Origin of the sequence: Gordonia sp. GONU (genome assembly GCF_024733855.1) — a bacterium.
Lineage (GTDB): Bacteria > Actinomycetota > Actinomycetes > Mycobacteriales > Mycobacteriaceae > Gordonia > Gordonia amicalis.
This window is the reverse complement of record NZ_JANRHB010000023.1, coordinates 1-57671: the sequence shown is the minus strand read 5'-3', so window position 1 is coordinate 57671 and position 57671 is coordinate 1. Positions and strand designations below refer to the sequence as shown.

55 protein-coding genes (1 of these 55 running past the window's edge) are annotated in these 57671 nt (G+C 67.5%); 21 read left to right on the top strand and 34 right to left on the bottom strand.

The window, feature by feature from the left end:
- On the bottom strand, positions 1-1480 hold the 5' portion of the coding sequence (gatA, locus tag NWF34_RS18145; protein ID WP_258325699.1) for an Asp-tRNA(Asn)/Glu-tRNA(Gln) amidotransferase subunit GatA. 26 nt of this gene lie to the left of the window's left edge; the window shows 1480 of its 1506 coding nt (coding positions 1-1480); it begins with the start codon at positions 1478-1480; its stop codon lies beyond the left edge, outside the window.
- Positions 1477-1788 carry an Asp-tRNA(Asn)/Glu-tRNA(Gln) amidotransferase subunit GatC gene (gene gatC / locus NWF34_RS18140; protein ID WP_006438859.1) on the bottom strand — a complete coding sequence of 104 codons (312 nt, stop codon included), beginning with the start codon at positions 1786-1788 and terminating at the stop codon, positions 1477-1479. Before gatC ends, gatA begins: the two co-directional genes overlap by 4 nt.
- Positions 1789-1998: 210 nt before the next feature.
- Here gatC and NWF34_RS18135 point away from each other — a divergent pair, with 210 nt between their 5' ends.
- Positions 1999-2670, top strand: coding sequence for an amino acid-binding protein (locus NWF34_RS18135; RefSeq protein ID WP_024500533.1), 672 nt, complete (start codon positions 1999-2001; stop codon positions 2668-2670).
- A gap of 15 nt (positions 2671-2685) precedes the next feature.
- Entirely contained in the window at positions 2686-3198 is a 513-nt protein-coding gene (locus NWF34_RS18130; protein ID WP_006438857.1) for an O-acetyl-ADP-ribose deacetylase, read from the top strand.
- Between the two features lie 262 nt (positions 3199-3460).
- On the opposite strand, the gene ligA is transcribed toward NWF34_RS18130, so the two are convergent.
- From ligA to NWF34_RS18080, 10 genes are all read right to left on the bottom strand, one after another.
- Complete coding sequence (gene ligA, locus NWF34_RS18125; RefSeq protein WP_258325698.1) at positions 3461-5551, bottom strand: NAD-dependent DNA ligase LigA; 2091 nt, start codon at positions 5549-5551, stop codon at positions 3461-3463.
- 129 nt (positions 5552-5680) lie between these two features.
- Positions 5681-6079 (bottom strand): MmcQ/YjbR family DNA-binding protein, encoded by a 399-nt coding sequence (locus tag NWF34_RS18120; RefSeq protein WP_024500536.1) that lies wholly within the window; start codon positions 6077-6079, stop codon positions 5681-5683.
- 49 nt (positions 6080-6128) lie between these two features.
- The gene (locus tag NWF34_RS18115; protein ID WP_258325697.1) at positions 6129-7145 is read right to left on the bottom strand and encodes a vitamin-B12 independent methionine synthase; all 1017 of its coding nucleotides are present in this window, start codon (positions 7143-7145) and stop codon (positions 6129-6131) included.
- Positions 7142-8260, bottom strand: a complete 1119-nt coding sequence (gene mnmA, locus NWF34_RS18110) for a tRNA 2-thiouridine(34) synthase MnmA (RefSeq protein ID WP_258325696.1) — start codon at positions 8258-8260, stop codon at positions 7142-7144. The genes NWF34_RS18115 and mnmA overlap by 4 nt, the downstream gene beginning before the upstream one ends.
- A complete protein-coding gene (locus NWF34_RS18105; RefSeq protein WP_258325695.1) occupies positions 8260-9480 on the bottom strand; it encodes a cysteine desulfurase family protein in 1221 nt (406 codons plus the stop codon). Before NWF34_RS18105 ends, mnmA begins: the two co-directional genes overlap by 1 nt.
- 58 nt (positions 9481-9538) lie before the next feature.
- A complete protein-coding gene (locus tag NWF34_RS18100) occupies positions 9539-10018 on the bottom strand; it encodes a DUF4334 domain-containing protein (protein ID WP_006438821.1) in 480 nt (159 codons plus the stop codon).
- Positions 10019-10080: 62 nt separating this feature from the next.
- Positions 10081-10944, bottom strand: a complete 864-nt coding sequence (locus NWF34_RS18095) for a 1-acyl-sn-glycerol-3-phosphate acyltransferase (RefSeq protein WP_258325694.1) — start codon at positions 10942-10944, stop codon at positions 10081-10083.
- On the bottom strand, positions 10941-11873 hold the full coding sequence (locus NWF34_RS18090) for a GNAT family N-acetyltransferase (protein WP_258325693.1): 933 nt from the start codon (positions 11871-11873) through the stop codon (positions 10941-10943). Before NWF34_RS18090 ends, NWF34_RS18095 begins: the two co-directional genes overlap by 4 nt.
- Before the next feature lie 87 nt (positions 11874-11960).
- Positions 11961-12917 (bottom strand): electron transfer flavoprotein subunit alpha/FixB family protein, encoded by a 957-nt coding sequence (locus tag NWF34_RS18085; protein ID WP_006438818.1) that lies wholly within the window; start codon positions 12915-12917, stop codon positions 11961-11963.
- Positions 12918-12969: 52 nt separating this feature from the next.
- Complete coding sequence (locus NWF34_RS18080) at positions 12970-13755, bottom strand: electron transfer flavoprotein subunit beta/FixA family protein (protein ID WP_006438817.1); 786 nt, start codon at positions 13753-13755, stop codon at positions 12970-12972.
- A gap of 231 nt (positions 13756-13986) precedes the next feature.
- On the opposite strand from NWF34_RS18080, the gene NWF34_RS18075 reads away from it, so the two are divergent.
- The 8 genes from NWF34_RS18075 to NWF34_RS18040 all read left to right on the top strand — a co-directional run bounded on the left by NWF34_RS18075 (position 13987) and on the right by NWF34_RS18040 (position 21846).
- Positions 13987-14805 carry a class I SAM-dependent methyltransferase gene (locus NWF34_RS18075; RefSeq protein WP_375295685.1) on the top strand — a complete coding sequence of 273 codons (819 nt, stop codon included), beginning with the start codon at positions 13987-13989 and terminating at the stop codon, positions 14803-14805.
- Positions 14806-14808: 3 nt separating this feature from the next.
- A complete protein-coding gene (locus NWF34_RS18070) occupies positions 14809-16368 on the top strand; it encodes a glycoside hydrolase family 57 protein (RefSeq protein WP_258325692.1) in 1560 nt (519 codons plus the stop codon).
- Entirely contained in the window at positions 16368-17642 is a 1275-nt protein-coding gene (locus tag NWF34_RS18065; protein WP_258325691.1) for a glycosyltransferase family 4 protein, read from the top strand. Before NWF34_RS18070 ends, NWF34_RS18065 begins: the two co-directional genes overlap by 1 nt.
- A 186-nt stretch (positions 17643-17828) precedes the next feature.
- Positions 17829-18344, top strand: a complete 516-nt coding sequence (locus NWF34_RS18060; RefSeq protein ID WP_258325690.1) for an alternate-type signal peptide domain-containing protein — start codon at positions 17829-17831, stop codon at positions 18342-18344.
- Between the two features lie 61 nt (positions 18345-18405).
- Complete coding sequence (locus NWF34_RS18055; protein ID WP_258325689.1) at positions 18406-18924, top strand: hypothetical protein; 519 nt, start codon at positions 18406-18408, stop codon at positions 18922-18924.
- The gene (locus tag NWF34_RS18050) at positions 18921-19706 is read left to right on the top strand and encodes a signal peptidase I (RefSeq protein ID WP_258325688.1); all 786 of its coding nucleotides are present in this window, start codon (positions 18921-18923) and stop codon (positions 19704-19706) included. Before NWF34_RS18055 ends, NWF34_RS18050 begins: the two co-directional genes overlap by 4 nt.
- Positions 19707-19741: 35 nt before the next feature.
- On the top strand, positions 19742-20266 hold the full coding sequence (locus tag NWF34_RS18045) for a hypothetical protein (RefSeq protein ID WP_258325687.1): 525 nt from the start codon (positions 19742-19744) through the stop codon (positions 20264-20266).
- Positions 20267-20373: 107 nt separating this feature from the next.
- The gene (locus NWF34_RS18040) at positions 20374-21846 is read left to right on the top strand and encodes a S24/S26 family peptidase (protein WP_258325686.1); all 1473 of its coding nucleotides are present in this window, start codon (positions 20374-20376) and stop codon (positions 21844-21846) included.
- 103 nt (positions 21847-21949) lie between these two features.
- On the opposite strand, the gene NWF34_RS18035 is transcribed toward NWF34_RS18040, so the two are convergent.
- Positions 21950-22714 (bottom strand): acyltransferase, encoded by a 765-nt coding sequence (locus NWF34_RS18035; RefSeq protein WP_258325685.1) that lies wholly within the window; start codon positions 22712-22714, stop codon positions 21950-21952.
- A 90-nt stretch (positions 22715-22804) separates the two neighbouring features.
- Between NWF34_RS18035 and NWF34_RS18030 the strand changes: the two genes are divergently transcribed.
- Entirely contained in the window at positions 22805-24142 is a 1338-nt protein-coding gene (locus NWF34_RS18030; RefSeq protein ID WP_258325684.1) for a PQQ-binding-like beta-propeller repeat protein, read from the top strand.
- 72 nt (positions 24143-24214) lie between these two features.
- Here NWF34_RS18030 and NWF34_RS18025 read toward each other — a convergent pair whose 3' ends face one another.
- The 4 genes from NWF34_RS18025 to NWF34_RS18010 all read right to left on the bottom strand — a co-directional run bounded on the left by NWF34_RS18025 (position 24215) and on the right by NWF34_RS18010 (position 27665).
- Positions 24215-25414 carry a class I SAM-dependent methyltransferase gene (locus NWF34_RS18025; RefSeq protein WP_258325683.1) on the bottom strand — a complete coding sequence of 400 codons (1200 nt, stop codon included), beginning with the start codon at positions 25412-25414 and terminating at the stop codon, positions 24215-24217.
- A gap of 56 nt (positions 25415-25470) precedes the next feature.
- Positions 25471-25728, bottom strand: coding sequence for a hypothetical protein (locus tag NWF34_RS18020; protein WP_006436043.1), 258 nt, complete (start codon positions 25726-25728; stop codon positions 25471-25473).
- 79 nt (positions 25729-25807) lie between these two features.
- The gene (locus tag NWF34_RS18015; RefSeq protein ID WP_040004688.1) at positions 25808-26782 is read right to left on the bottom strand and encodes a class I SAM-dependent methyltransferase; all 975 of its coding nucleotides are present in this window, start codon (positions 26780-26782) and stop codon (positions 25808-25810) included.
- Between the two features lie 94 nt (positions 26783-26876).
- A complete protein-coding gene (locus NWF34_RS18010) occupies positions 26877-27665 on the bottom strand; it encodes an enoyl-CoA hydratase-related protein (RefSeq protein ID WP_006436041.1) in 789 nt (262 codons plus the stop codon).
- Positions 27666-27751: 86 nt separating this feature from the next.
- Here NWF34_RS18010 and ligD point away from each other — a divergent pair, with 86 nt between their 5' ends.
- Positions 27752-28738: a non-homologous end-joining DNA ligase gene (gene ligD / locus NWF34_RS18005; protein ID WP_024500556.1), complete on the top strand. Its 987-nt coding sequence runs from the start codon at positions 27752-27754 to the stop codon at positions 28736-28738.
- 4 nt (positions 28739-28742) lie between these two features.
- Here ligD and NWF34_RS18000 read toward each other — a convergent pair whose 3' ends face one another.
- Together NWF34_RS18000 and NWF34_RS17995 are read right to left on the bottom strand one after the other, a co-directional pair.
- On the bottom strand, positions 28743-29567 hold the full coding sequence (locus NWF34_RS18000; RefSeq protein ID WP_024500557.1) for an NUDIX domain-containing protein: 825 nt from the start codon (positions 29565-29567) through the stop codon (positions 28743-28745).
- Positions 29564-30400: an ABC transporter ATP-binding protein gene (locus NWF34_RS17995; protein WP_006436038.1), complete on the bottom strand. Its 837-nt coding sequence runs from the start codon at positions 30398-30400 to the stop codon at positions 29564-29566. The genes NWF34_RS18000 and NWF34_RS17995 overlap by 4 nt, the downstream gene beginning before the upstream one ends.
- 103 nt (positions 30401-30503) lie before the next feature.
- Here NWF34_RS17995 and NWF34_RS17990 point away from each other — a divergent pair, with 103 nt between their 5' ends.
- Together NWF34_RS17990 and NWF34_RS17985 are read left to right on the top strand one after the other, a co-directional pair.
- Positions 30504-31508 carry an LLM class flavin-dependent oxidoreductase gene (locus NWF34_RS17990; protein WP_024500558.1) on the top strand — a complete coding sequence of 335 codons (1005 nt, stop codon included), beginning with the start codon at positions 30504-30506 and terminating at the stop codon, positions 31506-31508.
- A 92-nt stretch (positions 31509-31600) separates the two neighbouring features.
- Positions 31601-32488, top strand: a complete 888-nt coding sequence (locus tag NWF34_RS17985) for a tyrosine-protein phosphatase (RefSeq protein ID WP_258325682.1) — start codon at positions 31601-31603, stop codon at positions 32486-32488.
- Positions 32489-32548: 60 nt separating this feature from the next.
- On the opposite strand, the gene NWF34_RS17980 is transcribed toward NWF34_RS17985, so the two are convergent.
- From NWF34_RS17980 to ctaD, 6 genes are all read right to left on the bottom strand, one after another.
- Complete coding sequence (locus NWF34_RS17980) at positions 32549-33715, bottom strand: hypothetical protein (RefSeq protein ID WP_024500560.1); 1167 nt, start codon at positions 33713-33715, stop codon at positions 32549-32551.
- Between the two features lie 216 nt (positions 33716-33931).
- The gene (locus NWF34_RS17975; RefSeq protein ID WP_024500561.1) at positions 33932-34381 is read right to left on the bottom strand and encodes a cupin domain-containing protein; all 450 of its coding nucleotides are present in this window, start codon (positions 34379-34381) and stop codon (positions 33932-33934) included.
- The gene (locus NWF34_RS17970; protein ID WP_024500562.1) at positions 34378-35211 is read right to left on the bottom strand and encodes an aminoacyl-tRNA hydrolase; all 834 of its coding nucleotides are present in this window, start codon (positions 35209-35211) and stop codon (positions 34378-34380) included. The genes NWF34_RS17975 and NWF34_RS17970 overlap by 4 nt, the downstream gene beginning before the upstream one ends.
- A 3-nt stretch (positions 35212-35214) precedes the next feature.
- Positions 35215-35595, bottom strand: coding sequence for a VOC family protein (locus NWF34_RS17965; RefSeq protein WP_006436033.1), 381 nt, complete (start codon positions 35593-35595; stop codon positions 35215-35217).
- A 104-nt stretch (positions 35596-35699) separates the two neighbouring features.
- Positions 35700-36941 (bottom strand): phosphoserine phosphatase SerB, encoded by a 1242-nt coding sequence (serB, locus tag NWF34_RS17960; RefSeq protein WP_024500563.1) that lies wholly within the window; start codon positions 36939-36941, stop codon positions 35700-35702.
- A gap of 3 nt (positions 36942-36944) precedes the next feature.
- A complete protein-coding gene (ctaD, locus tag NWF34_RS17955) occupies positions 36945-38729 on the bottom strand; it encodes a cytochrome c oxidase subunit I (protein ID WP_024500564.1) in 1785 nt (594 codons plus the stop codon).
- A gap of 334 nt (positions 38730-39063) precedes the next feature.
- Between ctaD and NWF34_RS17950 the strand changes: the two genes are divergently transcribed.
- Together NWF34_RS17950 and NWF34_RS17945 are read left to right on the top strand one after the other, a co-directional pair.
- On the top strand, positions 39064-40038 hold the full coding sequence (locus NWF34_RS17950; protein ID WP_258325706.1) for an ABC transporter substrate-binding protein: 975 nt from the start codon (positions 39064-39066) through the stop codon (positions 40036-40038).
- A 151-nt stretch (positions 40039-40189) separates the two neighbouring features.
- Positions 40190-40678, top strand: coding sequence for a carbonic anhydrase (locus tag NWF34_RS17945; protein WP_159405378.1), 489 nt, complete (start codon positions 40190-40192; stop codon positions 40676-40678).
- Positions 40679-40739: 61 nt separating this feature from the next.
- Here the strand turns inward: NWF34_RS17945 and NWF34_RS17940 are convergent, their stop codons facing one another.
- Entirely contained in the window at positions 40740-40904 is a 165-nt protein-coding gene (locus NWF34_RS17940) for a hypothetical protein (RefSeq protein ID WP_191834455.1), read from the bottom strand.
- A gap of 126 nt (positions 40905-41030) precedes the next feature.
- Between NWF34_RS17940 and NWF34_RS17935 the strand changes: the two genes are divergently transcribed.
- Positions 41031-44027, top strand: a complete 2997-nt coding sequence (locus NWF34_RS17935; RefSeq protein WP_258325681.1) for a DEAD/DEAH box helicase — start codon at positions 41031-41033, stop codon at positions 44025-44027.
- Positions 44024-44836, top strand: a complete 813-nt coding sequence (locus NWF34_RS17930) for a hypothetical protein (RefSeq protein ID WP_024500568.1) — start codon at positions 44024-44026, stop codon at positions 44834-44836. Before NWF34_RS17935 ends, NWF34_RS17930 begins: the two co-directional genes overlap by 4 nt.
- A gap of 47 nt (positions 44837-44883) precedes the next feature.
- On the opposite strand, the gene nrdF is transcribed toward NWF34_RS17930, so the two are convergent.
- From nrdF to NWF34_RS17905, 5 genes are all read right to left on the bottom strand, one after another.
- The gene (gene nrdF / locus NWF34_RS17925; RefSeq protein WP_024500569.1) at positions 44884-45888 is read right to left on the bottom strand and encodes a class 1b ribonucleoside-diphosphate reductase subunit beta; all 1005 of its coding nucleotides are present in this window, start codon (positions 45886-45888) and stop codon (positions 44884-44886) included.
- Positions 45889-45955: 67 nt separating this feature from the next.
- Entirely contained in the window at positions 45956-48148 is a 2193-nt protein-coding gene (gene nrdE / locus NWF34_RS17920) for a class 1b ribonucleoside-diphosphate reductase subunit alpha (RefSeq protein ID WP_024500570.1), read from the bottom strand.
- A 100-nt stretch (positions 48149-48248) separates the two neighbouring features.
- Entirely contained in the window at positions 48249-48713 is a 465-nt protein-coding gene (gene nrdI, locus NWF34_RS17915) for a class Ib ribonucleoside-diphosphate reductase assembly flavoprotein NrdI (protein WP_024500571.1), read from the bottom strand.
- Positions 48714-48943: 230 nt separating this feature from the next.
- Positions 48944-49180 carry a redoxin NrdH gene (locus NWF34_RS17910; RefSeq protein WP_006436022.1) on the bottom strand — a complete coding sequence of 79 codons (237 nt, stop codon included), beginning with the start codon at positions 49178-49180 and terminating at the stop codon, positions 48944-48946.
- Between the two features lie 391 nt (positions 49181-49571).
- Positions 49572-50129, bottom strand: a complete 558-nt coding sequence (locus NWF34_RS17905; RefSeq protein WP_024500572.1) for an NAD(P)H-dependent oxidoreductase — start codon at positions 50127-50129, stop codon at positions 49572-49574.
- Between the two features lie 111 nt (positions 50130-50240).
- Between NWF34_RS17905 and NWF34_RS17900 the strand changes: the two genes are divergently transcribed.
- Complete coding sequence (locus NWF34_RS17900; protein ID WP_024500573.1) at positions 50241-50867, top strand: TetR/AcrR family transcriptional regulator; 627 nt, start codon at positions 50241-50243, stop codon at positions 50865-50867.
- Positions 50868-50999: 132 nt separating this feature from the next.
- Positions 51000-52160, top strand: a complete 1161-nt coding sequence (gene hpxO, locus NWF34_RS17895; RefSeq protein ID WP_024500574.1) for an FAD-dependent urate hydroxylase HpxO — start codon at positions 51000-51002, stop codon at positions 52158-52160.
- Positions 52161-52179: 19 nt separating this feature from the next.
- Here hpxO and eccB read toward each other — a convergent pair whose 3' ends face one another.
- Positions 52180-53658, bottom strand: coding sequence for a type VII secretion protein EccB (eccB, locus tag NWF34_RS17890; RefSeq protein ID WP_024500575.1), 1479 nt, complete (start codon positions 53656-53658; stop codon positions 52180-52182).
- A 201-nt stretch (positions 53659-53859) separates the two neighbouring features.
- Between eccB and eccE the strand changes: the two genes are divergently transcribed.
- Positions 53860-55593, top strand: coding sequence for a type VII secretion protein EccE (eccE, locus tag NWF34_RS17885; RefSeq protein ID WP_024500576.1), 1734 nt, complete (start codon positions 53860-53862; stop codon positions 55591-55593).
- Between the two features lie 31 nt (positions 55594-55624).
- Here the strand turns inward: eccE and manA are convergent, their stop codons facing one another.
- Together manA and NWF34_RS17875 are read right to left on the bottom strand one after the other, a co-directional pair.
- Positions 55625-56920, bottom strand: coding sequence for a mannose-6-phosphate isomerase, class I (gene manA, locus NWF34_RS17880; RefSeq protein WP_024500577.1), 1296 nt, complete (start codon positions 56918-56920; stop codon positions 55625-55627).
- The coding region (locus tag NWF34_RS17875; RefSeq protein WP_258325680.1) for a hypothetical protein at positions 56917-57671 on the bottom strand (755 nt) is incomplete at its 5' end. The genes manA and NWF34_RS17875, both read right to left, overlap by 4 nt.

Here is a 57671-nt window from a genome sequence, read left to right as displayed (position 1 = left end):
CATACGACGCGCCGACCCGGTAAAGCCGGTCGTCGGCGAGTGCGGGCGCCATGATCTGCAGGCCGACGGGCATGCCGTCGTCCTTCGACAGTCCGGACGGCACGGACATCGACCCGATGCCGGCCAGGTTCACCGGCAGCGTGCAGAGGTCGAACAGGTACATCGCCAGCGGATCGTCGACCTTCTCCCCGATCGGGAAGGCGGTGGTCGGGGTGGTCGGCGAGATCAGCACGTCGACCTTCTCGAAGGCGGCGGTGAAGTCGCGCGAGATCAGGGTGCGGACCTTCTGCGCCTGACCGTAGTAGGCGTCGTAGTAGCCCGAGGACAGCGCGTACGTGCCGATCATGATGCGCCGCTTCACCTCTGGGCCGAAACCGGCTTCGCGGCTCAGCGCCATGACCTCGTCGGCCGAATGCGAACCGTCGTCGCCGACGCGTAGTCCGTACCGCATGGCGTCGAAGCGTGCGAGGTTCGACGACACCTCTGACGGGAGGATCAGATAGTAGGCGCCGAGCGCGTAGGTGAAGTGCGGGCAGCTGACCTCGACGACCTCCGCGCCGCGCTCGGTGAGCAGTTCGACCGCCTGGTGAAAGGAGTCGAGCACGCCGGACTGGTAGCCCTCGCCCTGCAGTTCGGTGACGACGCCGATCTTGACGCCCTTGAGGTCCTGTTCCGCACCTTCGCGAGCGGCCGCGACCACGTCGGGTACCGGCACGTTGATCGAGGTGGAGTCACGCGGGTCGTGTCCGGCGATGACCTCGTGCAGCATCGCGGTGTCGAGAACCGTACGGCCACACGGGCCGCCCTGGTCCAGCGACGACGCGCAGGCGACGAGTCCGTAGCGCGAGACGGTTCCGTAGGTGGGCTTGACGCCGACGGTCGCGGTGACCGCGGCCGGCTGACGGATCGAGCCACCGGTGTCGGTGCCGATCGCCAGCGGCGCCTCGTACGCGGCTAGTGCCGCGGCGCTGCCGCCACCCGAACCACCCGGGATCTTGGTGGGGTCCCACGGGTTTCGGGTCAGCTGGTAGGCGGAGTTCTCGGTCGAGCTGCCCATGGCGAACTCGTCCATGTTGGTCTTGCCCAGGATCGGGATGCCTGCGGCGCGGAGCCGTTCGGTGACCGCGGCGTCGTAGGGCGGAACCCAACCCTCGAGGATCTTGGAACCGCACGTCGTGGGGGCGTCGGTGGTGGTGAAGACGTCCTTGAGCGCGATCGGCACCCCGGCGAGCGACGACACGGGCTCGCCCGAGGCGATCGCGTCGTCGGCGGCTTTGGCAGCGACGAGCGCCTCGGCGCCGCTGACGTGCAGGAAGGCACCCAGCTCGCCGTCGACCTCGGCGATGCGGTCGAGGTGGGCCTGTGTGACCTCGACCGAGCTGACCTCGCGGGTCGCGATCTTGGTGGCGAGTTCGGCCGCGGACAGACCGGTCAGGTCACCGGCGGGACGAGGAGCTGCGGCGTGCGAATCGGGGCTCACTGCTCTTCTCCCAGGATCTGCGGAACGGCGAAACGGTCCTGTTCGACGGCCGGCGCACCGGACAGCGCGGCGTCGGTGCTCAGGCCGGGCACGACGACGTCGGGACGCAGCACGTTGGCGAGTTCGGCCGGATGCGCGGTTCCGGGCACGTCGTCGGCGGCCACCTCCGACACCGACGCGACGTGGGTCAGGATCGAGTCCAGCTGCTTGGCGTAGACATCGAGTTCGTCCTCGCTCAGCGCCAGTCGCGACAGTCGCGCCAGATGCGCGACCTCTTCACGCGATATGGACTTCGGTTCGCCAGCCACCGTCAGCGTCCTCTCTCACCATCACTTGCTCGGTCATGTCGCTCACCCGACGCCCATGCGACGCAGATGCGCCTCTCCAGCCTATGGGAACGCGCCAACCCCACTCACCCCAGCCACCGGTTGCACCTCCCGGACACACCCGCCCCGGCCCCGGCGTGGCCGCACCCGGTCGCCCCCGGCGCTGCGCGCGCCGTCGCCACGGGTGCGAGAATGACCCACGTGTCTTACCTGTTGCGCGTCCAGCTCGAGGACCGTCCCGGCAGTCTCGGCGTGCTCGCCGTGCAGCTCGGTTCGGTCGGTGCCGACATCCTGTCACTCGAAGTGGTCGAACGCGGCAACGGTTATGCCGTCGACGACCTGGTCGTCGAGGTGGCACCCGGTGCGCTGCCGGACAGCCTGATCACGGCAGCCGAGAAGGTCAACGGCGTTCGCGTGGATTCGATCCGCCCGTATTCCGGCGTGCTCGACACCCACCGCGAACTCGAGCTCGTCGACCAGGTCGCCACCGCGAAGCGCAAGGATCGCCTCCAGGTCCTCGTCGACAACGCCCCGCGCGTGCTGCGGGTGTCGTGGGCGATGGTCATCACCAGGGCCAGCGGCGGCGTCCTACAGCTGTTCGGCTCCTCCGGCGCCCCGGAAACCCCACTCACCAGGGCTGATTGGCTGCCTCTGGAGCATGCGGCGCAACTCGACGCCGAAGGCGACTGGGTGCCGGGTGCATGGCAGGACATGGACACCCGCCTCGCCGCGGCGCCGATCGGCTCCAATGACAAGGCGATCCTGCTCGGCCGCATCGGCGGGCCGGATTTCCGGCCCTCGGAGGTCGCCCGACTCGGCTACCTCGCCGGGATCGTCAGTACGGTGTTGCGCGCCGACGGTTAGCAGGATGATGGAGGCATGACCTCCATCACACTCGCGCAAGGAGACATCACCCTTCAGTCGGTCGACGCGATCGTCAATGCCGCCAATTCGACGCTCCTCGGCGGTGGCGGGGTCGACGGCGCCATCCATCGGCGTGGAGGTCCCGCGATTCTCGCCGAGTGCAAGGAACTCCGGGCCGGACGCTACAAGCGCGGACTCCCCGTCGGCGAAGCAGTTGCCACCACCGCCGGCGATCTGGATGCACGCTGGGTCATCCACACGGTCGGACCGGTGCACTCCCACGATGAGGACCGATCCGAATTCCTGGTCGCCTGCTATCGCGAATCCCTCCGCGTGGCAGACGAATTGGGTGCGACGACGATCGCCTTCCCGGCCATCTCGACCGGCGTCTACGGTTGGCCCATGGCCGACGGCGCACGCCGGGCCATCGACACCGTCCGGTCCGTGGACACCGCGATGACCGAGATCCGGTTCGTGTTGTTCGATCCGCGGGCGTACCGCGCCTTCGACGCCGCGCTCAACGGTTAGCGCTGCTCAACGAGAAGAATTCGCTCGTGAGGAGCGTCCGGAGCGGACTTACGAAGCGGGATCCCTGCTCCCTGAGGAGCGACCGGAGCGGACTGACGAAGCGGAATCCCTGCTCCCTGAGGAGCGACCGGAGCTTGCGGAGGACGCGTCTCGAAGGGTCGACGAGGCGATCTCATCAGGCCTTCGAGGCTCGTCGCTTGCGCTCCTCACACCTCAGGCAGCGAAGGGTCGTGCCGCGTTCTTCGATCCGGCCGCGAGGGGGTCACTCGGGACTGCCGGTCTCCAGGAGACGCTTGAACGCGTCCTCGTCGAGGACCGGCACACCGAGTTGCTCGGCCTTGTCGGCCTTGCTCCCCGGCGAGTCACCCACGACCACGTAGTCGGTCTTCTTCGACACCGATCCCGATGCCTTGCCGCCACGCTGCAGGATCGCCTCCTTGGCGCCGTCGCGGGAGAAGTCCACCAGCGATCCGGTCACGACGATGGTCTTGCCCTCGAGGGTCCGCGCGATCGAGTCGTCACGCTCGTCCTCCATGGAAACGCCTGCGGCGCGCCACTTCTCCACGATCTCCCGATGCCAGTCGACGGTGAACCAGTCGTGGATCGACTGCGCGAGAGTCATGCCGAGGCCCTCGACGTCGGCGAGCTGTTCGACGCCGGCGGCCTCGATGGCCTCCAGTGAGCCGAACTCGGTGGCCAGCGCGCGCGCCGCGGTGGGCCCGACGTGGCGGATCGACAGACCCACCAGCACGCGCCACAACGCCACGTCCTTGGCCTTGTCGAGGTTGGCCAGCAAGCGTTTCCCGTTCGCCGACAACGCGCCCGCCTTGGTGGTGAACAACTCCGTGCGGGCGAGGTCGTCGGCGGAGATGGAGAACAGATCACCCTCGTTGCGGATCACCTTTGCCGACAGCAGCGCGGTGGCTGCCTCGTAACCGAGCGCCTCGATGTCGAACGAACCACGACCGGCGAGATGAAAGAGCCGCTCCCGCAATTGAGCCGGGCAACTCTCCTGATTCGGGCACCGGACGTCGACGTCGGATTCCTTCTCCGGACGCAACAGCGTACCGCATTCCGGACAGCGCTCGGGCATCTCGAACTCGAGCTCGGAACCGTCGCGCAGGTCGACCACCGGCCCGAGCACCTCGGGGATCACATCGCCGGCCTTGCGGATGGTCACGGTGTCGCCGATGAGCACACCCTTGCGCTTGACCTCCGAGCCGTTGTGGAGGGTCGCGCGAGAGACCGTCGAACCCGCGACGAGGACCGGTTCGAGCACCGCGAACGGTGTGACGCGACCGGTGCGCCCGACGCCGACCTGGATGTCGCGCAGCTTGGTCGTGGCCTCTTCCGGCGGATACTTGTAGGCGATCGCCCACCGCGGTGCGCGCGAGGTGGAACCGAGGCGGCGTTGGACGCCGAAGTCGTCGACCTTGACCACGATGCCGTCGATCTCGTGGTCGACGTCGTGGCGGTGTTCGCCCCAGTAGGAGATCTTGTCGAGGATCTCGGCGGCGGTCGAGGCCTTGGTGGTGTGGGTGGACACCGGAAGTCCCCACGCGCCGAGCGCGAGATAGGCATCATGCAACGACTCCGGCCGCCACCCCTCGGTGTGGCCGATGCCGTGACAGATCATCCGCAGTTTTCGACGAGCGGTGACCTGCGGGTTCTTCTGCCGCAGCGACCCGGCCGCCGAGTTGCGTGGATTGGCGAACGGCGGCTTGCCATCGGCCACCAGGGACGCGTTGAGCGCCTCGAAATCCTCGACACGGAAGAAGACCTCGCCGCGCACCTCGAGGACGTCCGGGATCGGATAGCCGTCGGCGGCCGTCAGTCGGTGCGGGATGTCGTCGATGGTGCGCGCGTTGAGCGAGACGTCCTCACCGGTGCGGCCGTCGCCACGGGTGACACCGCGTTCGAGGACTCCGTTTCGGTATACGAGCGCCAGGGCGACACCGTCGATCTTGAGTTCGCAGAGGAACTCGACCTCGGCACCGGCGTCGGAGTTGACCCTCTGGACCCAGGAGGTCATCTCGTCGTAGTCGAAGACGTTGTCCAGCGACATCATCCGCTCGAGATGGTCGACCGGGGAGAACGCGGTGGAGAAACCGCCGCCGACCAGTTTTGTCGGCGAGTCGGGCGTCGCGAGCTCGGGGTGACTGTCCTCGAGGTCCTGCAGGCGTCGTAGGAGAGCATCGAACTCGCCGTCGGAGATGACCGGCGCATCCTTCACGTAGTACCGGAACTGATGCTCGCGGATCTCCTCGGCGAGCTCCGTCCACTGCTCCCGCAGGTCTCCCTCGGGTCCCGACTGTTCGGTCGCCGGCCGCCCCGACTCCGTTGTTTCTGCCACGCACCGAGGGTATCGGAGTACCCGGACAACGAGCCCGGAGCTCACCGGGCAACTGCACCGCCCCTACGGAATGACGTCGCGCGCGACGTCAACACCTCGGGGAGAAGTGGCGAAGCCGCTGCTCTCGGATCACGGAGCGGTCGAGTCGAGCTTCGCCAGCGACCGTTTCGGCGCGACCTGACGGTAGCTGGCGTCGAGGAGTTCGGCGACCTCGTCCCAGTCGGGGTCCCCGTCACCGTCGAGGATCAGGGCCAGCCACCCGTAGGGGCCGTAGTAGGCCGGCACGTAGAACCGCGGATCCTCTTCGAGCGCGGGCTTCTCCGACTCGTCGGGGATGAACAGGACCGAGTGGTCGTAGCGGATCTTGCCACCCTTCAGACCGCCGCCGTAGTTGGCGAACATCTTGCCGCACCGGAACGTCGGGCGACCGTGCGCCACGACCTCGGTGGCGTCGGGAAGCGCGAGCGCGATCTCGCGGACGCGACCCAGGATCGGGTCGGCGTCGTCGAACATGATCGGATGCGGCATGCCCGCAGGATAGTTCCGGCCGCCCGGGTTCCGCAGTCGTTCCGGGTCGTCAGAGGGCGGTCGGGTCGCCGGCGAGCAGCTGACCCGCTTCGGCAACCACCGCGAGAGCCTTGCGCGCCCAGCTCTCCGACGCTCCGGCCATACCGCAGGTCGGTGTGACGATGACGCTCTCCGACAACACTTTCCGGTTGAGGCCGATTCGGTCGGTGAGTGCGGCGAGGCCGGTCGCCACGGTCTCGGCGTTGACCGGCTGTTTCGGCGCGGTGGACGGCACCCGACCGGCAACCAGTACATCCCCGCGATCGATGAGCATCCCGATGCCGTCGAGGTCGGCGTCGCCGGGTGCGGTGACGTCTATCGAATACGCCACGCCCCGAAGGTGTTCGAGGAGATCCCAACGGGGACGGCTGCAGTCGTGGAGCACCACCGGGGCGTCGACGTGCTCGATCAGCTCGGTGAGGGCCCGCGCCACCTCGACCGCCGGGATCGCCCGGATCGGGTCGAATCGGGTGAGGGGTGTGACGGTTCCGTCGATGACCCGGCCGATCATCGGTTCGTCGATCTGGACCACGACCTGTGCGCCCAGGCGCCGGGTGACCTCGCCGACGTGTTCGCGGATTCCTTCGGCGGTGGACGCGACGATGTCGCGGACCGCGCCCGGATCCTTCAGCACACGATGGCCGTTGGGCAGTTCGACCGACGCCGACGTCGTGAACGGACCGGCGACCTGGACCTTGTAGGCTCGGCCGGTACCGACGAATCCCGCTGTCTCCCACAGCTCCTCGGCGACGTCGAGATCCTCTTTGAGGTAGTCACGCGCTCGCCGGGTCAGTTGCGACTCCCGTTGCGCCAACCGGTATCCCCAGGTCGCGGTGTCCATCGGGAGGTCGACGAGGATCGCGGCCATCCGGCCGATCAGGTCCGAGCCCGCTCCGCGACCGGGGAGTTCGACGAGATGGGCGAGGTCGAGTTCACCGTTGACCACGGCAGCGGCCGCGCGCGGATCGGTGCCGGGCATCGAGCCCAGGCCGGTGCCGATGCCGGTGGGCAGATCGGGTGTGGTCACCGAACCGCGACAGCGGTCGGTCGCGACGTGGTCGACGCGATGCGTCCGCATCCGACGACCTGATCTCCGCGCTCCGCGTCGGGCAGGTACAGCACGGCTGCCTGACCGCGTGCGACGCCGGTCAACGGTTCGTGCAGGACGATGTCGATCGCGGGTTCGCCGTCGACGGTGGTCGGCGTCGCGGTCACCGGCGCGAGCCCGCCGTGGGCGCGCACCTGGACCACGGCCTCGAACGGCTCGTCGGGGGTGATGCCCGACGTCCAGACCGCACGGGTGGCGGTGATGCCCCAGACCTGCAGGTCCGCTGCGGTGCCGACCGTGACCGTGCCCGACTCCGGGTCGATCTCGGTGACGTAGCGGGGCTTGCCGTCAGCGGCGGGGGCGTCGATGCCGAGGCCCTTGCGCTGCCCGATGGTGAAGCCGTGGACACCGTCGTGGTCGGCCAGGCGCTCACCGGACGAGGCGTCGACGACCGCGCCCGGACGGATCCCGATCTTGGCACCGAGGAAGGCGCGGGTGTCACCGCTGGGGATGAAGCAGATGTCATGCGAGTCGGGCTTGTCGGCGACCGCGAGACCGCGGCGCGCGGCCTCCGCCCGGATCTCGGCCTTCGGCGTGTCCCCGACCGGGAACAGCGCACGGGAGAGCTGCTCGCGGGTGAGGACGGCGAGCACGTAGGACTGGTCCTTGTCGTCGTCGACGGCCCGGCGCAGCTCACCGTCGACGAGCTGGGCGTAGTGACCGGTTGCCAGAGCGTCGAAGCCGAGGGCGATCGCCTTGTCGGCGAGCGCGGCGAACTTGATCTTCTCGTTGCACGTCAGGCACGGGTTGGGGGTGCGTCCGGCGGCGTAGGCCTCGACGAACTCGTCGATGACGTCGTCCTTGAACCGGTCGGCGAAATCCCAGACGTAGAACGGGATTCCGAGCACGTCCGCGGCACGGCGCGCATCCGAGGCGTCCTCCCGGGAGCAGCACCCGCGGGATCCGGTACGCAGTGCTCCCGGTGCGGTCGAGAGAGCGAGGTGGACGCCGACGACCTCGTGTCCGGCGTCGACGGCACGCGCGGCCGCGACCGCCGAGTCGACGCCGCCACTCATCGCTGCGAGTACGCGCATCAGGAGACCTTTCCGCCGGGTGCGGAGACGAGGCCGGCGGCGCGAGCACGATCCACGACCTCGTCGATGACCTGGGCCACCGCGTCGATGTCGGCGTGGGTGGTCGTGTGGGAGAGCGAGAACCGCAGCGACGAGCGGGCGTCGGCCATGTCGAGTCCCATCGCGAGCAACACGTGGCTCGCCTGCGCGACACCCGCGGTGCAGGCGGAACCGGTGGAGCACTCGATGCCCTTGGCGTCGAGCAGCATCAGCAGGGAGTCTCCTTCGCAGCCGGCGAAGGAGACATGCACGTTTCCGGGCAGGCGTGCGTCCACATCGGCGCCGTTGCGCACCGTGCCCTCGACGCCGAGCAGGACGTCGGTGAGCCGCGACGCGAGGGCGCGTACGCGGGTCGTGTTCTCCTCCATGTGCTCGACACACCAGGTCAGCGCTGCGGCCATGCCGGCGGCCCCGGCGACGTCCTGGGTGCCCGACCGGACGTCACGTTCGTGGCCTCCACCGTGCTGTAGCGGGACGCAGGCGACCTCACGACCCAGCAGCAACGCACCGACGCCCTGCGGTCCGCCGAACTTGTGGGCGGCGAGGCTCAGCGCGGACAGTCCGCTGGCGGCGAAGTCGATCGGCAGGTGGCCGACGGCCTGGACGGCGTCGGAGTGCACCGGCACGCCGAACTCGGCGCCGAGCGCCACGATCTCGGCGATGGGCTGAATGGAACCGACCTCGTTGTTGGCCCACATGACCGAGATGAGGGCGGTCTGGTCGGCGTGTGCCTCCAGTTCGGCACGGAGATCGGCGGGTGAGACCACGCCGTCGGCGTCGACCGGCAGCACCACCAGCTCGGCTCCGGCGTCGGCGGCGAGCCACTGCGCGGGGTCGAGGACCGCGTGGTGCTCGACCCCCGACACGATGATGCGGCGACGCTGCTCATCGGCGCGGCGACGGGCCCAGAAGATGCCCTTGACCGCGAGATTGTCAGATTCGGTACCGCCCCCGGTGAAGATGACCTCCGACGGCCGCGCACCGACCGCCGCGGCGATCGCCTCGCGCGCCTCCTCGAGGCGGCGTCGGGCGGTGCGGCCGGAGCCGTGCAGGGAGGAGGCATTACCCGGCGTGCTGAAGACAGCGGTCATCGCCTCGACGGCTTCGGGCAGCATCTGCGTCGAAGCGGCGTGGTCGAGGTAGACGGACGTGCGCGGAGGCACTCGGGTTGGCAGGGGCATCGCTAGCAAGGATAAACGCGCGGCCGACGTCGACAAATTCCGCGACCGCGTGCCTGCCTCAGACGCGTTCGAGATAGAAGTACAGGTGGCGTCCGTCGATGACGCCGCCCTTGCCGTTCATGATGCCCATGACGGTGGTGTCGTCGACGCGCTTGAAGTGATCGATGACCGGCTGGCCGTCGTAAACCATCGACGCGGTGATCTCGCCGCGGAACTCGATCGCCCACAGGCTCGCCTCGCCCTTGCCGAGTTCGACGTTGGAGAACAGCTTGCCGTTCTCGTCGCGGCAGACCAGCGGCTGCACATCACTGCGCGAGGTGAAGGTCTTGCCGAACCAATTGGCCTTCCCCAGCACCCCGTTGATGGCGTGGCCGGTGGTGAACTCGCCACCCTTCCACGCCCCCAGCATCTCTTCGGGACGCAGCGTCGCGAGCCCCGCCCAGACGGTGTCGAGGACCGCGTCGTCGACGAGCCCTTCCGCTTCCCGCAGCTCGAAGAACTTGGCGCGGGCCGCTTCCCGGGTCAGGGTGGACGTCATCGTCGGACTCCTTCGACATACGGCGATCTTCTCGGCCGCGTGCGCGGCCGCTCCGAAGGAACCTATATCAGAGAACAGTCGATGTCACTTTCCGCCGAACTCAGGACGCGTTCGCAGCGACGCGCCAACTCGCGACGGTCGGTTCCCGGCGCTTCGGCGGGCTCGAGACGGACGACCACGGTCAGTCCGCGGGCCCGCAGCACTCTCCGGAGGGTGTCCAGGGGAGAGTCGTCGCCGATGAAACTCGGGTCGGTCGCGGCGTGTCCGTCCGGCCCGAGAAACCTCAGACGGACCGGGAGCACCGGCACCGCGGCGTCGATCGCGGCCTGGAAGAACGCCGGACGGAACTCACCGCCGGTGCGGCCGCAGAAGGTGGTCCCCTCCGGGAACACGATCACCGAGGAGTCGGCGGCCAGGCGCGCGCAGACCCCGCCCACCGCCGCCGGGAGTCCGCGCAGCGTTCCACGGTCGACGGCGATCACGCCGAATCTGCGCGCGATCCCCGCGACGACCGGCATGTCGACGACGTCCGATTTCGCCACCACATGCGCCGAGCTCACCAGGGCCAGCGCGAGGACGTCGAGGAACGAGATGTGATTGGCGACGATGAGCCCGGTCGCGCGCGGGTCGCGTCGCCGGTCGTCGACGACGACCCGGATACCGAGTGCGGCGAGCAGCGGGCCCGAGGCCCGCGCCCGAAGCGCTCGCCGTGGCCGATGCCGCAGGCGCGCCACCGCCTCGTCGGCGACGAGCATCCCGACTATCCAGCAGACGACAGCGGCGAGGCGGCACAGTCGCTGACCCACGACCAGCGCGTCGACGAGCAGGGCGACACGCTTCGTGCCCCGGGGACCGAGGCAACTGTCTCCGCAGGTGCTGACCGGGAACCACGGGTGCCGCGCCGGTTCCGCCGACAGCGGGATCATCGCGACGGCGCGGCCGAGCCGAGGCGCTGGGCGCTCGATCGCAGGCGTTCGAGGTAGCGACGGTTGGTACCTTCCCGATCGAGCACCGTGAGGAAGTCCGCAACATCGAAGACGTCGTCGACGGCGGGTTCGCCGCAGATACGGGCACCCATCCGCAGGTATCCGCGCATCAGGGGCGGCATGCCGACGGTGTCCGACGGCGTGATGTCCTCGAGCAACCGCCCGCCGATGCGTGGGGGCGTCAGTGGAGAGACATGCAGGACGGGGTCGGTGTAGTCCTCACGCAGCCGGTCACGGACCGCGCGCAAGACCGACCCGGGCATCCACTCCCCCGGGCTGTGCAGCGGCACCGAGACGCAACCCATCAGATAGCGGTAGCCGGCCTGATCCATGTACTGCAGCAGGGCCGCCCACATGAGCGCGGTGACCGATCCGTCACGATGCTCGGCGTGGACGCAGGCACGACCCAGTTCGACTGTCTCCGCGAAGATGTCGGCCACGGCTCCGAGGTCGAACTCGGTGGACGAATACCAGCCGCCGGCGGCGATCGCGCGTGGCGGGGCCAGCAGCCGTGCGCATCCGATGACGCCGTGGTCGTCGTGCCGCACGACGAGGTGTTCACAGAATTCGTCGAAACGATCGGCGTCGCGTCCGGTGACGGCGTCGCCGATGCGATCGGAGAACCCGGGCTCGTCGGCGAAGACCCGGTAGCGGAGTCGTTGGACGGCAACGATGTCGGCCGGGTCTTCGGACACGAGCACCCGGACGGGGCCGGCGGTCAACAAGGTGGTCGAGGCGGCGGAAGCGGTTGCAGCGGACGAGGCGATGGACTGCAGAGCGTTCATGCCCCGAATGAAAGCCAGCGTCTGCGTCGCCACGGCCACGCCGGCGTGACGTGTCGGGGCGAACCGGGTGAACACGAGGCGCACCGGGATTCCGGGTGAACGGGGCGCGAACGCACGGTGGCCCCCGACGCGAACGTCGGGGGCCACCGGGGTTGTCAGGTGATCAGCAGATCACTTGCGCTTCTTGACCTCTTCGGTCAGCTGCGGTGCGACGTTGAACAGGTCGCCCACGACGCCGTAATCGGCGATCTCGAAGATCGGCGCCTCTTCGTCCTTGTTGACCGCGACGATGGTCTTCGAGGTCTGCATACCGGCCCGGTGCTGGATCGCGCCCGAGATGCCCAGGGCGACATACAGCTGCGGCGACACGGTCTTACCGGTCTGACCGACCTGGAACTGACCGGGGTAGTATCCGGAGTCGACCGCGGCACGCGAAGCGCCGACGGCGGCACCGAGGGCGTCGGCGAGCTCCTCGACGACCGAGAACTTCTCGGCGCTACCGACACCGCGACCACCGGAGACCACGATCGAGGCCTCGGTGAGTTCGGGACGATCGCCACCGATGTTCGGCTCGACCTTGGTGATCTTGACGGCGTTCTCGGCCGCAGCCGGGACCTCGACGTCGACACGCTCGCCGGCACCGGCCTGCGGAGCGGCCTCCACACCACCCGGGCGGATCGAGATGACCGGGGTGTCGCCCTTGGCCTGCGCCTCGACGGTGAACGCGCCACCGAAGATGGAGTGGATGCCCACCCCGCCTTCCTTGACGTCGACGACGTCGGCGAGGACACCCGAGCCGAGACGCACGGCGAGACGGCCGGCGATCTCCTTGCCGTCGGCGGTGGCCGCGACCAGGATCGCTGCCGGAGCAGCACTCTCGGCGATCGAGGACAGCACGTCGACCTGCGGGTTGATCAGGTAGGTGGCCGCGTCGTCGGACTCGGCGACGTAGACCTTCTCAGCGCCGGCTTCCTTGAGGCCGTCGATGATCGCATCGGCCGAGCCGGGCTTGCCGACGACGACAGCCGACGGGGTACCGAGGGCGCGGGCGGCGGTGATGAGCTCGCTGGTGACCTTCTTCAGGGCGCCTTCGGCGTCCTGCTCCACGAGCACGAGTACTTCTGCCATGTTGGTTTTCTCCTGAATGTCTGGGGTTCGCCGGATTGTCTGGTGGGGAAGATCAGATGATCTTCTGACCGACCAGGTACTCGGCGACCTTCGTGCCGCCGTCGCCTTCGTCGGTGACGCGCTCGCCGGCGGTCTTCGGCGGCTTCGGGGTCGAGGAGTTCACGACGCTGCCGGCGTTCTCCAGGCCCACATCGGTCGGCTCGACATCGATCTCGGCCAGCGAGACGACGGTGACTTCCTTCTTCTTCGCGGCCATGATGCCCTTGAAGGACGGGAAACGAGGCTCGTTGATCTTCTCGTTGACGCTGACGATCGCCGGGAGCTGCGCCTCGACGTGGAAGATGCCCTCGTCGGTCTCACGCTCGCCCTTGAGGGTCTCGCCCTCCAGGGTCAGCTTGCGCAGATGCGTCAGGTGCGGCAGTTCGAGGTACTCGGCGATCATCGCCGGGATCGCGCCGACACGGCCGTCGGTGGCCTCGTTACCGGCGATGACGAGCTCGACACCCTCGACCGTGCCCAGCGCGCGGGCCAGTACATAGGCGGTCTGAACCGCATCCGAACCGTGCAGCAGATCGTCCTTGATGTGGATCGCCTTGTCCGCACCCATCGACAGTGCCTTACGGATGGCGTCGGTGGCCCGGTCGGGACCAGCAGTCAGGATGGTGACCTCACCGCCGTCGGCCTCCTTGATCTTCAGCGCTTCTTCGACGGCGCGCTCGTTGATCTCGTCCAGCACGGCGTCAGCTGCCTCACGGTCCAGGGTGTAGTCGTCGTCGGACAACTTGCGCTCGGACCACGTGTCGGGAACCTGCTTGATCAGTACGACAATGTTTGTCATGGGTCTACGTCGACCTCCTGCGTCGGGTTCGGCAACTTACCGGCGGGTAAGGCCATGGGTCTCCCCCACTTTAGCGTTTCCTATGTTCCTACTAAACACCGACTACCTCACACTATGGAGCGGCACCGGACCTGCGGGTGAGCCCAGCGGCGACGACGGCCGATCGCTTGTTCGGTCATCGGCGCCGGGACGAACCGGGAGGCCGCGACCCCATGCCCTACGCTCGTGCAGATGACTGACGCAGACCTCGGTTCTCCGCCGACTGCCGGGATGACCGGTCTGGAGACCCTCGACACCGACCGGCAACTGGCACTGACCGGTGAACGGACGGTTCCGGGCATCCCCGCGGAGAACTACTGGTTTCGCCGCCACGAGATCGCGTACCGCCACATCCTGGACCGCTGCACGGGCCGCGAGATCCTCGAGGCGGGCTCGGGCGAGGGTTACGGCGCCGCGATGATCGCCGACGCCGGGGCGTCGTCTGTGGTCTGCGTCGACTACGACACCGCTGCGGTCGAACACACGCGTCGCCGTTACCCCGGACTCGTCGTGCACCAGGGCAATCTGATCGACCTCCCGCTGGCCGACGCATCGGTGGATCTCGTGGTGAACTTCCAGGTGATAGAGCACCTCTGGGACCAGGCCGCGTTCATCGCCGAGTGCCGCCGGGTGCTGCGTCCGGGTGGCGAGCTGCTGATCTCGACCCCCAACCGGATCACCTTCTCCCCCGGTCGCGACACACCGCTCAACCCGTTCCACACCCGTGAGCTGAACGCCGCCGAACTCACCGAACTCATCGTCGAGGGCGGGTTCACCCTCGAGGCGATGCTCGGCGTGCACCACGGCCCCCGCCTGGCCGCACTCGACGACAAGTGGGGCGGATCGCTGATCGACGCCCAGATCGAGCGGGCCCTCGCCGGCCAACCGTGGCCCGCCGACCTGGTCGACGACGTCGCCGCCGTCGTCGCGGAGGACTTCGCGGTACTCGACGCGCGCGACTCCGACATCGACACCTCGCTCGACCTGTTCGCGGTGGCGATCCGGGACTGAGGAATGACCATCAGCACCACAGAGGTTCCGGGACAGTTCACCTTCGTCCTGCACTCACACCTCCCCTGGCTGGCCAATCACGGTCGCTGGCCGGTCGGCGAGGAATGGCTCTACCAGTCGTGGGCGTCGTCGTATCTGCCGTTGTTCGATGTGCTCGAGCGGCTGGCCGCCGACGGATTCACCGATCAGTTGACCCTCGGCCTCACCCCGGTCCTGGTCGCGCAGCTCGACGATCCGCACTGTGCGTCGTCGATGTACGAGTGGCTCGCCGACTGGCAGCTGCGGGCGATCCAGGCCGCGACGTCGAGCGATACCGACCGCGCCGACGCCGGCCGCCGCGAGTACCTCGCCGCCCAGCGTGCGCTGGACACCTTCGAGACCAAGTGGCGCCACGGGGCCTCGCCGCTGATCCGCCACGTCGCCTCGAGCGGGGTCGCCGAGATCCTCGGCGGACCGCTCGCGCATCCTTTCGCCCCGCTCCTCGATCCTCGCCTACGGATGTTCTTCCTCCGAGAGGGACTTGCCGACGCCCGCGCGCGTTGGGGTTTCGACCCGGTCGGGATCTGGGCGCCCGAGTGCGCCTTCGCTCCGGGCATGGAATTCGAGTACGCCCGCGCCGGCGTCGGGCATTTCATGGTCGACGGCCCGACCCTGCACGGCGACACCGCTCTCGGGCGACCCGTCGGCGACAGGGGCGTCATCGCCTACGGGCGTGACCTGACCGTGAGTTACCGGGTGTGGTCGCCGAAGTCGGGCTACCCCGGCCATGCCGCCTACCGCGACTTCCACACCTACGACCACGAATCGGGACTCAAGCGGTTCCGCGTCACCGGACGCTCGGTACCCGGCGACGAGAAGAAGCCCTACGACCCCGCGCGCGTCGACGCCGTGATCGACCGCCACGTCGAGGATTTCGTCGGACACGTCCGCGACCGCCTCATCGAGGAATCCGCGCGCATCGGCCGGGACGCACTCGTCGTCGCAGCCTTCGACACCGAACTGTTCGGACACTGGTGGCATGAAGGTCCGGTGTGGCTCGAACGGGTCCTACGCCGTCTTCCGGAGGTCGGGGTGAAGGTCGGAACCCTCGCCGGCGCAACCCGATCCGGACTCGTCGGCGAGCCGGTCGATCTCCCGGCGTCGTCGTGGGGATCGGGCAAGGACTGGCGGGTGTGGAACGGCCCGCAGGTTCAGCATCTCGTCACGCTCAACGCGGAGGTCACCGAGACCGCTCTCGATGCCGTCGCCAAACTCCTCGCCCACGGAGGCGAACGGAGCCGCGTCGCCGATCAGATCGTGCGGGAGGCACTGCTGACGGTGTCCTCGGACTGGCCGTTCATGGTGTCGAAGGACACCGCCGCGCAGTACGCTGTCTCCCGAGCGCACACCCACGCACACGCCACGCGCGAGATCAGCAATGCCGCGATGCGCGGTCGCGACGACGCGGCGGCGACGCTCGCGCAGAACTGGGCGCGGGCCGACAATCTCTTTCCCGGACTCGACGCGCGCCGGTTGCACGCGATCATGACCGCAGATGGGTGTAGTGCCGAGGGGGGCATCTGATGAGAGTGCTGTTCGTGTCGTGGGAGTACCCACCCGTGGTGGTCGGTGGCCTCGGCCGGCATGTGCATCACCTCGCCACCGAGATGGCCGCCGCCGGACACGATGTGGTGGTCCTGACCCGCCGCCCGTCGGGGACCGATGCGGTGAGCCATCCGACGACCGACACCGTCGTCGAGGGTGTACGCGTGATCGCGGTCGCCGAGGATCCGCCGGAGTTCGAGTTCGGGCAGGACATGATGGCCTGGACTCTCGCCATGGGGCACTCGTTCATCCGAGCCGGTCTCAAGATCCTGGCCGGTGAAAGGGCATTCGCGGATTCTTCGACTCGATGGATTCCCGAAGTCGTGCACGCACACGACTGGCTGGTGGCCCACCCGTCGATTGCTCTTGCCGAATTCTTCGACGTGCCATTGGTTTCCACGATCCATGCCACCGAGGCGGGCCGGCACAGCGGCTGGGTCAGCGGTCGGACGAACCGGCAGGTGCACTCGGTCGAGTGGTGGCTCGTCGCCGAATCCGATGCTCTCATCACATGTTCGGCGTCCATGCGCGACGAGGTGAATCGTCTCTTCGGCTACGACGCGGCCGACATCGCGGTGATCCACAACGGGATCGACATCCGCACATGGCCGTTCGCGCCACGAACGCGGACGACCGGTCCCGCGGAACTGCTGTTCGCGGGGCGACTCGAGTACGAGAAGGGCGTGCAGGATCTGCTGGCCGCACTCCCCCGCATCCGGCGCAGCCATCCGGGCACCACGCTGACCATCGCCGGTGACGGTACACAGCGAGACTGGCTGATGGAACAGGCTCGCAAGCACCGGGTGAGCAAGGCGGTACGGTTCATCGGCGCCGTCGACCACGACGAACTGGTGACCCACATGCATCGGTGCGACGCGATCGTGTTGCCGAGTCGGTACGAGCCGTTCGGCATCGTCGCCCTCGAGGCGGCGGCCACCGGTATCCCGCTGATCGTCTCGACCGCCGGCGGTCTGGGTGAAGCGGTGCAGGAACCGGATACCGGCCTCACTTTCGAACCGGCTGACGTGGCAGGTCTTGCCACCGCGGTGCGGGCGACGCTGTCGGATCCGGATGCGGCAGCGCAACGTGCCTTACGTGCGCGGGCCCGGCTCACGGCCGAATTCTCCTGGGCCGAGGTGGCCGAACGCACGGAGTCGGTGCATCTGGCCGCCAAACGGCGAGTGCGTCATCCGGTTGGACGCCCGGACATTCCGATGCGACCGTTACCGGAACGGGACCCCGGGAACCCCTAGGAGCAGATCCCACCGCAGGAGCGTGCGACAAACCTCCCGAATGCGACATTTTCGTGATTTGCGTCACATTCGATGATGAATTTTGTGTACCCATAACAAATCTGGTTTTGTCTTGCGAAATAGTGGTTCTGACTCAGGTGCCAGTCCGGCTCCGCTGTGGCGCACATGAAATCAGGAGGCTAAGCCATGAACCGCAAGACCAAAGGTGCGCTCGCTGCCGGCGCCGGAGCCGTACTACTCCTCGGAGGCGTGGGGTCGTATGCGTTGTGGAGTGACACCGACACCACGGCCCCCGGCCAGATCACGACGGGCAACCTGGATCTCGCGTGCGGCACCACAGGCACCTGGACGGACGTCTCCACCACCATGAACGGTGGGACGACGATCAACCCGGCATCGGATTTCATGGTTCCCGGCGATGTGTGGGAGTACACGAACACCTGCACGGTGACAGCGACCGGCAAGAACATGAAGGCACAGCTGAATGTCACCGGAATCGACGCCGGACCCTCAAGTAACTTTACGGTCGTCACAGAGGTCGACGGCGGGCAACCGAATACGCCGTTCGACGTCAACAACGGGCAGGCCTACGACATCACCGTCACGGTCACCTTCGATGAGGGCACACCCGGTCAAGTAGACACGAACACCTCGGTCAACGTCGCCGCGATGGCCGTCTCGCTGAACCAAGTGCGACCGTAAGCCGGTCATGTCCGCAGCGTTTACGCGGCGGCGAATCCTTCTCGGCACCCTGGTGATCCTGGTGGCTGCACTGGTCTTCGGGTCGGTGCGGACCACCGGGGCGCTGTGGGTGGAGGAGGCTGAAGTGTCGGACGCGACTATCACCACTGGCACCATCGGTCTCGCACCGGGGTCCGGCAGTGCTCCGACGTTCACGTTCCCGGCGTTGAATGGCGCCAACGTCGCCCCTGGCGACTCTCGGCAAGCGGTGCTGAACATCGTCAACACCGGCAGCACGCCGCTGCGATTCAAGCTGGCCACCGCCGGGCCGACGGTGCAAACGGCCGGAGCGACAGTCACCGTGAATCTCTCGGGCGCCTCCGCCGGAACCTGTCCTGGTACCAGCGTGTCGTTGGAAGGAGCGTTCCCGGCACAGAACACCACCGGTGCCGGAACGGGTTTCGACTCACCGTGGACCCCGCTCGCCGTCGGTGCCACCACTACATGGTGCATTCGCTCCAGACTGGTGTCCGTCAATGGCACCCAGCCGGCCACGTTCACGATCGCATTCAACTTCGCAGCGGAGCAGACCCGACCATGAACGAGCGCGCACCGGTGCCCGCGTCTTCGGCCGACACCTCCGACGGACCCCGTCACGGGGTCCTGCACTATGTGTGGCAAACGATCTCGTGGCTTCTGCTGATCGCGGCCTTCAGCGTTCTCTGCGCCGTCATCCTCATCCCGCGGGTGGCCGGGGCCCAGGCCTACACCGTGCTGACCGGATCCATGCGACCCGACTATCCGCCGGGCACTCTCATCGTGGTCAAGCCGCAGCCGGCTAGTCAGATCGGTGTCGGTGACGTCATCACCTACCAGATCCGATCCGGCGAACCCGATGTCGTCACCCACCGCGTGATCGACGTGGCCATCCAAGCGAGCGACGGCGAACGCCGCTTCACCACCCAGGGCGACGCAAACAACGCCGCCGACCCCGGAACGGTCCGTCCCGAACAGATCCGGGGCGAACTCTGGTATTCGTTGCCCTACATCGGGTACGTCAACAACTGGGTCACCTCGCAGAAGCGCACCGTGATCATCTTCGCGGTCGCCGGCGCGCTCTTCGTGTATGCCGCGTGGCAATTCTGGGCTGCCCGCCACGACCCCGCGGACGACGACACGAACAACGTTGACGACACCGATGGGGGTGCCGTGCCGCCCGCGCCCGCCGCCGATAAGACACTGGCCGATCCCGTCGCCGACGACTCCCCGACCGAACAGCTGCCCACCTCGAGGACCGAACCGTCGGTGACCTCGTCATCGGGGACGGGCCCGGGCGACGACACGAAACCCCTGCCCGTCACACGACCGGACACCGTCTCATGAGCCGGTTTACGTGGTCGCCGAGCCTCTCGCGCCGGGTGAAGGCTCTGCTCACCTGCGGCGTCCTGCTCGGCACCGGCGCGATCGGCACAACAGCGCTCTGGTCGACGACCGCAGCCACGGTGTCGGGCCAGTTCACCACCGCGACCATCGCGATCCGGGCGAACAGCGAGGTAGCACACACCTTCACGTTCCCTGGAACGTTGTTGCCGGGCGACACCACCGCCTACGTGGTGGACGTGCAGAACATAGGTGGCGTTCAATTCTCCTATACCGCTTCAAGATCTAGCTCTTCGCCCCTGGCGCAAGCGATGCTCCTAAGCGCACGGTATGGCTTGGTCGCGAATGTCAGCGGTACCACCACCTCGTGCTCGGGTGGTACGTCGGTCGGCCCGATCGCGATCGGCTCCACTATGGCGACGATCGCGAGCCGCGGACCGCTCGCCGCCGGCACAGGGGTGGAACGGTGGTGCTTTCAATTATCCCTGCCAGCAACCGCTTCGAGTACGTTGGCTGGCACGACCGGCGCCGTGACCTTCACTTTCAGCGCGACGGGGCCATGATGGATGCTCTGCCGGCCACCGAGCTGGCCGTGGGGTCTGAGCGTCACGGGCGCCACACTAGGCGAAGGCCAGCTGACCGTGCGCTGACTGCGGGCGCCGTCCTCGGTGTGGTTGTCCTGATCGCGACGGTCGTCTCGCTGCTGCTCGGCGTACGCCCGGTTATCTTCGAGACCGGTTCGATGGCCCCGGCCATCAGTACCGGTTCGCTCGGCCTCAGCCGGGCCGTACCGGCGGTCGAAGTGCGCACCGGCGACGTCGTGAGTGTCATCCGTGACGACGGCGTGCGCGTGACCCACCGCGTCATCGCGGTCGAAGGGGTCACCGGCAACTCGGCCACTCTCGCTCTGCGCGGGGATGCGAACGATGCACCCGATCCGCGAACGTACGTGGTGACCGAGGTCGATCGCGTCTACGGCACCGTACCGGTGCTCGGCTACGTCGCGGCCTGGCTCAAAAACCCGTACACGCTGACACTGCAGGCGCTCGCAGCCCTCGCCCTGCTCGCAGTCACCTTCGCACCCAAACGAGGATGGCGCAATTCTCCTGCTGGACAACGGATTCTGGCTGGCACTGCCGCCGCCACCGCCGTCGCGCTGGTTGCCTCCGGTACGCACGGCGGCGGCGAGGCGAAGGCACTCACCGCGATGGCGACCGCCACCGGCACCGTGACCGCCGGACCCACCGACCCGACGTCCTTCCTCTGCACCAACATTCCCCGATTCGGCTTCGACACAGTCACGCTGAGCTGGCCCAACCCACCCGAGAACTCCCGGTACACCTACGTACTCAGCTTTGGCAGCCCGCTGCTGCCCGACGTCCGACGGTCGGCCTCCGCCGTCGGCAACCCCGCCCAATGGGAGTTCCCGAGCAATCTTTTCACGGTGCTGGGGGGGTTCGTCTCTGAGCCGCTGACCGTGGAACTGACCAATACGTACGACCGGACCATCCTTGCGGACTGGGTGTCGGATTCGCTGTCACTACAGATCGAGGTCAGACCCGGCGATCCGATCACCGGCATCGAATGCGTCTCGCCCGTTGGTGCCCGATCGCGCAACGCGCCGAGTGCGACCGAGTCCTCGGAGTCTGTGTCCCTTGCCGAGTCGAGTGAGTCCCCTACGCCGAGCGAGTCGAGCGACTCCGCCGAAACCTCTGTCCCTCAGACGACCGACACCTCAGCCGAGACTGCCGATCCCGAAACGTTTACGTCGACCCCGTCCGAGGCTCCAGCGCTGCCGCCCGGTGGTGTCCTGAACGATTCGGGTGCATTCGCCTACTACCAGGACGGCTCGAGCGTGACGATCCGAGACACGACAAGCACCGACGTCGTGTACGACGGTCGCCATGCGTCCGGGAGTTCGGTGCGGTGGCTGCCCGGGACGTCGACGCTGGAGATCACCGACCCCGACGGCACGGTGACCACGGTCCAGCGGGAGGGTTCCCGGTGGGTCGCGAGCGTCGAAGAACCTCAGGCGCCGGCCGCACAGACAGCTGAGAGCGGCGACTCGTCGGAATCGACGCCGACGCCCGCGACGACCTCGGTGCCGTCGGTGCCGTCGGCGGACGAACCTGCCGACCCCTGACCGGACTGATGTCGCACGCGACGTCGATCCGGCGGCGCGACCACGCCCGAACTCGCAGCGCCGAAGTGACGTCGCGCGCGACGTCAATCTGGACGGCCGGTCGCTACTTCGCCTTCTCCGCCGACGCCTTCTCCGCCGCCGCCTTCTTGCGTTCGATGTCGGCCAAGGCGCGTTCGAGTTCGGCACGCTGCTCGGCGTTCTTCGCCCAGTCGTCCATGCGGTTCTTGACCACGCGGGCCGGGGCCCCGACCGCGATCGAGTAGTCGGGGATCACCCCCTTGACCACCGCGTGCGAACCGAGGACACAGCCTCGGCCGACGATGGTGTTCCGCAGCACCGACACCTTGGCGGCGACCCAGGTGTCCGGCCCGATCCGAACCGGACCCTTGACGATGCCCTGGTCCTTGATGGGCAGCGTGATGTCGTCCATCTTGTGGTCGAAGTCGCAGATGTAGCACCAGTCGGCGATGAGCGTCGAACCGCCGATCTCGAGGTCGAGGTAGGAGTTCACGACGTTGTTGCAGCCGAAGACGGTCTTGTCGCCGATCTTGAGGCTGCCCTCGTGGCAGCGGATCGAGTTGCCGTCGCCGATGTGCACCCAGCGCCCGATCTCCATCCGGGCGAGCTCGGGCGTGCAGTGGATTTCCACGTTGCGCCCGAGGAAGACCATGCCCCGCAGTACGACATGCGGGTTGGCCAGGCGGAACTTCGCGAGGCGGTAGTAGCGGACCAGGTACCACGGCGTGTACGCCCGGTTGCGTTTCACCCAGCGCAGCGAATCGAGAGTGAGGAATCGTGCCTGCTCCGGATCGCGGCGACGGCCCGCGCGGCGCCGGGACCGGTAGGAGGCGTTCCACATGGTGGTCATGGGACAAACCCTAAACGACCCGTTTTTCGCACACGATAGGCTCACTGCTGGCACGTGCAGTGCCCGTGAGGACCGACGATGAGGAGCGCGATGGCCTTGGCACGACCGCAGGTGTCCCGACACCGCAGATCCGCGGTGACCCGCCTGTTCGTCGCCGTCACCGCCGCGTGCTCGCTGGTGCTCGCCGGCTGCTCCGACGGACACATCGACGTCCGATCGATCCCGAGCGTCGGCTGGCCCAGCTACGGCGGCGCCGCCGGCAATGCGAACTTCGCCTACGCCGACGTCCCCGACGACCTCGCCCTGAGTTGGACGCGTCCCACCGGCGGACCGGTCACCGCGCCCGTCACCATCTCGGGCAAGGGCAATGTCGGCGTCACGTCGAATGCCGCCCAGGGCTGCAACGTGCTGGTGCTCGACGGCCGGTCGGGTCGCAAGAACTTCTGCAAGGACATGCGCGCAGGGGTCGAGATCAACGCGATGCTCGTCGACCAGTACGACCAGCCGTACCTCGGCGAGGAGACCACTTTCCTGGCGTTCAACGCCGGTGGCGCGATCCGCTGGCGTGCCGGCGTGATCGGCGTCCCGCTGTCGGCGAAGTTCGCCGCGCCGAATGAAGTGCTGGTGACCACGACCCAGGGCCAGATCCTGCTGATCGACACCCAGCGCGACGAACTCGTCGCCCCCGAGGTGAAGCTGCGCGACGACGCCGATCCGGAGCAGCCGCTGCTCGGCTTCGGCGACTGTGTGCGCAACGGACCGCAGTGCGCGATTCCCGCCCCCGCCGCCGTCGACACCGGTCGAGAACGCTTCTACCTCAACTTCTTTCCCGAGGGCGCCGCATCGTCGCAGATCCGGTCGATGAAGTACAACAAGGTGGGCGGCAAGCGCGAGGTGCGGACTGCCTGGACGGCCGATGTCCCGAGCGGAGTCGTCGGTACGCCGACCCTGTCCGCCGACGGTGCGACGCTGTATGCGTTCTCGCGCGACGGCAAGATCGTCGCGCTGAACACCGAGGACGGGTCGACCAAGTGGACGCAGGACATCGGCGGTCACGGCTTCGCGACGATGGCCGTGTCACCCGACGGCCTGATCATCCCCACCGGTTCGCTCGGCGCCCCGCTCACCCTTTACCGCGACGCCGGTGACCGTGCCGAACGCCTCTGGCAGCGCACCGATCTCGCCACGGTGAGCCTGTCGGCGCTCACCCAGCAGAAGACCGCGTGGAGCGTTGTCCGGGACGCCGGCAAGGACACGCTGTCGCTGGTGGAGGTCTCCACCGCGGACGGTACGACCAAACGGTCTCTGCCGCTACCGAACTCCGCGGGTTTCGCGACCGGTGTCTCGATCTCCTACTCGGGTCAGATCGCCACCGCGACCAATCTCGGTGAGGTGTACTTCTTCGACAGCAAGGCCAACCTGGGATAAGCGTCCGAACAAGAATGCGGGCTGAGTGCCGGAAACCGACACTCAGCCCGCATTCTGTTTGTGCGTGGTCGCTCAGAAGCGCACCCCCGGTTCGCAGATGAACGCGGTCCCCTTGCGTCCGATCCGGGTGAGCACCACCGACAGTGGGCGATCGCCCTTGGGTTTGAGCTTCTTGCGGAGCTGGTCTGGGTCGACGTCCAACCCGCGGACGAGGATCTCGAGCGGTCCGCAATCATGGGCGGCCAGAGCCTTGCGAAGGATCTTCTCGGTCACCCCGACCTGTTCGATCACTCGGAAGCCACGTGCCCCGGCCGGCACCGAACCGCCGGTCAGATAGGCGATCTGCGGGTCGAGCTGCCAGAGACCGAAACGGTGCGCGTAATGCTTGACGAGTCCGGCGCGCACGATGGCGCCGTCCGGATCGACGATCCACTCCCCCGCCTCGCCGGCCGGCACCTCGTCGTCCTCGTGGTCGGTGATCTCGAACTGCGACACCGACCCGTCGGGTCGCGTGCGCAGCACGGTTGCCCGGCGTCGGGTCTCGATCCCCGACCCCGACCACAGGCAGGCTTCCCGGACGCCGCCGTCGAGCGAGGTCACCTGGACCTCACCGTCGAAACCGAACCTGTTGCGCAGCATCTGATGATCCAGTCCGGGAGCACATTTCACGATGAGCACGCGACCGGCATAGGTGGCGAGCAGTTCGAGGAGCGGCGGGGTCAGCTGGTCGAGCCGGAAGATCCGGCCGGCGTCGGAGCGGCGGGCCGGGTCGGCGAGCAGGACGTCGGCACTCGAGGTCGGGGTCAGCGCATCGGCGACCAGGAGCGTCGCGTCGGGTACGTTGTGGCGTGCCATCGCGAGCCGGACCCGGTCGAGGTCGCTGCCGATAGCTCCCGAGATCCCGCTGGCGCGCACCAGTTCTCGGAGCTCGGCCCCGATCGAGCAGGTCATGTCGTGGACGACCGACGCCGGAAAACGGCCGGCGATCTCGGCGGCGCGGTGTTCGGCAACCACCGAGGCGGTCGCCTGTTGCAGAGCGTCGTCGGTGAGCAGCAGCTCGGCGGGATCCCGCAGTTTCGTCGTCGCCCGCCGGCGACAGCGCACGGTTTCGATCAACGCGGCGTCGTGCGGTGCATACCGGCTGCGGACCTCGGTGATGTCGGACAGCATCGACGACGACGTGAGCGCGAGACCCGACACCGTTTCCAGCGCCTTCTCGCCGTGCCGCGACCGCAGGAAGCCGACGTCGTCGAGACTGAAGGAATAGCCCATGATCCTTGCAGGCTACCGTCGCCGGGCCCGGGTACCCGCGGCCAGGTTCGTCGGCGCTACCCGCGCACTTCGGAGATCGCCAGCACCACCGTCTTGCCGTCATCGGTGCCCAGCGACTCGTCGCCGGGATCCTGGTCGACCAGCGTGAAGTGTTTGACGTTGCCGAGATTCAGGAAGTGGGCCGTGCCCTCGACCTCGAGCGCGATCGGTTCCCGCTTGTCGACGACTTCCCGGAGGAACTTCTTCACCTCCGCCACCGGCTCGGCGAAGAGCAATCGGAGGTCGAACTCGTCGGATGTGAGGAGCGTGGCCATAGCCCATGGTGGCACGCGGCGAGCCGATCGGTAGCGAGAATGCGCGCTATGGCCCCACGCTTTCTACATCATGGTCCGGTTACTCCGGCTTGGTGCCGGTGACGACCACGTTGTAGAAGAACTTCGGCGGCACGACCTTGCGCAGGACGTTCTCGTCGAGCCAGGTGAGACGCTTCCAGCCGCCGAAGGCGAACCGCGCCCAGCCCCAGCCGAGCTTCTCCGGCGGGACAGCGGCCTCGAAGGTGCGGACCGGCCAGCCGAGCATCGCCGCGGCCAGTTCCTCGGTGGCGGTGGAGACCTTGGCCGCGCCGGCGGAACGGGCGATACCGGCCAGCTCGTCGGGATCGAAGGTGTGGATGTCGACGACGGCCTCGAGCGCCGCGGCGCGCGAGGACTCGTCCAGCTCCTCCTGCGGGCGCCGCCAGCTCTTGAGCGGACCGAACTTGGTGACGTTGGTGGTGGCGAACCACGTCGCGCGGCTCATCCAGCGTGCGTAGAAGTCGCCGATCGTCGACGGCTCACCGGCGAACACGAAACGGCCGCCCGGCTTGAGCACCCGGAGCACCTCGCGCAGCGCCTGCTCGACATCCGGGATATGGTGCAGCACAGCATGTCCGACGACGAGGTCGAACGTGTTGTCATCGTAGGGGATCTTCTCCGCGTCGGCGACCCGGCCGTCGACATCGAGGCCCAGATTCTCGGCGTTGCGCAGCGCGACCTTGACCATGCCAGGCGACAGGTCGGTGACCGAACCCTTCTCGGCGACACCGGACTGCATGAGGTTCAGCAGGAAGAAGCCGGTCCCGCAACCGAGTTCCATCGCCCGCCCGTACGGCAGTGGCTCGTCGGCGGCGATGGCGTCGAAACGGCCACGCGCGTAATCGATGCAGCGTTCGTCGAAGCTGATCGACCACTTCTCGTCGTAGGTCTCGGCCTCCCAGTCGTGGTACAGCACCTGGGCGAGTTTGGTGTCCTTCAGTGCGGCCTGCACCTGCTCCTCGGTGGCATGCGGATTCGGCGCCGGATCGATACCCGGAGTGGCGTCGGTGGTCATGATCGCTTCCTTGTCGCGTGGGTCGGTCACTGCTGATGTCGTTGTGGGCCGGTGAGGTTCGCTCCGCTCAGCGCCCCGATGGAGTTCGCTCCGCTCAGCGCCCGGTGAACTTCGCCTTACCGGGGCCGTTCTCCACGAACGACTTCATGCCGATGGCACGGTCGTCGGTGGCGAACAGCGCGGCGAAGAGCTGTTCCTCGATCTTGAGGCCGGTGTCGAGGTCGACGCCGAGGCCCTGATCGACGGCCTTCTTGGCGGCGGCGATGGCAACCGACGCGGCGTCGGTGAACTGTCCCGCCCAGGCGAGGGCGGCGTTGTACACCTCGTCGGGGGCGACGACCTCGTCGACCAGACCGATGGCGAGTGCTTCCTCGGCACCGACGAAACGGCCCGTGAAGATGAGGTCCTTGGCCTTGGCCGGGCCGATGAGCCGCGCGAGACGCTGCGTGCCGCCGCCACCGGGGATGAGGCCCAGCAGGACCTCGGGCACACCGAGCTTCGCGTTGTCGCCGGCAATCCGGCGGTCGGCGCCGAGTGCGACCTCGAGGCCGCCGCCCAGTGCGTAACCGGTGATGGCCGCGACCGTCGGCTTCGGGATCGAGGCAATGGCGCCCAGGTCGCGTTGCAGGCGACCGGCGACCTTGCTCATCTCGGCGTAGGTGAGGTCGTTCATCTCCTTGATGTCGGCGCCGGCGGCGAGGACCTTGGGTCCGCCGTAGACGACGACGGCCTTGATGTCGTCGCGCAGTGTCGCCTCCTCGGCAGCTGCGGCCAGTTCGGCCTGCACCTGGCGGCTCAACGCGTTCATCGGCGGGCGGGCCAGGAGGATGGTGCCCACGCCGGGATGGTCGTCGGACGTCTCGAGTGTCACGAACTCAGGCATCCTCGAAGGCTACCGTCTGGTAAGTCTGCCCGGTGTCCCAGGCCGGACAACCGCGCTCACGCGCGGTTGCGCCTTACAGTGGGCGCATGGCGAAGGGTGCGGGTTCTGCAGGTGAGCCGATCGAGCTGCAGGTGGGCGACCGAACGGTCCGCCTGTCGAGTCCGGACCGCATCTATTTCACCGAACGCGGCGAGACCAAACGCGACCTCGCGGAGTATTACCTGTCGGTGGGTGACGGCATCGTGCGGGCGCTGCGCGACCGCCCCTGCATGCTGCACCGCTTCCCCAAGGGCGTCAGCGGCAACAAGGTACATCAGAAGCGTGTCCCGGCCGGCGCACCCGACTGGCTGGAGACCACCGAGATCTACTTCCCCCGCTACGGACGGACCGCCGACGAACTGTGCGTGACCGAGCTGGCGTCGGTGATCTGGGCCGTGCAGATGTCGACGGTCGAGTTCCATCCCTGGAACTCGCGCCGCGCCGACCCCGAATCCCCCGACGAGTGGCGCATCGACCTCGATCCAATGCCCGACTGCCCGTTCTCGCGCATCCAGCGGGTGTCACACGTGGTCGCGGAGGTACTCGACGAACTCGGCATGCGTGGTTTCCCGAAGACGTCGGGCGGGCGCGGTCTCCACATCTACGTGCGGATCGCACCGGAATGGGGCTTTCCGCAAGTCCGGCGCGCCGCCCTCGCCTTCGCCCGCGAGGTGGAACGCCGGGCCCCGAAGGACGTGACGACGACGTGGTGGCGCAAGGACCGCGACCCGGCCGCCGTCTTCGTGGATTACAACCAGAACACGCGCGACCACACCATGGCGTCGGCCTATTCGGTACGCGGCAACCAGCGCGCGACGGTGTCGACGCCGGTGCGCTGGGACGAGATCGACGACATCGCACCCGACGACTTCACGATCGCCACCGTGCCCGCACGGTTCGCCGAACTCGGCGATCTGCACGCCGAGATCGACGACGTCGCCCACCGTCTCGACACGCTGCTCGAATGGGCTGATCGCGAGGACATCGGCGAGGACGAGGACTCCGTCGAGGCAGTCGACCTCGACGAGCAGTGATCCGTCAGAGAGTGATGTCGGGCGGCGTCTGGTCGCCGAGCGTACGGAAGTACTCGTCGGAGCCCGGGAAACCGAGGCCGGACAGACCGGCACCCGGGGTGGTGTCGGGAAGTATGCATTCGATGGCCCGCTCGGCGGCCAGCAGTTCGTCGACGGTCGCGAAGCCACTGACGTAGTGCAGCTGCGCCCAGGTCGGCGGCATCAGGAAGTGCTTGCCGTCGGCCCACGAGTCGATCGCGCCTCGGGCGTTGACCCAGCGCGCCACCTCGGCCTCGGTGGTCTCGGCATCGGCCTCCTGCCCTTCGGGCATGGCGGCGAGGAAGAAGCGGGTGTCGTAGCGGCGCTTCTCGTTGACCGGGGTGATCCAGTGTGCGAGCGGACTCAGCAGATCGGCGCGCAGGGTGAGGCCCCGCGCGGTGAGGAACTCCGCGAACGACAGCGACTTCTCGACGAGCCGCTGTCGATCCTCGGCGAGTGCTCCCGGATCGGCGAACACACCGTCGGCGGTGGTCGCGAGCAGGACGCCGCATTCTTCGAAGGTCTCGCGGACGGCCGCGCAGACGAGTGCCTGGGCCAGCTCGTCATCGGTGTTGAACCGGTCGGCCCACCACGCCGCGTCCGGACCGGTCCAGGCCACGTGGGCACCGGCGTCACGCTTGTCGACGCCGCCGCCCGGGAAGACGGTCATGCCGCCGGCGAACGCCATCTGCTTCACCCGACGCTGGAGGAACACCTCGATGCCGTCGGCGGAGTTCCGGACCAGGACCACCGTCGCGGCGTCGCGGATCGGTGCGGACACGACCTCGGGTCCCTGATCGGTGGATGTCATCGGTTGCCTCCTGCTCGACGGTGACCGCCCGCGCGGCGACGGCGTCGAGCGAAGTACCGTCCGTCGACCTTGTCGAGGATGATCTGCTGCCGGAAGGCGGCCGTCAGGTTCTCGCTGGTCAGCACCTCTTCGAGCAGGCCCTGTGCGACGACGCCGCCCTCGGACAGGATCAGCGCGTGCGTGAACCCCTCCGGGATCTCCTCCACATGATGGGTGATCAGCACGATGGCCGGAGCGTCGGGGTCGGCGGCAAGGGTGGCGAGACGATCGACGAGTTCCTCGCGCCCGCCGAGGTCGAGACCGGCGGCCGGTTCGTCGAGCAGCAGGAGCTCGGGGTCGGTCATGAGCGCACGGGAGATGATCACACGTTTGCGTTCACCCTCCGACAGGGTGCCGAAGGTGCGTTCGGCGAGATGCTCGGCGCCCATCGACTCCAGCGACTCGACCGCCTGGTCCCGATCCATCTCGTCGTAGGCCTCGCGCCAGCGACCCAGCACGGCGTAACCGGCCGAGATGACGACGTCGCTGACGACTTCGGAGTCGGGCACACGATCGACGAGCGCGGGACTGGCGACGCCGATCCGAGTCGCGAGTTCCCGGATCTCGATCCGGCCGAGCTTCTCGTTCAGCACGAAAGCCGTACCCGACGTCGGGTGGAGCTCCGCACCGGCGAGGCGCAGCAGGGTCGTCTTCCCGGCACCGTTCGGGCCGATGATGACCCAGCGTTCGTCCAGCTCGACCTGCCAGGACAGCGGGCCGACAAGCGTTTTGCCACCGCGGACTATCGCGACGTCGCGGAAGTCGATCAAGAGGTCGGGATCGGATTCGGTCACGCCCCCATCCTGCCTCACGGCAGCGGAGTCGACCGGCTCGGATCAGCCGTGTCGGAGACGGGCGCGGGAATACTCGGACCGGTTCGCCGGGTTGAGGGACTACGTGACCGCTCAACACCTTCCCGTGTCCATCCTGGATCTCGCCACCGTCGGCCGCGACGAAACGGTCGCGCAAAGTCTCGCCGCCAGTGTCGATCTCGCGCAGCATGCGGAGAAGTGGGGATACAAGCGGATCTGGTACGCCGAACACCACAACATGTCGGCTATCGCGTCGTCGGCGCCGGCGGTGCTCATCGCGCACATCGCCGCCCACACCTCGTCCATCCGCCTGGGTGCCGGCGGCGTCATGCTGCCCAACCACGCCCCGCTCACCATCGCCGAGCAGTTCGGCACGCTCGCCGAACTCCACCCCGGCCGCATCGACCTCGGACTCGGCCGCGCGCCGGGCAGCGACCAGCAGACCTTCCAGGCGCTCCGTCGCACGCACGCGTCGGCGGAGCGGTTCCCGCATGACGTTCTCGAACTGCAGGCGTTCCTCGGCGACGAGTCACGTATCGAAGGTGTGCGCGCGACGCCGGGCGCCGGTACCCATGTGCCGCTCTACATCCTGGGCTCGTCCCTTTTCGGTGCGCAGCTCGCCGCCGCTCTGGGACTCCCCTACGCCTTCGCGTCGCACTTCGCTCCGCAGGCACTGACTCAGGCAGTTGAGTTGTACCGCCGCGAGTTCCGGCCGTCGGAGGTCCTCGCCGAACCGTACGTGATCGCCGGCGTCGGTGTGATCGCCGACGACGACCCGGACGTCGCTCAGGAGCAACTGCAGATCGCCCGACGCCAGCGTGTCTCGTTGCTCTACGGTCGCGGCCGGACCTTCACCGACGAGGAAGCCGACGCCGTGCTCTCGATGCCTCAGGGCCGGCAGATCGACGAGATGCTCACCTACGCCGGTGTCGGGACGCCCGACGAGGTGCGGAAGTACCTGACCTGGTTCGCCGGACACGCCGACGCCGATGAGCTGATCGTCGCCTCGCTGGCGCCCAGTCGCGCCGTGTCGCTGAGCACCCTCGGACACCTCGCCCCGGCGATTTCGCCGGTCGCCACGCTCGACTGAGCGCCCACGAGTCACCTGCTCGCCGCGGGCAGTTGGTTGTCCGTTCACCGCACAACAGTCCGCAGTCCATTCGGCCGATGAACGATCCGACCGTGAGAACAACACGAACGGTATGGAAGACCCTGGCCGCCATCGCAATCGCGGCCGGTCTCGTCGCCGGCTGCAGCGCGACACAGAGTCCGCCAAAGCATGACGAGCAGTCCAGCGTCGCTGCACCGGCTCCGGCTCCGCGGCTCGCCTCTGTCGACAACTTCCGTGATGTGGCAGGAACGGGCGACGGCTATCCTGTCGACCGTGGCCACATGCGTCGCGGGGTCCTCTACCGATCGAACGCGCTGACACCCGACGACCACGACCTGGCCTCGCTGTCCGCACTCGGCATCCGCCGGGTCTACGACCTGCGGACCACCCTGGAGATCGAGGCCAAACCCGACGTCCTCCCGACCGGCGCGGCGTACGTGCGACACAACATCGTCGGCGACGACCAGGGATCTGCCGCGATGGGCCTGTCGAGTCTGCGGAGCGCCGACGAAGCCCGCGGTCTCCTGATCTTGGCGAACAAGAACTTCGTCACCGACCCCGACGACCGAGCCGAGATCGCCGCCACCATCCGCGACATCGCCGCCGGCCAAGGTCCTCAACTCTTCCACTGCACGTCGGGCAAGGACCGTACGGGCTGGATCTCTGCGGTTGTCCAGACCCTCGTCGGGGTGAACCGCGCCGACGTGATGCGTGACTACCTGCTCACCAACGAATACTCCGCCGCGTCGATCGACAAGGCGGCCTCGGCCGCGGCGGCGAAAGCCGGACCGGGGACCGGCGGGGCGGTACGGGTCGTGTCCGGGGTCTTCCCGGAGGCGCTGGGTGCCGGACTCGACGAGGTCGACCGACAATACGGATCGATGGAGGAGTACGCCCGCAGCGGGCTGGGCCTGTCCCCCGACACCATCGATGCCCTCAAGGCGAAACTCACGGCGTGAGCACACCACTGAGGTCGATTCATCGGCAGTAATGACCTATCGACATGAGGCTCCGTTGACCTATAGGCCAAGTGGCGCATAGGGGCCATCGAGGAACAGTTCGGTCTGACCCGCGCCCGACCACTCGCGCCCGTCCGGGGCAATTGTCCTGGTGCGCACCAGATATTCCTTCCCGATGAGATCCCGCTGGACGACGCCGTCATGGCGGACATGGTCGAACGGCTGGTCTCGTGCGTCCACGTCGTCCCACTCGAGCGAGACCCCCGGTCCGTGGTAGGTCCGCATCGAGCCTCCGTCCCTCCAGGAACCGGCCTGGTATCCGATCGTCGAGGTGATCCACGGCGGGCAAGCAGGTTCCACTTCCTGCACCCACTCGCCGTCGTCGGCGTCGTGCAGGATCACTCGACCTCGCCGCAGGAGCCGGGTACCCGGCACCAGCTCGAGTTCACAACGCCCGCTGACCAACTCGTAGGTCTCCTGGTCCCATCCGACGACGAGCCGGCCTTCGAAGGGGGTTCCGAAAGTGTCGTTCATGGGCACCTGACGCCCCCGGGCGTCCTCGTGGATGGCGTAGAAACCGGAGAGATCCCCCGACCCGAACAGCGTCCAGAACCGCAGCGATCGCGGAACACCTTCCGGCGCGGGAGGAGGAAGGAGCTGCGGATTCGGGGCGATGGGTGGGCGCTCGAAATAGACACCCCATGAGTGATCGCGGCTCCCATACCAATTCGGCCCACCCACCTCGATCCGTTCACCGTCGAGTTCGATCCACCCCTCCACCGTTCCCGGCTGCGAGTAGCGGGACTGGTCGGTGGTCGGGCGGCCCCGATTGGTCGCGAGGTGATGCGCCTCGAGATAGGCCGGCGACATACCGAACCAGTCGAGCGAACACGACAGACCGGATTCGTTCGGCGCGAGCTCCAACCGGATGTGGCGGTATGGCTCCACCACGGTGATGCGATACGGCCCGACCTCGAGTTCACACTTCTCCCGCCACGTGCGACTGAATCGCACGGTGCGCTGGAGGCCATCCCGGTTCAGACCGACATACCCCCCGATCAGATCCGTGTTCGGAGAGATGCGCAGACCCTGGAAACAGAAGGTCTTCGCCTCCGCGGAGAATGCACCGAAGTAGTACCCGTCGTCGAAGCCGGTGTTGGTGTCACTCACCACCGACAACGGTTGCGACGTCTGATGCACGGGCAGTTCGTCGTAGGGACTCAGCACGAATTTCCTCCTCGTCTGATGAACATCACCGATCCATCAGAATAGTCTAGGAATGGATTTTTCATCCCTCACCTATTTCAAGGAGTTCGTGGTGACATGGACAGCCAGGCGGGGACCTGTCCCGTCGGCACGTTCGACGACCTGATGGGCCCGCACCCCGACATCGCCCGCTGCCCCTACGGCGCTGAAGCCACACTCACGGCGTGACAGTCTGTTTCAAGCCAGCCGGAAGTCCGCGAAGTCGAATCCGGGCACCACGATGCAGCTGACCAGCGCCGCCTCGTCCCCGATCGGCCGCGCCCGTTGCCACACGCCCGGAGGGACCAGCGCCTGCGGCTGATGTCCGGCGGCGATGTCGGGTCCGACCATGAGCGGGGTCGGATCACCCGGCGCATCGTCGTCTCCGCCGAGGTCGAGTTGCACGGGCGCCCCGCGGTGGTGCAGCCAGATCTCCGTCCCGCGAACGGTGTGCCACGCGGACTGTTCGCCGGGCATCAGGACGAAGTAGATGGCGGTCCCGGCGGCCCGGTCACCGGTGTAACCGGCCGGCAGCACCGCCTGCGGCAGGCCGACCTCGCTCCGCCAGGTCTGGCGATACCAGCCGCCCTCCGGGTGTGGCTGAAGGTCAAGGCTTTTCGCCCAGTCCGGCAACTCCGTCGCGCTCATCTGCTCCCCTGTCTCGTGATCAGGTCTCCGATGACCTCGGCGATGACGGTGACCGAACCGGGCGCTATCTCGGTGAACCCGGCATCGCGGACCGCCACCGCGGTTCCGGCGGCATCGGCGTCGAGCAGTTCTCGCCATCGTTCGGGCGTGGCCCGACGCACCGCCAGCCGGCATTCGTCGAGCCGCCACCGGATCGCCTCGTCGGCGGTCAACAGCTTGGCGGCGAGCATCGACGCGTGCCCGACCTGCGCGGCGAGCTTGCCGACCGTCATGTCCAGTCCGGGGTTGGTCCACAGCACCACACCGTGTTCCGGCGCCTCGGTGGGGATGTCGCCGTCGACCTCGGTCCCGCCGATCTGCAGTTTCTTGACCCGGCGGTCGAGATCGCCGACACGACCGGGCACGAAAGCGCGCGCCTCGGCGTCGCCTTCGGTCGCGGTGACACCCCACACCTCTTGCGCCGCAGCCCATTGCGCTCCACGGGCGCGCCGGGCGATCTTGCGAATCCGGGCGTTGCACCAGTCGTCCATCGCCGATGCCCACGGTCCGTCGCCGGCGGCGCGGTGGTCCAGGCACAGCAGCGCGACGGCCCGCGCAGCTGCGGCCAGCAGATCGGTGCGATTCGGCGGGTCGTTCTTCTCGATGCGCAGCACCATCGCCATCGCCAGCACATCGGCGGGATCCTCGGGATCCTCACCGCCGCCGACGTACCCGACGAGACGTCGGTGGTCGGCGACGATCGCTTCCGGCACCACCGGGAGGGGCACCGGCCGATCGTCGACCTCCTCGGACGGCGACCGTTCGGCTGTCGGTGTCAGGTCATCGGTCACGCATCATCCCCAGTTCTCGGCTTTCGTCAGACAGAACGGATGTCCGGCGGGGTCGAGCAGCACACGCCACGTCTCCCCCGGTTGCTCCGACGGTACGGTGGCGCCGAGTTCCACGCAGCGCGTCTGGGCGGCGTCGAGATCGTCGACGGCAAGGTCGAAGTGGAACTGCTTGGAGCCGTGCTCATTCGGCCACGCCGGGGCAACATAGTCGGGCACCGTGCCGAAGCCGACGGCGGGACCGTCACCGACGATCATGGCGTACCCCTCGCCCGATGCGCCGATCTTCCAGCCGAGCACCTCGGACCAGAAGGCTGCCGACGCACCGGCATCGGCGCAGTCGAGGGAGATCATGGCGAGCTTCGCGACACTCGTCGAGATGGTCATCGGAGGTCCTTTCATGGCAGGGACGAATGGATGTCCATCGTCTCTCGCCATCCGGACCCCCGCCTTGAACGAACCCGACGGATCGGGCCCCTCGAGACCTGATCTCAGCCCAGCGGGACCCGTCGGTACACACCGTCGGCGGCGTCCGCGGCCTCGATCTCGTCGCGTGACACCCCGAGGATGAACAGCACGGCGTCGAGGAACGGGTGGTTGAGCGTCGCGTCGGCGACCTCTCGCAACGCGGGCTTGGCGTTGAAGGCGATGCCGAGTCCGGCGACGCTGAGCATGTCGATGTCGTTGGCACCGTCACCGACCGCGATCGTCTGCTCCATCGGCACGCCGACCTGGTCGGCGAACGAGCGCAGCGCCTGCGCCTTGCCCATCCGGTCGACGACCTCGCCGATCACGCGGCCGGTCAGTTTGCCGTCGACGATCTCCAACGTGTTGGCACGCACGAAGTCGAGCTCGAGTTCGTGTGCCAGACCGTCGATGACCTGCCGGAAGCCACCGGAGACGAGGCCACAATGGAACCCGAGACGATGCAACGTCCGGATCGTGGTCCGCGCGCCCGGGGTGAGCTCCAGCGATTTGGCAACGTCGTCGAGGACACTCGCGTCGAGACCGGCCAATGCCTTGACCCGTTCGTGGAGCGACTGAGCGAAGTCCAGTTCACCGCGCATCGCAGCTTCGGTCACCGCGGCGACCTCGGCCTCGCGGCCGGCATGTGCGGCCAGCATTTCGATGACCTCGCCCTGGATGAGCGTGGAGTCGACGTCGAAGACGATGAGGCGCTTGGCGCGTCGGGCGAGACCGCCCCGTTCGACGGCGATGTCCACCGAGTGCCTGGCCGCGACTTCGGCCAGTCCCTTACGCAGCGCGGCGTCGGCAGCGACCCCGCCCCGGCCCGCGACGCTGACCATCAGTTCGAGGCCGGTGAGCGGGTAGTCGGCGATGCCACGGATCGAATCGATGTTGCCACCCTGGCTCGCCAGTTTCGCGGCGACCGCGCTGAACGCGGTGGCCGTGACCGGGCTGCCCAGGATGACGACCGCGTGCGAAGACGGCGAGCTCTTGCCGGCTCCGACACCGATCTCCACGCGGACGTCGAACCCGATGGAGGCCATGGCCTGTTCGACGACCTCTTGGAGACCTTCAGGGTCCCTGGTTGCCGAGACGAGAACGCCGAGCGTCAGCTGACCGCGGATGACCACCTGCTCGACGTCGAGCAGTGCAACGGCCTGACCGGCCAGGGCACCCATCAGAACGGAGGTGACACCTGGCCGGTCGGGACCGGTGACAGTGAAGAGAACGGTCGTGCCGGTACTGCCTGTTGAGTCTTTGCTCACCGGTCAGCGCGGATCGGGATCCGGCGACCCCTCGTGCGATCCGACGGTGAACGGCTCGCGACGAGCCTCCTCCATCTGGCGATCCTTGCCCGCGTCGTGACCCGGACCGACGTGAGCCTCGGCACGCATCCGCTCGATCATGTGCGGGTAGTGCAGCTCGAAGGCCGGACGCTCCGAACGGATGCGGGGCAGCTCGGTGAAGTTGTGGCGCGGCGGCGGCGACGAGGTCGCCCACTCCAGCGAGTTGCCGAAGCCCCACGGATCGTCGACGGTCACGACCTCGCCGTAGCGGTAGCTGCGGAACACGTTCCACAGGAACGGCAGGGTCGACAGGCCGAGGATGAACGCGCCCACGGTCGAGATGGCGTTCAGCGTCGTGAAGCCATCCGACGGCAGGTAGTCGGCGTAACGACGCGGCATGCCCTCGTTGCCCAGCCAGTGCTGCACCAGGAACGTCATGTGGAAACCGATGAACGTCAGCCAGAAGTGGATCTTGCCCAGGCGCTCGTCGAGCATGCGTCCGGTCATCTTCGGGAACCAGAAGTAAATACCCGAGTAGGTGGCGAACACGATGGTGCCGAAGAGCACGTAGTGGAAGTGGGCGACCACGAAGTAGGTGTCGGAGAGGTGGAAGTCCAGCGGCGGGCTCGCGAGCAGAACACCGGTCAGACCACCGAAGAGGAAGGTCACGATGAAGCCGACCGCGAACAGCATCGGCGCTTCGAACGTTATGTGACCTCGCCACATCGTTCCCACCCAGTTGAAGAACTTCACGCCGGTCGGAACCGCGATCAAGAACGTCATGAAGGAGAAGAACGGCAGCAGCACGGCGCCGGTGACGTACATGTGGTGCGCCCACACGGCCGCCGACAGGGCGGCGATGGCCAGGGTCGCGTAGATCAGGCCCGAGTAACCGAAGATCGGCTTACGCGAGAAGACCGGGAAGACCTCCGAGACGATGCCGAAGAACGGCAGCGCGATGACGTACACCTCGGGGTGTCCGAAGAACCAGAACAGGTGCTGCCACAGGATCACGCCGCCGTTGGCCGGGTCGTAGATGTGGGCACCGAACTGGCGGTCGACCTCGAGGCCCATCAGGGCGGCGGTCAGCAGCGGGAAGATCAGCAGGATGAGCACGCTGGTCACCAGGATGTTCCAGGTGAAGATCGGCATCCGGAACATGGTCATACCCGGGGCACGGAGACAGACCACCGTGGTGATCATGTTGACGGCACCGAGGATGGTACCCAGACCGGACACACCCAGACCCATGATCCACAGGTCGGCGCCGAGGCCCGGGCTGTGGACCGCGTCGGTCAGCGGGGTGTACGCCGTCCAACCGAAGTCGGCAGCACCACCCGGGGTGATGAAGCCGGCGAGGGCGATGGTCGAACCGAACACGAACAGCCAGAACCCGAGCGCGTTGAGTCGCGGGAAGGCGACGTCAGGCGAACCGATCTGCAGCGGCAACACGAAGTTGGCAAAGCCGATGACGATCGGGGTCGCATACATCAGCAGCATCACGGTGCCGTGCATCGTGAAGAGCTGGTTGAACTGCTCTGTCGACAAGAACTGCATGCCCGGCTGTGCGAGCTCGCCACGCATCAGCAGCGCCATGAGGCCACCGATGAGGAAGAACGCAAAACATGCAGAGATGTACATCATGCCGATCAACTTGTGATCGGTCGTGGTCAGCAGCTTGTAGATGAACGAACCCTTGGGCTGATAGCGCTCCGGGAACGGACGCACTGGAGCCACTTGCGTGGTGGGTTGGTCTACCGCGGTCACAGATCCTCCTCTTGCCCGAGCGCGACGCCGAACCCCTTCGGACGTCGGTCGGCACATGAACAAACCGAGCGCTGAATACTGATCCTAAACCCTCACCGGCGCCCGAGCCGAGCGGGTCCTACGATCTGTCGTATTCGACGCCCGACACACCACATCGGCCGTGCTCAAACCCATTTCCGTACGACGCGCCAGGCGTTCCGGGCAGCCTGGGCGGCGTCGGCGGCCGACGGTCTCGCGGCCCCATCCGAGCCTACGCTCGACCCGAGTGGGCCGATGCTAGGTTGGGCGGGTGCAGAGCAGGGGTAACGGTGCCACGGATGTACGTGTTCGTCGTATTCGGGGTCGCCGACCGGTCTGGGCAGCCCTTCTCGGTGTGGTCGCCCTCGCGTCGGCCGCCTGTTCCGGCGACGAACCGCTGACCACTCCCGACGGCTCCCCCATCTCGACCACCGTGACACGCGTCGCGGAGGTCAACATCGTCTCCGCCGACCGCGACTTCTCGAAGACATGTCTCGCTCCCACGGCGGCCGACGCCGGGACGACCGACGCCGCCCGCATCGTCGTGACCGATCCGGCGCTCCTGGACGCGCTGTGCGCACTCGGTATCGGCGACAAGGTGACGGCGGTGACCGCGGTACCCGGTTCGGTGCCCGCCTATCTGGGACCGCAGCTGACGTCCGTGCCGGCGATCGGGACGACCCCGGACGCCGCAGCGGTGTCGAAGGCCGACGCCGACCTCGTCCTCACCACTCCCGGGACCGCCCCGTCGTCGAAACCCTTCGGTGCAGTGCGTTCCGTGACGATCCCGGCCGGCGACTGGCAGGAGCAGTTCCGAGCAGTCGCCGACGCGGTGAACCGCAGCGAGGCGGGCCGTCAGCGGCTCGCCGAGTTCACCACCGAGGCCACCAAGACCGGCCGGCGCATGGACGCCTCGCACACCCAGGTGTCGCTGGTCCGGTTCGGCGACGACTCCGAGACCATCGCCGGCATGGACACCTTCGCCGGGCAGATCCTCGGCGAGATCGGTGTCCAGCGACCCGGCCCGCAGCGCGTCCCCGATTCGTTCCCCGTCGACGACGCGAACTTCCGCGCGGCCGAGGGCGACCTCATCTATGTGAGCTTCGAGGGCGAGCAGGGTCGGAAGCACGGCGAAGAGGTCCTGCTGAGCGACGAGTGGCTGAATCTGGGCGCCTCCATGTGGAAGCGCGTCCTGGCCGTCGACGACGCCGTCTGGTACGACTCGTCGGGCCTGGCCGCCGCGTGGCTGGTCCTCAACGACGTGAAGGGTTCGCTCGACGGGAACTCGTGAGTCACGCCCGGCCGCGAGAGTGCGTCGTGAGTGCCCTTTTCCGGCACTGACCACGCATTCTGCGACGAGGACACTGTCGACCGAGTCCACCGTTTCGATCAGGCCAGGTGAAACCCTCGCCCGTGGCGCCGCAACCCATCACTGTTGACGCATGAGTGTCACCGATCAGTACCTGGCGAACAACGCCGAATACGCCAAGACCTTCACCGGGCCCCTGCCGCTGCCGCCGAGCAAGCACGTCGCGGTGGTCGCCTGCATGGATGCCCGCCTCGACGTCTACCGCGTCCTCGGCATCAACGAAGGCGAAGCCCACGTCATCCGCAACGCCGGCGGCGTCATCACCCACGACGAGATCCGCTCCCTCGCGATCAGTCAGCGACTGCTCGGCACCACCGAGATCATCCTCATCCACCACACCGACTGCGGCATGCTGACCTTTACCGACGACGAGTTCAAGCGGGAGATCCAGACCGAGATCGGCCAGAAGCCGGAGTGGGCCGCCGAGTCGTTCACCGACATCGACGAGGACGTCCGCCAGTCACTCACCCGTATCAAGAACAGCCCGTTCATCACCAAGACGAGTTCGCTGCGCGGATTCGTCTTCGACGTCGCGACGGGTCTGCTGCGCGAGGTTTCCTGACCTTCTGACACAACTGACCGGGTACGCGCTCGAGCCGCATACCCGGTCAGTTCGTCTGCGATCAGTCCTCCGCGGAGTCGTCCGAGCGCTGAACCGCGTCCGGGGCGTTCTCCCTGGTCGCCATACCGCCCTCGCGTCCGTGGTCCTTCGGCCCCGGCGGGTCCTGGCGCACCTCGGCGGTGCCCGCCTCGTGTTCGGACTTCCTGCTGTCCTTCGACTGCCCCATCGCGTCCTCCTCGTGCCACGGCCGGATACCTCTGCGCCGGATCTCCAGTTCTCGTCCATACCCCCGCCGAACGATGCGGAAACCGGCACTGTCGTGGGTCGTCGTTAGACTAGCGGGCGATCCTCGATGCCATCAGAACCGCAGCTCAGTGGGCCGACTCCGCCGGACTCCGCCTCGTCCCCCCGTTCCCTCGCACCCCTCCACGTCCTGTGGCGGCCCGGTGTCGGTATGGCCGTGTGGATCGATGGCGAACCGGCTGACCTTCCCGAGTCGCTTCGCGACGCCGTGTCCGGCCGCCGGTCCCGCAGCGAGATCCCGATCGTCGACGACGGCAACCGGCGACGATTCGTCCGGGCGGCGACACTCGGTCTGACCTCGGCGGTGTCACTGCTCGATGCGTCGAGGTCGGTGACGGTCCCGGGCGACGTCCGGTGGTACCGATACCTCTTGGACGGCGTGCGCACCTTCGTCACCGCGGGTGCGGTCGCGCCGTCGGCCGAGCCGGTCGCCGGGGAATGGTTGCTCCGCTGGGTCGCCATCCCGACGCCCACGTGGCGCAGCTGGCACGCCGTCGTGCTCGGTAGCGCGCCGGATGCACTGCTGCACAACGGCTCCCACGCCGCGCTCGACGATTTCCTCGCCGAGCTCGTCGATCACGAGTGCCGTACCACGATCGCCCGCTCGATCCCCCGGCTCGGTGAACCTCGTCCGGCGTCGCCGGTCGTCCGTGCACTCCTACCCGGGACCGACGTCGGTCCGCCCTGCTCCCCCGAACGACTCTCGGCCGCCGCCGGGAGCTGGTCCCGATGGAATGCCGGCGTGCCACGGGACGACCAGTCACTCATCTTCCGTCTCCACGAGCCCGAGTACGACGACCTCACCGACAGTCACTGGGACGATGCGTGGGAGGACGAGACGTTCGACCTGCCGACCCGCGACGAGGTCGCCGACGCCTCGCGATGGCGGCTGGAGGTCTGCCGCCGCAGCATCGACGGTCAGATCGAGCCGGTCGCACCCCATCGCCTGGACGCCCACGAACTCGACGAGCTGACCACGGCACTGGCCGCCGCGGTACGGGAGTTCCCCGAACTCGATCGAGCCGACCCGGACCGCGGCTCCCTCGACTTCCTGTTGCCCACCGACGTCGCCGCCGAACTGTTCGCCACCGGCGCTGCAGCCCTGGGCGCCGCCGGGATTCCGGTGCTGCTTCCCCGCACCATCGCCGAGGTCCGGCCGAGCCTCACGCTGCGTGCACTGGCGCCGCCCGGCGGTGGCGCACCGGCGGCGATGGTCGGACTCCGCGAGATCCGCGAATTCGAATGGCGACTGGCACTGGGAGATTCGCCCGACGCCATCACCCTGACCGATGCGGATCTCGACGACTTGTCCGGCCAGAAGGGTGATCTGGTGCGGGTCCGCGGCGTGTGGGTCCGCGCGGAGGGTTCGGCGTTGACGCGTGCCGCCGCCTTCGTCGCGACCCAGCGTGCGCTCGCCGCATCTGCGCCACCTGCCGACTTCGGCGAACTGTTCGGACTCGTGACCGGCGAGTCCGACAGACTCCCGGTGCCCGTCACCCGGGTCGAAGGACTCTCGTGGCTCGACGATGTCGCCGAGGGCGGTGTCATCCGACCCGAACCCGTCACGCCCCCAGCCGATCTGGAAGCGATCCTGCGTCCCTACCAGCAGCGCGGCCTGGACTGGTTGGCGCACCTGTCGGACCTCGGCGTCGGAGGTGTGCTCGCCGACGACATGGGTCTGGGCAAGACCCTGCAGGTGATCGCGCTCGAGTGTCACGAACGCAGCGTCGTCGCCGACGATGCCGAGACACCCGGGCCGACCCTCGTGGTCTGCCCGATGTCATTGGTCGGCAACTGGTCTCGTGAGTTCGCGCGCTTCGCGCCGACCCTTCGGGTGGCCATCCATCACGGTCCTTCGCGGGCATCGGGCGCCACCTTCACCGGCATCCGCGACTCCGTCGACGTGGTCATCACGACGTTCGCGATCGCGGGCCGCGACCTCGAGCTGCTCTCTGCACATCCGTGGCACCGCATCGTCGTCGACGAGGCCCAGCACCTCAAGAACGTGAACACCATTGCCTCCAAGGCGATACGGACGATCCCGGCCGACCGTCGCCTCGCGCTCACCGGTACTCCTGTGGAGAACCGGCTCGAGGATCTGCGCGCGGTGATCGACCTGGTTAACCCCGGCCTCCTGGGGTCCGCGTCGGTGTTCCGGGCCCGTTACGCCGAACCCATCGAGCGGGACCGCGACCCCGGCGCCCTCCGACGCCTGTCCGCGATCACGCGGCCGTTCATCCTGCGGCGCGAGAAAACCGATCCGGCCATCGCCGCCGACCTGCCGGAGAAAGCGGATTTCGCGGTGCGCGCCAACCTCACCGTCGAACAGGCCGCGCTCTACCGTGCCGTCATCGACGAACTCATGGAGGCACTGCGCGACAAACAACAGCGAACGCTGCGCCGCCGCAACGTGCTGGCCGCACTCACCCGGCTCAAGCAGGTGTGCAACCACCCTGCGCACTACCTCGCCGACGGCACCGACCTCGTCCGCGACGGCGAACACCGCTCGGGCAAGGTCGAATTGCTGGCCGACATCGTCTCCACCGTCGCCGACGAGGGCGACCGCGCACTCGTCTTCACCCAGTTCGCGGCCTTCGGCGAGATGCTGTCGGGCTGGCTCGGCGAACAGTTCGGCACCGAGATCCCGCTGCTGCACGGTGGTCTCGGCCGCACCGAACGCGATCGTCTGGTCGCCGACTTCCAGTCCGACGACGGCGCCCCGGTGATGCTTGCGACCCTCAAGGCCGGCGGCACCGGTCTCAATCTGACCGCTGCCAACCACGTCATCCACGTGGACCGCTGGTGGAATCCCGCGGTCGAGGATCAGGCCACCGACCGCGCGTACCGCATCGGCCAGAACCAGAAGGTCTCGGTGCACCGCTTCGTCTGCGTCGGCACCATCGAGGAACGGATCGACGACATGATCGCCAAGAAGCGCGAACTGTCCCGGCTGACCGTCGCGGCCGGCGAGAACTGGGTGTCCGATCTCGCCGATGACGAACTCTTCGAACTGTTCCGGCTCCGCGACGAGGCGGTGAGCGAATGACCGTGCGCAAGAAGGGCACTCAGCGTAAAGGCGAACGGGGCACCATCGCGGTCCGCGGGTACGGCCTCACCCCGTGGTCGCGAGCGTTCGTCGACGTGGTCGAGGGCCGTGGCGCCGACGGTGAAGCGGTCGCCGACAGCCGACATGTCACCAAGGCGCGCAGGTACTTCCGCGACCGGCATGTACGTGGTCTGCGGATCGGGGCAGGCCAGGTGACGGCATCGGTGGAGGGCACCCAACTCGAACCGTTCGACGTCATCATCACCACCCGGACCGTCGACACCCCGACTCTCGCCGGTCTGCTCCGTGACCGCGGCGGCGTCGAAGAACTCATGCGACTCACCCGCGGTGAGCAGCCACCGATCCTCGGTGAGCTGCTCGTCCCCACCGAATCGGCGGACGTCGCGACCGACTGCACCTGTCCGGACGAGGCGCCGAGGTGCGTCCATGCCCTGGTGACCAGTTATGAGATCGCCGCTGAGATCGACCGGTCGCCGCTGACGCTGTTGACCGTGATGGGTACCGACCTGCGCGACCTGCTCGCCGAGATCGACTCGCGCCCCGCGCCCTCCCCCGTCGCCGCCGACGACGACTCATCGTCGGGAACGCTGCGGCCCGACGACTTCTACGGCACCGCGTCGACGCGGCCGCCGCTGCCCGCGGTCCCACCGATGAATCCCCTCATCGCGCTCGACGGCTCGGACCTGCGCGCCGCGCTGCGTGCCACCGGCGTGGCGCCGGTCGACATCGCCGAGGCGATCGACGAACTCGGCGATCTCTACGACCGCCTGACCGCCACAGATTCATAGCCCGAAACCGCGCTGAGCGCGGCTCCGGGCCATAGATCGGGTGGGATCTAGAAGTCCCAGTCCTCGTCTTCGGTGTTGACGGCCTTGCCGATGACGTACGAGCTACCCGACCCCGAGAAGAAGTCGTGGTTCTCGTCGGCGTTCGGCGACAGTGCCGACAGGATCGCCGGGTTCACATCGGTCTCGTCCTTCGGGAACATCGCCTCGTAGCCGAGGTTCATCAGCGCCTTGTTGGCGTTGTAGCGCAGGAACTTCTTGACGTCCTCGGTGAGCCCGACCTCGTCGTAGAGCGTCTCGGTGTAGTCGCTCTCGTTGTCGTACAGCTCGAACAGCAACTCGAAGGTGTAGTCCTTGAGTTCCTGACGACGCTCCGGCGACTGCGTCTCCAGACCGCGCTGGTACTTGTACCCGATGTAGTAACCGTGGACGGCCTCGTCGCGGATGATGAGGCGGATCAGGTCGGCGGTGTTGGTGAGCTTGGCGCGGCTCGACCAGTACATCGGCAGGTAGAAGCCCGAGTAGAACAGGAACGACTCGAGCAGCGTCGAGGCGACCTTGCGCTTGAGCGGGTCCTCGCCACGGTAGTAGTCCATGACGATGCGCGCCTTGCGCTGCAGCTGCTCGTTCTCCTCCGACCAGCGGAAGGCCTCGTCGATCTCCTTGGTGGAGCACAGGGTCGAGAAGATCGAGCTGTAGGACTTGGCGTGCACCGACTCCATGAACGCGATGTTGGTGAGCACCGCCTCCTCGTGCGGAGTGGTGGCGTCCGGGATCAGCGACACCGCGCCGACGGTGCCCTGGATGGTGTCGAGCAGCGTCAGGCCGGTGAAGACCCGCATGGTGAGCTGCTTCTCGTACTCGGTCAGCGTCCCCCACGATGGGATGTCATTGGACACCGGCACCTTCTCCGGCAGCCAGAAGTTGCCGGTGAGGCGATCCCACACCTCGGCGTCCTTGTCGTCGGGGACGCGGTTCCAGTTGATCGCCGAGACCCGGCTGACCAGCTTGATGGGCGCGCCGTCGGCGGGGCTGTGGCTTTCGGTGGAGGTCATGTGACTGTTCCTCGTCTAACGGGTCGTGTGGGGGCCGGGATTGCTGAAAGGCATTGCGGAGCAGGGGTCACAGCATGCATGACACGCAGCCCTCCACCTCGGTCCCCTCGAGGGCGATCTGGCGCAGACGGATGTAGTACAGCGTCTTGATCCCCTTGCGCCATGCGTAGATCTGCGCCCTGTTGACGTCGCGCGTGGTGGCGGTGTCCTTGAAGAACAGGGTCAGGCTCAGGCCCTGGTCGACGTGCTGGGTCGCCGCCGCGTAGGTGTCGATGATCTTCTCGTACCCGATCTCGTACGCGTCCTGGTAGTACTCCAGGTTGTCGTTGGTCATGTACGGCGCCGGGTAGTAGACGCGACCGATCTTGCCTTCCTTGCGGATCTCGATCTTCGCCGCGACCGGATGGATCGAGCTGGTCGAGTGGTTGATGTAGCTGATCGAACCGGTCGGCGGAACCGCCTGCAGGTTCTGGTTGTAGATGCCGTCGCGCTGCACGGCTTCCTTCAGCTCGCGCCAGTCGTCCTGGGTCGGGATGTGGATGCCCGCCTGCCCGAAGATGTCCCGGACCTTCTGGGTCTCCGGCTCCCATGCCTTGTTGGTGTACTTGTCGAAGAACTCACCCGACGCGTACTTCGACTTCTCGAAGCCGGTGAACGCCTGGCCGCGCTCGCGAGCGATCCGGTTCGACGCGCGCAGTGCGTGGAAGAGCACCGTGTAGAAGTAGATGTTCGTGAAGTCGATGCCCTCTTCGCTGCCATAGAAGATGCGCTCGCGGGCCAGGTAGCCGTGCAGGTTCATCTGGCCGAGACCGATGGCGTGAGAGTTGTTGTTGCCGTGCTCGATCGAGGGCACCGAGGTGATCGAGGTCTGATCGCTCACCGCGGTGAGTCCGCGGATCGCGGTCTCGATGGTCTGGCCGATGTCCGGCGAGTCCATCGTCTTGGCGATGTTGAGCGACCCCAGGTTGCACGAGATGTCCTTGCCCACATGGGAGTAGGACAGATCGTCGTTGAAGGTCGACGCCGTCGAGACCTGCAGGATCTCCGAGCACAGGTTGGAGTGGGTGATCTTGCCGTCGATGGGGTTCGACCGGTTCACCGTGTCCTCGAACATGATGTACGGGTAACCCGACTCGAACTGCAGCTCGGCGAGGGTCTGGAAGAACTCGCGGGCCTTGATCTTGGTCTTGCGAATTCGACGATCCTCGACCATCTCGTGGTAGCGGTCGGTGACGTTGATGTCGGCGAACGGCACGCCGTAGACGCGTTCGACGTCGTACGGGCTGAACAGGTACATGTCGTCGTTGGCCTTGGCCAGCTGGAACGTGATGTCCGGGATGACCACGCCGAGCGACAGCGTCTTGATGCGGATCTTCTCGTCCGCGTTCTCGCGCTTGGTGTCGAGGAAGCGGTAGATGTCGGGGTGGTGGGCGTGCAGGTAGACCGCACCCGCGCCCTGACGCGCACCGAGCTGGTTGGCGTAGGAGAAGGAGTCTTCGAGCAGCTTCATGATCGGGATGACCCCCGAGCTCTGGTTCTCGATCTTCTTGATCGGAGCGCCGTGCTCACGGATGTTGGAGAGCAGCAACGCAACTCCGCCACCGCGCTTGGACAGCTGCAGGGCCGAGTTGATCGAGCGGCCGATCGACTCCATGTTGTCCTCGATGCGGAGCAGGAAGCACGAGACCGGCTCGCCGCGCTGCTTCTTGCCCGAGTTGAGGAAGGTCGGCGTGGCCGGCTGGAAGCGGCCGGAGATGATCTCGTCGACCAGGTCGCGGGCCAGTGCCGTGTCACCGTCGGCCAGCGTCAGCGCCACCATGCAGACACGATCCTCGAAGCGCTCCAGGTAGCGCTTGCCGTCGAAGGTCTTGAGCGTGTAGCTCGTGTAGTACTTGAACGCCCCGAGGAACGTCGGGAACCGGAACTTCTTGTCGTAGGCGTGCTTGAACAGGCCCTTCACGAACTCGCGGTCGTACTTGGCGAGGACCTCGGGCTCGTAGTAGTTCTCCTCGACGAGGTAGTCGAGCTTCTCGTCGAGGTCGTGGAAGAACACGGTGTTCTGGTTGACGTGCTGCAGGAAGTACTGGCGCGCGGCCTCACGATCCTTGTCGAACTGGATCTTCCCGTCGGCGTCGTACAGGTTGAGCATCGCGTTGAGCGCGTGGAAGTCCAGCTCGCCGGGCTCATGGCCCGACGGGCCGGCATGCACGCCCGACTTACTTGCTGAAGAGGTGTCCGAGACGGCGGCGGTGGGCGACACGACAGATGACTCCTGCGGATAGTGGTGGGCTTACCAAGTGCCTCATGGGCAGAGTATGGGCGGGGTGTGACAGTCCGGTGGCGGCGCGCCCGGCCGACTGTCAGGCGGGTGCGGCGTGGAGCGAACCGGTTGCCGCGAACGCGGGACTCTGGGCGAAGTCGGCCAGTCCCGCACGCACGCGGTCGACGTCGTCGGTGGTGCCCATCAATTCGAATCGGTACAGGTAGGGCACGCGACACTTGCGCGAGATGATGTCGCCGGCGTAGCAGAACTCCTCACCGAAGTTCGTGTTGCCGGCCGCGATCACCCCCGTGATGAGGGATCGGTTGTGTTCGTCGTTGAGAAAGCGGATGACCTGCTTGGGGACGAAACCGCCGGGCTTGCCCGTCGCCTTGCCTCCCCCGTAGGTCGGGCAGATCAGCACGTAGGGCTCATCGACACGGAATTCACCGGCCGCTCCGGTCAGCGGGATACGCACCGAGCGCATATCCAGCTTCTCGACGAATCGGTGGGTGTTCTCGGAGACCGAGGAGAAGTAGACGATCAACGGCGACGTGGCCGACATGTCTCCCTCCAACCCTGCTGACGATGACCGTGTGGAACGTCTGTTCGTTTGCGTTCTGATCGACGGCGCCGATCACCGACGCCATCTGGTTCCAACACCGGAACCCTCGTGACCATTTCCCGATCCGAGACCGGGGTCACTCTCGGCTGTCACATCCCGACGCGGCGGATCCGGCTTCCCCTTCGGATCGCACCCGCGCCCGGGTCGACGGTGACAGCAGACTGCGGAGATCAGGCAGCAGCAGTGGCGAGCGCCTTGATGCGGTCGGGACGGAAGCCCGACCAGTGCTCGTCGCCGGCGACGACGACCGGGGCCTGGAGGTAACCGAGCGCCATCACATAGTCGCGGGCTTCCGGGTCCTGGCTGATGTCGACGACCTCATAGGACAGACCCTGCTTGTCCAGGGCCTTGTAGGTGGCGTTGCACTGGACACATGCCGGCTTCGTGTAGACGGTGATGGAAGACATCGAGAGGTTCTCCTCGGTCGTTGGAATCGCCAGTGACGTGCAGTTTCCCAGCGTGAAGATGGTGACCTACGTCACCGTCTCCCTGGCGTTTCCGGAGGAGTAGATCCGCTTCCTCTTGTCCGCCTGACTGGTACCGCAAACACTACACCTAGTGGCTGACATTTCTGGTCACCACAAGGGGTTGTGAATAACATCGGTGGAAGACATGCAGGTCGGAGGGGTGCAGGATTCGAAATTCCGGCGTGTCACGGGCCCGTACGGCGTGTCGCTCACAGGTTGTCCAGGACTGCTCGACAACATGTGCACCGGATGTCCACAATCCCCAGCTCGCCGACAAGACGACGCCGCACCGGGCGTGGCCCGGTGCGGCGTCGAAGAACCAGAGAACAGGTCAGGCGCTGATGGCGACCTCGTCGACGAGGCGGGCGACCGACGCGACGACCTTCGCCACGATCGTGGGATCGGTGAGGCCACCCTCCGGGAGCGCGGGGATCTGCAGACCGAGGTCGGCCTCCTCGATCGCGCGACCGCCGGCGATGCCGACCGACTTACGGGTGTCCTCACGGGTCCACTGTCCGCCGTACTGGCCGAGGCCCGCACTCAGCACCGCCACCGGCTTGCCGCCCAGCGCCCCGGCGCCGTAGGGACGCGACAGCCAGTCGATGGCGTTCTTGAGCGCGGCCGGAATGGTGCCGTTGTACTCGGGGGTGGCGATGAGCACTCCGTCCGCCTTGGCCACGGACTCACGAAGGGCGACCACACCGTCGTGGAGGGCGCCCTCGACGTCGATGTCCTCGCTGTAGAACGGCAGCGCACCGAGATCGTCGACGACCGTGATGTCGACCCCGGCGGGAGCATTGTCGGCAGCGACCTGGGCCAGCTGCCGGTTGACGGAGGCAGCACGAAGGCTTCCGACGAGCGCAACCAATTCGACAGTTCGATCCGACATGTCATTCCTTTCGACGAGGGCATCGGCCCGGAGGGGACCGTGAATACGCATCAAGTAACCGGACCCGGGTCCGATTGATTCCGGGCCGAGGTAAAGAGTTACCCTCATCACGTGCCGAACGGGCCAGACCACTCCCCGCTCCATATCTCCTTCAACAACTCGGGGACCGAACGTGCCGACGCCGCACGAAATCGGCGTCTGTTGCTGGCTGCCGCCAAAAACCTGATCGATCACCACGGCGCGGCGGCGGTCACCATGGAAGCGGTCGCCCGCGAGGCAGGTGTGGGCAAGGGCACGGTGTTCCGACGCTTCGGCAACCGCACCGGATTGATGCTCGCACTGCTCGACCATTCCGAATCCGAGATGCAGCAGGCCTACCTGTCCGGACCCGAACCCCTGGGTCCCGGCGCGCCCCCGCTCGACCGGTTGCTGGCCTACGGCCGCGCCCGGCTCAAACTCACCTGCGACCACCTCGACATCCTGCTGGAGGCCGGGGCGGCCGCCGACGACTTCATGACCCACCCGGTGGGTCGCGCGTCGACCCAGCACGTACAGATCTTGCTGCGGCAGTTGGGTTTCGTGGACGAGCTCGACTTCATGTCGCTGGCCGTGCAGGCACCGTTGGCCGCCGGGTCGGTCCGGTATCTGATGGTCGAGGTCGGCCTCGATCTCGAGACCATCACCACACAGTGGCAGGAGATGGTCACCGCTCTCGTGGCCTCCCGCCGTTCGCAGTGATCCCCACCCCCACTGTCCTCTCGTAGGCCGGACGAGATGTTTGGTCGCGCACCAGCGTCGGTCGCGTCTTAGCCTTGTGTCGTGTCGGTGAGAAGCGGCCGGCGGGTGACATCGGAGAAAGCGGTGGTGAGCGTGAAGGCAGTGATCGTCGGCGCAGGTATGGGCGGTATGTCGGCGGCCATCGCTCTCAGGCAGCTGGGAATCGAGGTCGAGGTCTACGAGCAGGTCACCGAGAACAAGCCCGTCGGTGCCGCGATCTCGGTGTGGTCCAACGGGGTCAAGTGCCTCAACCACCTCGGGCTGGAGAAGGAGACCGCCGAGATCGGCGGGATCCTCGACTCGATGAGCTACGTCGACGGCTTCACCGGTGACACCATGTGCCGCTTCAGCATGCAGCCACTCATCGACGAGGTGGGTCAGCGTCCGTACCCGATCGCGCGGGCCGAACTGCAGCAGATGTTGATGGACGCGTATGGATTCGACGACATCCACTTCGGCAAGGAGATGGTGGCGGTCCGCAGCGACGAGAATCGTGCCACCGTCGAATTCGCAGACGGGACCACCGATTCCGGGGACATCGTGATCGGCGCCGACGGCGCGAGGTCACTGGCCCGCGAATATGTCCTGGGCGGCCCGGTTGCGCGCCGCTACGCGGGGTACGTCAACTTCAACGGACTCGTCGAGGTCGACGAGAAGATCGGCCCGGCCACCGAATGGACCACCTACGTGGGTGATTCACGGCGTGTGTCGGTGATGCCGGTGGCGGGCAACCGCTTCTACTTCTTCTTCGACGTCCCGATGCCCGAGGGCGTTCCGTTCGAACGCGGCACCGCGCGCGAGCTGCTCGCCGCGGAGTTCGCCGACTGGACGCCCGGCGTCCAGACCCTCATCGCGGAACTCGATCCCGCGACCACCAATCGCGTCGAGATCCTCGACCTCGACCCGTTCGACACCTGGGTCAAGGGACGCGTCGCCGTGCTCGGCGACGCCGCGCACAACACCACGCCCGACATCGGACAGGGTGGATGCTCGGCGATGGAGGACGCGGTCGCACTGCAGTTCGCCTTCCGCGACCACCCCGACGATCCGATCGCCGCCCTGGACGCCTACCAGGCTTCGCGCACCGAACGCGCCGGCGATCTTGTGCTCCGCGCCCGCAAGCGCAGCGACGTCACCCATGGCAAGGACCCGGAGAAGACCGCCGCCTGGTACGACGAACTGCGCAGCGAGGACGGCACCAACATCATCCGCGGCATCGTCGGCAACATCGTCGGCGGTCCGCTCACGTCCTGAGGCTCCGCCCGAATCCGAACTACTCGCCGTCCCGGCCGATCTCGGCCGTCTTCAATCCGTCGTGAGCGACCAGCGCGGCCTCCCGGGAGAGCGTCGGACCGGGCGCGAGCAGGGACACCACCGACCACGGTGCACGCGCCGGCGAGTCACCGAGCCCGAGGATCCCTCCGGTCTCGAGGTCGGGAATCCCGAACCGTACACCCGAATCGTTCACGTAGAACAGCGATTCGGTGCGGGCACTGTCGGCCTCGTTACCGGTCACCTGCAGATACTCCCCCGACCCCGGCGGCAGATAGACCTCGTCGAGACCGGGTCCGGCACCGTCGGCCGAAGTGAGGCGGACCGGCACCGCATCGGACGCGAGCGGAAGGGCACGCCCGGCCAGCAACGCTGTCTCCGCCCGCGGCTCGTCGGTGCCACGAGACCAGCTGCGGCACAGCGTCGGATCGGCAGCGAGACCGAGCAACGACGGGTCGGCCTGCGGGAAGTCGCCGATCGGCAACTCCTCCACCACCTTCAACGTCGCGAGCTCGCCGGGCGCCACCGTTCTGACGGGCGCGGCGCCGTCGCGGTCGGCCAGACGCAGGATCTCGGCCGTCGGGGCACTGATCTCCTGGACACCGCCGCGGAGCACGACGTGATAGGTCGTCTCGTCGTCGACGCCGACCGACTTCACGACCGAGCCGACGGTCGCCGAGTCCACCGCGCCCGGCTGTCCGGCGCCCGGAATGGCGGGCACCGTCAGCGGATCGACGAGCGGAAAGCTGTTGAGCAGGCCGGGGGTCATCCGCCGCGGCGTCACTCCGTCGAGTCCGAGACCCCGCATGACCGGGGCGCTGCCGGTGTCGACCTCCGCGCGAACCGGGCTCCATGCACCGTCCCGGAACAGCTGATAGACCAGGAAGATCTCGTCACCGGCACGGACGAGCACCGCGTCGGCCGGGCGCGCGGTCTCGACGGTCGACGAACCCAACGCGGGCTTCTCACCGATGACCGTCTGCCGGATCGACTCACTCGACGAATCCGACGCGACGGTCGACGAATCGCACACCGTCCACACGGAGTTGCCCTGGTGCGCCGAACCCGGCAGGGACGCGGGTGCACCCGGGATTCCCAGCAGAGGGCCACGCGGATAGGACTTGAGTTTGGTGTCCGCCACCGACGTCGGCTTCTCTGAACTCCCGGTGATCAGCCGGGCCGAGGCGAGATTGAGCACGGGGTGCAGCGTGTCCTCGACGAGGACATGGGTGCTGCCGCTGTTCTTGCTGACGATGATGGTCGCGTCCCCGACCGAACCCTGCGGCCGGACGAGACCGTACACCCCGCAACCGCCGAGAACGAGCAGGCCCAGAATCGTGCCGACCACCAACGCCTGCAACTGGGATCGCATCGGGTCGTGCAGCATTCGCACATCGCGGCGCACGAGCGCGTGCTCGAGCCGCTTGATCAGGAAACGATAGCCGTTGACCTGCGCCTTGGTCGTGAGCTGACGTGCCACGACTCCCCCTGTCCGCACCGATCCCACCCGCCCGCGAACGGGCACCGCTGTGGACCGGTTGTGATCTCCTGCGGCATACCCCCTGCCGCGCGGTAGTAGCCTAACCGACAATCAGGCCCCTCACGTGCGGGGCTCAGCCGCCTGTGGACACACCGACGGGCGGCGCCGCATTCGACGCGGCACCGGGATCGAGGGGGGATCGTGGATCGGAACACGCGTGCGACGGGGCTTCGCACACTCCTGGTGATCGAGGTGATCGTGGCTCTCGGCCTCGTCGTGTGGGCGTTGTCCGGCAGCGTGTGGGGTTCGTCGGCACTGATCGTGGCCGTGGTGGTCGCAGCCGGACTGGTCAGCGTCGGCGGCCGGTCTCTGTTCGGGCGGATCGGCGCACGGATGTCGTTCTCCTGGTTGCGGATGCGCCGGAGCCCCGCCGACCTCAACCCGGCCCCCTTCGACGTCCCGCTGTCCGGATCGTCGACTCGTCCATCAGCACGCCGCTCGTCGGCACCCACGACCATCGGCGCCCGCTGGGTGGGCGACACCCTGGTCACCGTGGTCCGGGTCGACCCCGGCGGCCCCGCGGTCACCTACCTGACCCCCGGCAACAGCACGCTCGCCGGCGAGACGGGCCAACTGGTTCCGCTCGACGTCCTCGCCGAATGCATCGACCGCTACGACATCGCGCTCAGTTCCATCGAGGTCATCAGTCACGGTGTGCGCGTGTGGGGTTCCGGTGTGGCACCAGCGACCTATGACCGCACCCTCGGACCGCTGTCGGCGACCGCCCAGCGCTCGGTGTTCGTCGTGCTCCGGCTCGATCCACTCGAGTGCCCCGACGCCGTGGCGCGGCGCGGCGGCGGCGCGACCGGTGCCCTGCGCACCGCGACGGTCACCACGCGCCGCGTCGCCAAACGCCTCGCCGAGCACGGGCTGACCACCACCATCCTGTCCGCCGCACAGATCACCTCGGTCACCACCCAGCTGACCGAGGGAGCCGGCCTCGACTCCCTGGCCGAGGAGTGGGAATCGGTCGGGGTGTCGGGGCTCCGCATCCGGAGTGCCGCAGTCGAATCGGAAGCGCTGCCCGCCGTCGTCCGCGACGTCTGGGTCAACTCGGCCGTCTCGACGACACTCACCATCCGACTCCGGCACATCACCGCCGACCGCCGTCACCGCAAGGGACGACGGGAGGTCGAGGTGTCCGCGTTCGTCCGGTTCAACGAGTTCCCGGATGCGCGCCGGTCGGTGCCGTCGTGGCCGGCCGGCCTGCAACCGCTCGACGGACGCCAGTTCGACGCCCTCGCGGTCAGCCTTCCGATCGCGACGCCCACCCGCCTCGACCGGGCCCTGCCGACCCTCACCGGCGACGCGGCCCAGGCTTTCCTGGGATCGGTTCGCCTCCCCGCCGGAGGGTGCGGTCAGCTCATCGGAGCCGACCACGCGGGCCGCGCCGTCGCCACCCGACTCGTCGGCCCCGGCATCGCCACCGTCTCCGTTGCCGCCGGAATCCACGTCGTCGCGCAGATGGCACTGCGCGCGGTGGCTGTGGGTGCCTCGGTCCGTGTCCACACCGACCGACCGCATCGCTGGGCGCCACTGGTCACCGCGGTCGCCGATCCGAGCGCACTGTCACTGGCCGGCGACCGCACACCGGCCCGTCCGGGACCGGCGCTGGTCATCGTCGACGGCGTCAGTCCTCCATCCCCCCAACCGGATACGACGCGGATGATCGTGTCCGCACCGGGCGTCGACGACCCGGCCGGCGGGCACACCGTCGCTCTGATGCAGAATCCGCGTGCGCCACAGGACCTCTCACTCGACACCGGCGGAGAACCGATCCTGGTGACGATGGTCGCGACCCCGGACGAGTGGAACCTGATCGGCGGCTACCCCGAACCCGCGGCCCACACACCCGCCGGACCCGTTCGGCGCTAAGCCCGTATCACTGAGCGCTGTCGCCGCGGTATCACTCAGCGGCTGTCGCCGCGGCCGGCGCGGACGCGGACACCCCGTCGGCAGCCGACACCGCAACCGGCACGAGCGCCCGGTAGAACACCGCGCGCGCCGAGGCGGCCCGCACGATCACGTCCGGGTCGTCGTCGGTGATCCACAGGGCACGACCGGACTGCACTGTCAGCGGCGCGCCACCCGCGGGACGAACCTCGATCGCACCACTGAGCACCGCGAGGATCTGAGGCCCCGGCATGTCGAAACAGATCGACGACGAATGATGCAGCCCGGTGCCGTCCAGCTCGACCCGGGACAGCCGGAACTCCGGCGCGGGGGTGAGGTACACACGTTCCGCGCCGATCATGCGCACCGGCGGTGCCAGCTGGGCGGAGTCGACCGGGGTGAAATCGAGGACGCGCAACAGCTCGGGCACATCGATGTGCTTGGGCGTGAGGCCGCCGCGCAAGACGTTGTCGGAGTTGGCCATGATCTCCACGCCGGTGCCACGGAGGTACGCGTGCAGATTGCCGGCCGGCAGGTACAGACCCTGCCCCGGCTCGAGGTGCACGTGATTGAGCAGCAACGAGGCGAGCACACCGGGATCGTTCGGATAGTCCTCACCGAGTTCACACACCGTGCGCAGTTCGGCGGCGAACTCCGTGCGCCCCGCGCTCAGCACCTCGATCGCGCCGTGCAGTACCGCGGGCACGAGCTGACGTATCAGCGACTCCGGCAGTGTCAGCCAGGTGGTGAACACCGCCCGGAGCCCCTCTGAATCAGGTTGCCCGACAAGCATTCCCAGATAATGGTCGAGTTCGCTGACCTGAAGTTCGCGAAGCAGGGCGATGGTCTCGTGCGGATCGCGGAAACCGGCCAGCGCATCGAAGGGCGTGGTGGCGACCATCAGCTCCGGCTTGTGCCACGGATCGCGGTAGTTGCGGTCGCGGGCGTCGATGGCGAGGCCACGCGCGTTCTCCCGTTCGAACCCCTCTCGCGCCTGTTCCGCGGAGGGGTGCGCCTGCAGCGACAGGGCCTCTTCGGCGGCGAGGACTTTCAGCAGAAACGGGAGCCGATTGCCGAACTCGGCCGCACTGGCCGTGCCGAGTGTCGCCACCGGATCGGCGTCGATCACCTCGCCGAGGTCCTGCTCGGGACCGGAGGGGTCGACACATCGCGCCGAACCTGCCGGGTGCGAACCGAACCACAGCTCGGCTTCCGGATGGGCCGACGGGACAGGCCTGCCCTGAATCGACGCGATGGCCGTCCGTGAACCCCACGCGTAGGGGCGCACCACTCCGTCGAGAATCCTCATTGCACCGTGTTCCCAATCAGGCGGAGATACACCGCCGCCATCTCGACCCGCAACGCCACGACCAACAAACCGAGAACGTCCCCCGGGCCGTCGGCCACCGGGTCCTCACCCGGTGCCGGACGCCGGTCGTCCCACGGTTGGCCGCCACCCGGCGGCACCCCGCCTGCCTCGTCGGCACCGACAACCAGATCGACGTCGCCCAATCCCATCACTCGCTGCCGGGTGTACCACTCGCGCCGGGGAGTCGACACCACCATGATGCGGGGAGCCGGCTCCTGTGCCGGACCGTCGAACTCCGGGTCGTAGAAGATCGTGTCGGCGGCCGGCGCTCCGCCCGGCCGCGACTCCAGGAGCCGGGACATCCTCGCCACGTCGCCGAGTTCGGCGACTGCGCTGATGATCCCGGCGAACCCGACGAAGCTGGAGGCGGCGTGAGCGGCCAGGACCGAACCCGCCGGCGAATCCGACGTCCAGACGGCGGGACGGCCCTGCACGCGGACCGCCAGCGACTTGGCGCGATTGTGGAAGGTCTCGCGGGAAGGATGCGATCCGGAGGCCTCGGCGTCGAGCGCGTCGGCCAGGTCGTCGAGGACGGGCGTCGGGCCGGTGACACGGACCTGCGTCAGTGCGCCGAACACCGCCAGCAGTGCCGCGACGAAACCGACGAAACGGAAGCGCGGTTCGACGTCGAACCGCGGAGAGAGGTCGATTCCGTTGCCGCCCAGGGCATCCCGCAAGGGGCCGGCGATCG

What these genes read in the sequence shown, in the direction of transcription:
- NWF34_RS18135 (WP_024500533.1), top strand. Translation starts at nt 1,999, where the DNA reads ATGACCCACGTGTCTTACCTGTTGCGCGTCCAGCTCGAGGACCGTCCC.
- NWF34_RS18130 (WP_006438857.1), top strand. Translation starts at nt 2,686, where the DNA reads ATGACCTCCATCACACTCGCGCAAGGAGACATCACCCTTCAGTCGGTC.
- NWF34_RS18120 (WP_024500536.1), bottom strand. Translation starts at nt 6,079, where the DNA reads ATGCCGCATCCGATCATGTTCGACGACGCCGACCCGATCCTGGGTCGC.
- mnmA (WP_258325696.1), bottom strand. Translation starts at nt 8,260, where the DNA reads ATGCGCGTACTCGCAGCGATGAGTGGCGGCGTCGACTCGGCGGTCGCG.
- NWF34_RS18105 (WP_258325695.1), bottom strand. Translation starts at nt 9,480, where the DNA reads ATGCCCCTGCCAACCCGAGTGCCTCCGCGCACGTCCGTCTACCTCGAC.
- NWF34_RS18100 (WP_006438821.1), bottom strand. Translation starts at nt 10,018, where the DNA reads ATGACGTCCACCCTGACCCGGGAAGCGGCCCGCGCCAAGTTCTTCGAG.
- NWF34_RS18095 (WP_258325694.1), bottom strand. Translation starts at nt 10,944, where the DNA reads ATGATCCCGCTGTCGGCGGAACCGGCGCGGCACCCGTGGTTCCCGGTC.
- NWF34_RS18085 (WP_006438818.1), bottom strand. Translation starts at nt 12,917, where the DNA reads ATGGCAGAAGTACTCGTGCTCGTGGAGCAGGACGCCGAAGGCGCCCTG.
- NWF34_RS18080 (WP_006438817.1), bottom strand. Translation starts at nt 13,755, where the DNA reads ATGACAAACATTGTCGTACTGATCAAGCAGGTTCCCGACACGTGGTCC.
- NWF34_RS18075 (WP_375295685.1), top strand. Translation starts at nt 13,987, where the DNA reads ATGACTGACGCAGACCTCGGTTCTCCGCCGACTGCCGGGATGACCGGT.
- NWF34_RS18070 (WP_258325692.1), top strand. Translation starts at nt 14,809, where the DNA reads ATGACCATCAGCACCACAGAGGTTCCGGGACAGTTCACCTTCGTCCTG.
- NWF34_RS18065 (WP_258325691.1), top strand. Translation starts at nt 16,368, where the DNA reads ATGAGAGTGCTGTTCGTGTCGTGGGAGTACCCACCCGTGGTGGTCGGT.
- NWF34_RS18060 (WP_258325690.1), top strand. Translation starts at nt 17,829, where the DNA reads ATGAACCGCAAGACCAAAGGTGCGCTCGCTGCCGGCGCCGGAGCCGTA.
- NWF34_RS18050 (WP_258325688.1), top strand. Translation starts at nt 18,921, where the DNA reads ATGAACGAGCGCGCACCGGTGCCCGCGTCTTCGGCCGACACCTCCGAC.
- NWF34_RS18035 (WP_258325685.1), bottom strand. Translation starts at nt 22,714, where the DNA reads ATGACCACCATGTGGAACGCCTCCTACCGGTCCCGGCGCCGCGCGGGC.
- NWF34_RS18030 (WP_258325684.1), top strand. Translation starts at nt 22,805, where the DNA reads ATGGCCTTGGCACGACCGCAGGTGTCCCGACACCGCAGATCCGCGGTG.
- NWF34_RS18025 (WP_258325683.1), bottom strand. Translation starts at nt 25,414, where the DNA reads ATGGGCTATTCCTTCAGTCTCGACGACGTCGGCTTCCTGCGGTCGCGG.
- NWF34_RS18020 (WP_006436043.1), bottom strand. Translation starts at nt 25,728, where the DNA reads ATGGCCACGCTCCTCACATCCGACGAGTTCGACCTCCGATTGCTCTTC.
- NWF34_RS18015 (WP_040004688.1), bottom strand. Translation starts at nt 26,782, where the DNA reads ATGACCACCGACGCCACTCCGGGTATCGATCCGGCGCCGAATCCGCAT.
- NWF34_RS18010 (WP_006436041.1), bottom strand. Translation starts at nt 27,665, where the DNA reads ATGCCTGAGTTCGTGACACTCGAGACGTCCGACGACCATCCCGGCGTG.
- ligD (WP_024500556.1), top strand. Translation starts at nt 27,752, where the DNA reads ATGGCGAAGGGTGCGGGTTCTGCAGGTGAGCCGATCGAGCTGCAGGTG.
- NWF34_RS18000 (WP_024500557.1), bottom strand. Translation starts at nt 29,567, where the DNA reads ATGACATCCACCGATCAGGGACCCGAGGTCGTGTCCGCACCGATCCGC.
- NWF34_RS17975 (WP_024500561.1), bottom strand. Translation starts at nt 34,381, where the DNA reads ATGAGCGCGACGGAGTTGCCGGACTGGGCGAAAAGCCTTGACCTTCAG.
- NWF34_RS17965 (WP_006436033.1), bottom strand. Translation starts at nt 35,595, where the DNA reads ATGACCATCTCGACGAGTGTCGCGAAGCTCGCCATGATCTCCCTCGAC.
- NWF34_RS17945 (WP_159405378.1), top strand. Translation starts at nt 40,190, where the DNA reads ATGAGTGTCACCGATCAGTACCTGGCGAACAACGCCGAATACGCCAAG.
- NWF34_RS17940 (WP_191834455.1), bottom strand. Translation starts at nt 40,904, where the DNA reads ATGGGGCAGTCGAAGGACAGCAGGAAGTCCGAACACGAGGCGGGCACC.
- NWF34_RS17935 (WP_258325681.1), top strand. Translation starts at nt 41,031, where the DNA reads ATGCCATCAGAACCGCAGCTCAGTGGGCCGACTCCGCCGGACTCCGCC.
- NWF34_RS17930 (WP_024500568.1), top strand. Translation starts at nt 44,024, where the DNA reads ATGACCGTGCGCAAGAAGGGCACTCAGCGTAAAGGCGAACGGGGCACC.
- nrdF (WP_024500569.1), bottom strand. Translation starts at nt 45,888, where the DNA reads ATGACCTCCACCGAAAGCCACAGCCCCGCCGACGGCGCGCCCATCAAG.
- nrdI (WP_024500571.1), bottom strand. Translation starts at nt 48,713, where the DNA reads ATGTCGGCCACGTCGCCGTTGATCGTCTACTTCTCCTCGGTCTCCGAG.
- NWF34_RS17910 (WP_006436022.1), bottom strand. Translation starts at nt 49,180, where the DNA reads ATGTCTTCCATCACCGTCTACACGAAGCCGGCATGTGTCCAGTGCAAC.
- NWF34_RS17905 (WP_024500572.1), bottom strand. Translation starts at nt 50,129, where the DNA reads ATGTCGGATCGAACTGTCGAATTGGTTGCGCTCGTCGGAAGCCTTCGT.
- manA (WP_024500577.1), bottom strand. Translation starts at nt 56,920, where the DNA reads ATGAGGATTCTCGACGGAGTGGTGCGCCCCTACGCGTGGGGTTCACGG.